Consider the following 57671-nt stretch of genomic DNA (forward strand, 5'->3'; position numbering starts at 1 on the left):
TCTTTCTACAATCAATCCATGAATGCGTCCTTCCTCGTTTTTGGCCCATACTACTGCAATATCTGCAAATGGAGCATTGGAAATCCACATTTTGGCACCGTTTAGCAAATAATGGTCGCCCATGTCTTTGAAATTGGTTATCATGCTTCCTGGATCAGAACCATAGTTTGGCTCAGTTAATCCAAAACACCCCATCATGTCGCCGGTAGCTAATTGGGGTAAATATTTCATCCGTTGAGCTTCATTACCATATTTCCAAATCGGATACATAACTAATGATGATTGAACAGACGAAGTAGAGCGTACACCCGAATCGCCCCTTTCTATTTCTTGCATGATCAAACCATAAGATATTTGATCGAGACCTGCCCCTCCATATTCCACTGGAATATAAGGCCCAAAACCTCCAATTTCGCCCAATCCTTTGATGATTTCTGTTGGAAAAGCAGCCTTTTGTGCATAATCTTCTATGATAGGCGATACAGCTTTTTTTACCCAAGCTCGGGCAGCCTCTCTAACAAGTTTGTGTTCGTCTGTCAATAAATCGTCTAATTGATAATAATCAGGGGCTTGAAATAAGTCTGGTTTCATAAATTATGTTCTTTTAAAATAGTATTTGGCATACTAAATAGGGGTTTATTAAAGTTCTTTTTTTGGTATTTGAAACAAAATTAATAAAGAAATTTAACAAAACAATCATAATTTGTTATAATTTTTAAATATTTTTATCTGGCTTGCTTTCTTCAATAAAAGGCCTTGATATTTTTATCTATTACCAAATAGTCATCTTGCGTTTGGATGTGTATAAAAATTAATTTTTTTTCAATAAAAGTTGTATTTTTTTAGACCATTTCAAAGCTCCTTTTTCATTAAGGTGGTCGGCATCAAAAAAATCAGTTGCTATAAAACTACTATCTTTCAAAAAATTGTAATAGCAAACATGTTGGTTTAGTTTTACAAATTTTTGAATTTGGGTTTCTATTTGCTCTAATTGCTCTATATGAAGTTGATCTGTATAGGTTTTGTAAGCTGGTGATGTAACTAATATTAGTTTACAGTGTTTTTTTCTTGCATATTCAATAATGTCATTCACAATTTTTACATTGTTTTTAAAATGTTTCTTAGATTTTGAACCATGCCTTTTGGCAGCGGTTTTACCGGTAGCTACCAGGTTTTTTTTGTACTTGGATTGGTATTCATTTCCCCATCCTAATTTTTCGGTAGTAATAGCACTTTTATTTTTAAAGTAAAAGGACCAAATACGTTTTATATTATCTTTAAACTTAACATTTAAAATTTCAAAATGTTTGCTAACTTCATTTTGAGGTTTAAATCCATAATAGATTACATAATTCTTTATTCGCCAATCAGAGGCTCCTCCGTTCAATGTAAAATAGAGCGAAAAATAATCTATGGGTACAATAATCGTTTGAAGTTGCTCGAAACGGGTGTCGTATTTTTCTAATATTTCTAAATCATAATTCAAAGGCTGCGAAATATAAGAAGCATTATAACAATTTGAAGCTATATACCGTGGATCGAGACCATAAAATGTATGCGAACTGCCCAAAATTAATGTTTTTATTTGACCCGCATGCAAATCCAAATACGTTTTTTTTACTTGATAATCATTAGGAATATTTCTAATTAATATTTCGATGGCAACAAATGCAATTATAATTGGAAGAATAAAAAAAAAAGTTTTTTTAATAAATATTTTCATATCATTTAGTCATTATTTTTTTTCAAAAAAAACAAAAAAATTCTTTAAATTGGGGCAATTATACGAGCAAAAAAGGGCCACATAGTTTTGCTCGCCAATAGTCATGATGCACCATCAAGTCAAACAAAATAGTTCCTAGCAATCCATTAGGTATCTGTTGCCAAATCAAACACTTTCTATCAAAAAAACATTTTCTTGATGCCAAAAACAAGTGCAAAATTACTAATTTGTTTCTATTAAGCCCTACTTTGACGCTTTTTTAATTCAATTACCGTAATTTCGGGCATAATTCCAACCCTTCCAGGATAGGCATGAAAACCAAACCCTCTATTTACATACAAATGCCTTCCTTTATGTTCATACAATCCTGCCCATTGCTCATATTGGTATTGTACAGGGCTCCATTTGAAAAAGCCTGGAATTTCTATACCAAATTGCATACCATGCGTGTGGCCAGATAGTGTTAAATGAAAATGGAGGTCGTTGTGTTGCACTATTTTGTTCCAATGACTAGGGTCGTGGCTCATCAATATTTTAAAATCAGTGGCTTTCAAATGTTTTGATGCCAAATCCAAATCGCCAGCTTTCTTAAAATTATGACCCCAGTTTTCTACACCCACCAATGCAATCTGGTCTTGGCCTTTTGAAATGTATCGGTGCTCGTTTAGCATTAATTGAAACCCAATATTGCCATACAATTTTTTAATACTTTCAAAATTTTCTTCCTTTTCTTTAGCAGATTTCCAAGTTACATATTCGCCATAATCATGATTGCCCAAAACTGCAAATTTGCCATATTTGTGTTGCTTGATGTCATTAAAAACCTCAATCCATGGGTGCATTTCTTTAGCATGTGTGTTTACTATATCGCCCGTAAAAAGCATCAAATCAGCCTCTTGCTCATTAATCAAATCAATGGCATATTTAATTTTTTCTGGATTATCAAAACTCCCACTATGTACATCCGAAATTTGTAAAATCCTAAATCCATCAAATGCTTCGGGCAAATCGTCATACAAAACTTGCTGTTTAATTACCTTATAGTTGTATTTGCCATATTTGATGCCATACAACAAAGACAAAAATGGAATAGATGCCAAACCAATGCCAATTTGACTTACAAATAGACGTCGGGCTATCAAAAAATCACTATTTGAATTCGGTTGTGCAAAATGTTTAAAAACACCAAATAAAAATCTAATAAAATCTTCGTTAAAAAGAATTATAGAAACCACCATTTTTGGAATATAAACCACCAACAACAAACCAAGTGTAAACATAGTTTGAGGTGTTTGTCCAACAGATCTGTCAAATTTTGTAAACGAATACACAATAAATCCCAATATAAACGCATTGACAACGATATAAAAAATAAGTAACCACCTGTTTTTTATCAACGTTTTAAAAGCTTGGTAAGCATAAAACTCCATCAAAAAAATAAAACCAAACAAAAGTGCCAATCGAATTATAAATTTCATATCGAAAATTGTTATTTTTATAAATACAGGACGCTGTGCAAAAAGTATAGTTGCATAAGGCCACAAAATCTTGCAAAGAAACAAATTTCAATTAGAACATTTTCAATTATGATCCCTTTTTTAACATCCCTTTAACCCACAGACATTTTTTTTTATAAGAAGCAGCTACTTCAGGCATTTTCACGCAGGGGCAGTTCCCGCCTTTCGTTACAATCTTTTTGTTTTTAAAGAAAAAACAAAAAGGATTTCCACTGCAGTCGGGGCTATTTTGCAGCTACATGTTGTGTCTCCGATAGGCTTTTCAAAATAAAATATCAGTTAAATAGACCCTATAATTATACCTATTTCAGGCCTAAAAATCTTCAACAACCAACCCAATGGACCTGTTTTCTTTTATCTAAAAAAAGCAAACCTAATACCAAACACTTATATAAAATAGTCTAAAAATGCAATACTATTTTTTTTCATGATTTTATAAAAAAATCATTTCATAGCTGGGCTACGTAATTATTTTTTTGTGAAATATTTGGTGAAATAGAGCTAGCAGATTGGGCTATTTTATAGGAGTGTTTGGTATAAATTCCAAAATACTTGAATTTAACAATCAAGCAATAGGAATCAATTCATTTTGAACATAATTTTTTATAAAACTTGATTCATGCTTTACTTTGAAGTGCTGCGTTTTTTGCGAGTTCCATTTCATACAAAATCCCCTAAACGCAATGCAAATGAAATACTTTGACTATTTAGGTATGTATTTCAGACAGTCATTAATAATTAACCTCATTTGAAATTGGAATCTATCTACATTTTAATTTATATTTGCACGGTTAAAAAAAATAAACAATCATGCAATTATCAGAACAAGAAATCATTAGAAGAGACAAACTCAACGCTTTACGAAATTTAGGAATCAACCCTTATCCTGCCGATTTATTTCCGGTGGATCACACCTCAAAGCAGGTGAAGGAGCATTTTGAAGAAGGCAAAAAAGTGGTTTTGGCTGGTCGATTGATGAGTGTTCGTGACCAAGGAAAAGCGTCTTTTGCCGAGTTGCAAGACAGCGAAGGCCGCATCCAATTGTATGTAAACCGTGATGTGCTTTGTGAAGGCGACGACAAAACGCTCTACAACCAAGTATTTAAAAAATTAACCGATTTGGGTGATTTTGTGGGCATTGAAGGCACTTTGTTTACTACGCAAGTGGGTGCAAAATGTGTGCGAGTTTCGCAATTTACTTTTTTGAGCAAAACGCTTCGCCCATTACCCTTACCAAAAACAGATGACGAAGGTCGCGTTTTTGATGCCTTTACCGATCCCGAATTGCGCTATAGAATGCGTTATGTGGACTTGGTGGTGAACCCTCAAGTGAAAGAAGTGTTTGTAAAAAGAACCAAATTGTTTGCTGCCATGCGAACATTTTTCAACCAAGCGGGCTATATGGAGGTTGAAACTCCCGTGTTGCAATCCATTCCGGGTGGGGCTGCGGCACGTCCGTTTATTACACACCACAATAGTTTGGATATTCCGTTATACATGCGAATTGCCAACGAATTGTATTTGAAACGATTAATCGTTGGTGGTTTTGATGGTGTTTATGAATTCTCAAAAAACTTCCGTAATGAAGGGATGGACAGAACGCACAACCCAGAATTTACAGCTATGGAAATCTATGTAGCCTACAAAGACTACAACTGGATGATGAACATGACCGAAAACTTGCTAGAATATTGTGCCATGCAAGTAAATGGCACAACCCAAGCTACTTTTGGCGAGCATCAAGTAGATTTTAAAGCACCTTATGCCCGAGTTACGATGACCGATGCCATCAAACAATTTACAGGTTTTGATATTACAGGTAAAACAGAGGAGGAATTGCGTGAAGCCGCAAAATCTATGGGAATTGAAGTGAATGAAACCATGGGAAAAGGCAAATTAATAGATGAAATTTTTGGCGAAAAATGCGAAGGCAACTTCATTCAGCCCACATTTATAACTGATTATCCGAAAGAAATGTCGCCATTGTGCAAATCGCACCGCGACAATCCAGATTTAACCGAGCGTTTTGAGTTGATGGTTTGCGGAAAAGAAATCGCAAATGCCTATTCCGAATTGAACGACCCAATAGACCAACGTGAACGTTTTGAAGCACAAATGGCATTGGCAGAAAAAGGCGATGATGAAGCCAATGGTATCATTGACGAAGACTTTTTAAGAGCATTAGAATACGGAATGCCACCAACTTCTGGATTAGGAATTGGTATGGATAGATTGATTATGTTTTTAACCAATAATCCGAGTATTCAAGAAGTGTTGTTTTTCCCTCAAATGCGACCAGAGAAAAAAGGTCCTGAATTGACCGAAGACGAAAAACACATTATCGATATTTTGAAAGCAAACGAAGGAATTTCTATTGGCGAACTCAAAGAAAAAGCCGCTTTGAGTGGCAAAAAATGGGATGCAGCCAGCAAAGGCATCGCAAAACACGGCTTGATGAAAGTGGTAGGCGAACAAAAAGTTGTGGAATATTTGGGGAAATAATTCCTTATCTTTTAAAAATGGAAAAAGCAAAACTTATAGTTAAAAATTTTGGACCTCTAAAAGACATCGAAATTGAAGTTAGAGAAATGGTTACTTTTATCGGAGCGCAAGCCTCTGGTAAAAGTACACTTGCCAAATTGCTTTCTATTTTTGAAGATGCGGATTTTAGAAGAGACGACAAAATATCATTTGAAGAGGAATTAAAAAAATATAGTATTTTTTCATATTGGAATGAGAATAGCGAAATTCATTACTTTACAAACGTTTTTGAGTTTCATTTAAAAGGAAGGTTAATTTCAAAAACAAAAGAATTTAATAAAATTATTTCTCAATTATTAGATTATAAAAATACATCTCAAGTTGTTTCCTATTTAAATCAATTACATGTATTAAATTTGATTAAAATTAATTCTAAAACAAAAAAAGATTTATACAATAACATCATCAATATCCTAAATATAGTTAACAATTATATAAAATTCGATCCATTATACAATCCATTAGAAAACAAGGAATTATTCGAATTAATTAATTCGATTTTTTATTATACAGATTCCGTTTACATCCCAACCGAGAGAGCTTTTCTTCATTTAATTGCAGAAAATACTTTGGGTTTAATCAATAATAATGTTCAAATTCCAAAACATCTTTTGAATGTGGGGCAAGATTATGAAAAAGCAATTCAAACCATTAAGGAATTGCCTCTATATATCATTGATAAAAAACTAAAATACAAGAGAGAAGGCAAATCTTCTTATATTTACCATGATGAAACTGAAAAAATAGATTTATTAGAATCTGCTTCTGGTTTGCAATCTATTATTCCAATTTTACTTCTTGTCGAATATGCAAATACCTTAAAAGATAAATACAATTTCAATTTTGTGGTTGAAGAACCGGAATTGAATTTATATCCAAAAGCACAACACGAATTGATTAAATATTTAGTTAAAAATTGTTTAACCGATAGAAGAAATTTGATTTTAACTACTCACAGTCCTTTTGTTTTGGCTTCGTTAAATAATTTGTTATTGGCATTTGATAAAGGGAAATCTAAACCTAAAGAAGTTGCAAAAATCATAAGTAAAGCATCATGGCTCAATCCTAAAAATTTCATTGCATATCAATTAAAAAATGGCAAAGCCTATAAAATAATGGATGATAAATTGGGGCAAATCAAAGAAAATATGATTGATAGTATTTCGGATGATTTTTCAGATGAGTTTGATAAATTGTTGGAGGTATGATTGCAGTAATTCAAAAAGCTTTTCCAGAAATTCAAGAGCGTGGCTGTATAACGGAAATCAATGAAAAACATTTGTATGTAATTGAAGATCAAACCACTAAAAAAGCAAAATTTGATTCAAAAACTGCAGAAAATCACTTGCATGTTGAAAATAGTTGTAGCTTTCCTTATTATTTTATTCAAAACGATGCTTGTGTCATGCAATTTGAAGACGCAAAACAATGTGATTATGTCATTTTCAATAAATTAGATTTTTATTTTTGCGAAATTAAAGTAACGGAAAACAACAGAACCAAGACAATCATAAATTAAATGCTTATAAGCAATTAGAAAGTACCTATAAATTTTACAGCGAAAAAATAGCGTTTTCAAATATTGTTTTGCATGCAATTCTTGTTTTTCCATCCAAAAGAAGAATAATTCAAACAAGTAAATCCACAAAAAGAAAAGAATTTAAAACTAAATACAACATAGATTTAAGAGAAGGAAATTATATTATCTTTGAATAAATTTGTTTTAATTAACCCAAAACTAAAGTTTTTGACTATTTAAGAAAATAAATAACTATGAAAAAAATAATTATTCTTGCATTATTCGTTGCAACAACAGGTTTTGCACAAACTTTTAGATGGAGTGAAGGAACTGCCACTGTCGAAAATGAAACCGATTTTAAAATAGATCATTATTTTTATGGTCGGTTGTTTAAGGTCAAAACCAAATACAATCAAGATACTTTCAACAAAGATGTTATTGTTGATATTGTTGATCCAAAAGATGATTTTGAAAGTGAAGTTGTTAATGCCTCTTTGGAACAACCAGTTATGGGTTTGAATATGAAAACATTAATTGATTTGTTTCATTTAAACGAAAAAAACTTTATGTATTTTGTTACCGAATTTGATAGAAGCACCAAAATGAACCAACTATTTTGGAACACGTCCAATATCGATACTGGAAACAAATCAAAATACAATTTGATTACTTCTTTCCCTGGTAAAAATGGGGTCAATCCAGGCGATTATTATGTGGCTCAATCACCCAATAAAGCTTTTTATGTAGCATTAAAAGTACCTTCTTATGACAAAAAAGTCAATCAGAAAATTACGTTTACACTACTCGATAAAACATGTAAAGTTGTAAAAGAAAGAGAATATGAATTTCCATTTTCATCCAAACAATCTGGCAATCAACAACTTTTTGTTTCGGATGAAGGTGTTGTTTTTATGATTAAAGAAATTGATTTGCCAAAAGTGAAACCTTATAAATCGTTATATGTTTGGAATCCTGCCACAGATGCCGTTGTAGAAGAAAGTTTAAAATTAGATAACGATTTGCAAATACATCAAATCAAAGGGCAATTTGATGCCAACGATTTTTACATTCATGGTTTATATACGGATAAAAATTCACGCGATTTTCAATTTAGTGTTTCCTTTTCTGGTTCAGATGGTGTAAATAGCCTTGGGGTGCTTTGTGCAAAATTTGATGCTAAAGGTACACGAAAATACCTTACGTTAAATGAAACAGGAAAAATAAACGACTTGAATATTAAAAATTTTGTAGTTTCTGGAGACAAAACATGGGCCTTGATGGATCATTTATTTGTAATGAGCAAAAGACGTCCGTTAGCTCAAACCAATATGAAAATTATTAATGATTACACCTATTCAAACGATGGAATAGAAGTAGGTTTAATAGACAATGCTACTGGAAAATTGGAATGGTTACACAGTACCAAGATAAGCAATCCCTCATCAGTAAACGACAATGGCGATTTGTTGTCCTATATGTACACGGTGAACAATGATGGTGTTACCTTGTTGTATAACCAACACAAAAGTATTTATGAAAGTAAAATTCCTGTGATTCAAAAATATACCAAAACAGGAAAATTAATTAGCAATACACCGCTTTCAAATGTGTTGCCAAGCAAATATTCTTTGGATAATTCTACCTTTGTAAAGGTAGAAAATAACAAATATATAGTACGTTGTAAATTGGGCAGTTCTGTAAAATACGGGTATTTAACACTATAAATCAGAGAGTCAATAATTTTATAAAAGGAAAAAGGCTGTCAAATATATTGACAGCCTTTATTTTATATTACAAGAGCAATTATTTTTTCTTGAAAATACCATTAATCAACCCACCAGCTTTGTTGATAATGTCTGCTTTTTGGGCATCGGTTTTACTTTTATTAACAGTGTCTTTTTTGCCTTTATTCAACAAATCATTTAAGGCTGAAGTGCCTTTGCTAACGAGTTTGTCTTTTTGCTGTTTGGCTATTTGTGTAGCTAGAGCAGTAGATGCTGCTTTAATATCTGTGGTGATTTTTGGGTTAGAAAAATGGCCCGAAATAGAGGCATTTATTGGGATACTTTGAAGCTTTGCTACGTCATTTGACCCTAATTTTGACAATATTGCTTGAGCCTCGTTGCCCAAATATTTTGCGGGAACATCAAACTTTATAGTATAATTCATCGACTGATCAAACCCGTGTGTACCGCCAACGGTGGCTTTTATATCTTGGTATCTAATATCAAAAGGTTTGATGTTTACTTTTCCATTACTAAAATTGATCAATGCCTTGATTCCGTTGAGGTTTATTTTATTAACATCAAAAAATTTGATATTTGAAGATAAACTGTTGAGCAAAGTAGCATTTTTGGTATTTACTACCGCCGATGACAATTGGCCTAATAAATCACCTGTAAGCGTATTCAAATTTGGCGTCATCGACTGAGCGTCTAGTAAACCATCTATTTTGATGTTTGAAGTAAATTTCCCGTTGATAACTCCTGCCAATGGTGCTATTTTTTTGAGCATATCCAACGAGGTAAATGTTTGATAAATATCTACTTTATCTAATCCTAAATTCATATCAAAAACAGGCGTTTTACCTTTTGTTGAAACACTACCGTCAAAAGCAATAGCACCCCCAAATATATTGGTTTTTATATGCTGAAGTGTTACTTTTTGGTCGGCAATAGTCATGGTTCCCGAAGCATTTTTCAAAGTCAAATTGTCGTACAAAATGGTATTGGCTTTTGCCGAAATGGTACAATTCAAAAACGATGGAATTTTCGTGCTTTTGCCATTTGGGGTTTTAGTATTTGTTGGGGTTGATTTGTCGGAATTTGATGCGGATGGAGTAGTGGGAGCCGTTTCCATAAAATCCGATACAGCCAAAACATTTGAAAACAAATTAAAGTTACCTTTTAATTCTTGTTTTTTGAAAATAAATCCGTAAAAATTTTCTAATACACCCGAAATAGTCATATCACTTTTGCCAGTTGTAGCCTTAAAATCTATTAGCTTGATATGACTTGGATTAAATTGCAACTGGGCATTTTGAATAGCCATGTTTTTGCCAGCGTTGTTATAATTAAAACCCGTTAATTGCAGAGTGCCAGCGTTGTAAATATTTTGATAATCGTTATTAGTAACAGATTGCATATCAAACTTAGTGGTTACATCGGCATGTAGAATCCCCGTCAAAGGTTGGTCTAATTTAATAGGATATGCTTTAGAAAAATTACTCAAATTGATAGTGCCTTTTATAGCAGCATCAACTAAAGGATTGGTATTGAGGTTTTTAATCTGTGCTTTTGCCCAAAATACATCTTGGTCTATTTGAAATGACAGTTGGTCTAAATTGACAAAAGTATCGGCCATTAACCCCGTTTGATTGATAATTTTTGTATCGAGGATTATGTTTTTAACCGATTTGGGCAAATTAGGATATTGAAAAGAACCATTTTTGGATTGAATGGCCACGCTAAATTGCGGAATAGTGGTTTTTGTTAAGGAACCTTTTGCAAAACCTTCTACAGTAAAATCGCCTGTTGTTTTTACGCCATCAAGTGTAGCAGCATAAGCTGTTGGGATTAACCCCAAAAAATTTTCAAAAGACGAAGAGGGTGTTTTAAATTTCAAATCATACACTTGAGCATTAGATAACATTTGGACAAATCCGTTAAATTCAAGTGGCAACTCGTTGATTTTGGCTTTATTTTCTCTAAATGTATATTTGTTCTGATTCAAATCAATGTCTAAAATGGCCTCCAACGATAAAGCCATGTTATTCATATAATTAACGTGGTTCATTTCAAACGAAACTTTAGCAGCTGTTTGGGTGTCTAAATTCAATTGTGCTGCTTTGAAATCGCCTTTGCCTTGATGATTCAACTCTTTGATGAGCATTTTTAATTTTGATTTTTGATCAAAATATCTGATGCTGTAATTTTCAATAGCATAATTCTCAATTTTTAAATTCAAAGGCTCGCTTTTTTCTGTTTCAGTAGTTGGTGCATGTGTTTTTAGGGCAATGTCATAATTGGCAATACCATTTTCATTTACAATTACATTGACAAAGCCATTCGCCGTACTAAAACCATCTATTTTTATGGCTTCGGATTTGTTGTTGAATAATTCAGTCAATGCCATATTCAAATTCAATTTTTCTACATATAATAAGGTATCACCTTCAAAAGGGGCTTTGTTAATGATGGCTAATTGTTTGAGTTGTACAGTAGCATTTGGAAAATTCTTTATAAAACTCAATGAAGCATCTTCAAATTTCACATGTGCATTTACTTTTTGGTTAATGGCATCTTTAATTTTTTCTTTGATTTGATTTTGAAATGCAAAAGGGAGCAATAGCAAAAGTCCAAATAATACAGCCAATATGATACCTGCATATTTTAAAATTTTTTTGAACATAGTTTTCTTAAGATAAAATAAATTAATTTGAAACGCAAAGGTACATGTTTTTACAGAAAGGCTTCTTAAAAAAAAATAAAATTAATGGCTGATTAGTTTTGAAATGATAGGTTAATATGAAATATATAGCATAAAAAATATTTCTATTTTTAGCCTTTTAATGAAAAAAGGAGTGTTTGAAAGTTTTATTTTAAAATGTATTTCAACGGTTAAAACTAACGTTTCGTCTTGATAAATTTTAAATCATAAATTAAAAATAGTAGATTTTATTTATAAAAAATTCATAAAATAATTTATTTTTTAAATATAAGTATCTGACAATCAAATTTTTAAATTTTTTTATTAATTTTTTATTTTATTTTTTATTTATATAATTAAAAATGCTAATTTTACACCCTAAATACTAAAGTAAATGTCAATTTTTTTTAAAAAATTACTGAATAAAAATAATGATTATTTTATTTTATTTATTTATTAAAAAAATACGAAAATCCGTATAATTTATTTAAAAGTATTTATATAACAAAATGTAATTAAAGCATGTAATTTTTCATTTAGTTTATGATAGTAATAAAGCATCAAGATGTTCAAGTAGGTATTGGTAAAAAAAAATTAATAGTCTATAAAATGTTAAAAAATATATTTTTTCTGCAAATAATAGGTTTGCTCTTGATTACGAGTAATAATACATCAGCCCAATCTCCAGGTGGAGTATCTGGGGCATCATTGTGGTATAAGTCCAACGTTGGAGTAACCAATGCTACAGGTGTGTCTCAATGGGATGATCAATCGGGTAATGCCCGACATTTGACACAATCGACAACGGCCTCACGCCCGGTTTATAATACATCTAGCAATTTGATTAATTTCAATGCTACGGTTGGTTTTGATGGTTCAAATGATGTGTTGAGTACAGGATTGATCAACCGAACGAGCTTGATATCGGGTAGCGATCCATATTCTAGTACCACCTATATTGTTTATCGAGCCAAGAGTACGAGTTCGGTGTTGTATAACCATTCCGACGGATCAGGTGGCACTTGGAATATAGGCGGCCATTCAGGATCTGATGTAATTCCCAATAGGAATTCTAGTTTTGCTACACCTACGATCAATACCATTCGTTTGCAAAGCACCCAAGGAATAACCAATGGTAGTGTTTTAACCCGAATCAATGGGACATCGGCCAATAGTACATGGGCCGGATCTACAGTTGTAGGAGCGAGTGCTTCCTACAATTTTTGGGTTGGAGCTCAGGGTACCAATAATTTTGGAAGCAACGAGATAGCCGAGTTGGTATCGTATCCTAATAATACCAATTCGTCAAACGAACGCCAACGAGTAGAATCCTATTTGGGATTAAAATACGGGATAACGTTGCCTTATAATTATATGGCATCAGATGCGAGCGTTTATTGGGATGCTACAACAAATACTAGTTTTAGCAACAATATTTTCGGCTTGGGACGAGATGATGATTCAGGATTAGAACAACGACAAAGCCAGTCGATAAATTCAGGATCACAAGTTATAGTAAGTACAGGAGCAGTATCGGCCTCAAATGCGAGCAACAGTATTGCCATTAGTGGCGACAAACAATTTTTGGTAATAGGCGATAACAACCAAACAGGCACAGTAGCCTTTGCCGACAGTTTTGGCGATTCGAGTGTTTACTCTCGATTAAAACGAGTTTGGTTTGCCGACAACACAGGAAGTTACAACCAAGACACTCGGATTTTGATACCTACGAGTTTGTATGGAGGAGCGAACAAACCCAAGCTGATCATGAGCAGCAACAACAGCTTTAGTGCCACATCAAGTAGCACCACCAATACATATATAACAGCCGAAACGGCTACGGTAACAGTAAATGGATTGAGTTATTATGAATACAAACTCACGGCAAGTCAAGTAACGTCTGATTTTTATTTTACAATCAGTTCCATTACTGCCCCAGGAGGGGTAGCTACAGGATTGCGAGCATGGTTTAAGGCCAATGATGGAGTATCGAGTGGAGCACAATGGAACGATGCGTCGATAAATGGTAACCATGTAGTGCAAGCAGCGGCAAGCCGTCAGCCTGTACTGACACAAAGTGCCACAAATGGGGTTTATGATTTCAACTTCAATCCTTATTTTGATTTCAAACCGACCAATCAAACCTATTTTTATAAATTAACGGGCATAATGGGTACCAATGCTACGGCAGGATCTTTGTACAGTACAGCCCGAAGTGCAACGGCAACAACAGGAACGTGGCAAACCATTGCGGGCTTTGGCGACGACAATCCGAATTTGTCTCAAGCAACCGACAATTATCAAATGTGGCGATCTGGAGGTCAAATATTTAGCGATATTTATAACGTTCAGAGCTTACCAGCACACGGAATCAGTATGTTTTGGTCTGCAATAAATGGCAATAATCTATCATTAAACGGGAAGTTGATAGCCTCTGGCAATGCCTCTGGAGATATAACCGACAACACATTTGTGATAGGTTCTGAGGGCTACAACGTGTCGGCGGCGACAGGAGGAAATGAACATTACTTTGGAGGGATTCCCGAGGTGATTGTTTATAACGAAAACCACGCTTTGAATAGTGTAGATCGTAATAAAATAGAAAGTTATATGGCATTGAAATATGGCTATACCTTGAACCAAACCACGGCACAAAATTACGTATCGTCTAGCGGTATTGTGGTTTGGGATGCCACAGCAAATGCTACCTACAAAAACAATATAGCGGGCATTGGCAAAGATGCATTTTCAGATTTGCATCAAAAACAATCCAAGTCTGTCAATTCGGGTAATCAGATTATTATGAGTACTGCCTCGTTGGCAGCTACTAATGCTACCAATACGACCGATATAAGCGCAAACAACCAATTTTTAGTTTGGGGAGATAATAATTTGACTGGGTTTACCACTTTTAGTGATACTTTTGGCGACGCATCAGCATTTTCCAGATCGTCCAGAGTATGGTTTGTGGATAATACAGGAAGTTATGCACAGGATACAAGAGTATTAATTCCATCTGCCATGTTTTTTGGATCGACTACACCAAAAATTATTTTAAGTAGTACGAGCACTTTTAGTGCTACGGCTAGTTCAACAACCAATACCTACATTGCTCCACAGGCTTCAAAAGTTACTTCAGGAGGAGTTTCGTATTATGAGTTTATTGTAAGTGCTAGTCAATTGGCAAATGATTTTTATATGGCTTTGGCTAATGGAATAGCTCCTGGAGGAATTAATACCAACATGAATTTATGGGTAAAAGCAGATGCTGATTTGACACCTTCCTCTGGTACAGTTACCAGTTGGTTGGATTTAACAGGTACTAACACCTTTAGTATTACAGGAACACCAACAGCCAATTTAACAGGCGCAAACTTTAATCCTTCAGTTGGGTTTAATGGAAGTTCCTTATTTGTTGGAAACACTTCTATCACTCATGTTGATGCCTTTTCTGTGGCCAAAATTGTAAATGCAACTGGCGCAAGTGCATCGGGTGCTGTCCTAGGAGATAAAGTTAGCGGAGCCGCAAGTTACTTCTTTCATACAGAAGGTGGTAATTTTTATATCAGAACAGCAGGTACTGCTACTGGAATTGCTTCTGCAAACAGTATTCCTTATACTTTAATGAATGCAGATATGAGTGAAACAGGTACTCAAACCATCAAATTGAATGGGCTTTCTACAAATAGTCCAACAGATATTCCATCTTATACTTCTACACCTTTGATTGGTTCTAGACAAGTGAGTTCAACGGATAATTTATTAGCAGGGTCAGAAATATCAGAAGTCATCCTTTATGATACTTCTAAAGCTGTTGATAGACAAAAGATTATTTCGTATTTAGCTTTGAAATATGGTATCACCTTAAATCAAAATACAGCTCAAAATTATATAGCTTCTGATGGCACTGTTTTTTGGAACGGAACAACTAATTCGTCTTTTAAATATAATATAGCGGGTGTTGGTCGTGATGATTTTTCAGGAGTGAATCAAAAACAATCTCAATCGGTCAATACAGGCAATCAAATTATTGTAAGTAATGGCGCTGTTGCTACTGCAAATGCTACCAATGCCAATACCATAACGGCAAACAAACAGTTCTTTATGGTTGGAGACAATAATATGACTGGTTATGTAGCCTTTTCAGATACTTTTGGCGATGCAACAATTTTTTCAAGATCGGCAAGAATTTGGTATGCAGACAATACAGGAAATTATGATAAAGCTACCCGAATTTACATACCAACTAAAATGTATAATGGTTCTGGAAGTCCAAAGTTGATTTTAAGTACTACTAGTACGTTTTCTTCTACTGCTTCTTCAACTACCAATACCTATATTTCTGCAGAGGCAGCTACGGTTACTGTAAGCGGAGCAACCTACTTTGAGTATAAATTGACGGCTGCTCAAATAGCTACTGATTTTTATTTTGCTATTTCAAATGGGTCTTCCCCTGGTGGTATTGCCAATGCCAGATTATGGTTACGAGCTGATGTAGGAACGTCATCTACAACAAACGGTACAACATTATCTCAATGGAATGATCAATCAGGCAATGATAACCATGTTTTACAAGCAACCGCTGGAAGCAGACCAACATATAGCACAAATGCTGCTGATGTCATCAACTTTAATCCTTCGGTAATGTTTAACACAACCAATTTAATGACAGATGCAGATGGTATTTTTACTACGGATGTTAAAACCAATATGTCGGTATTTGCTGTCAATTCTAATAAAACATTGACCAATGGATATATTATTAATGGTAATTCATTAAATATGAATGCAGCTTATGGCGATGGAAATGTATATTGGGACGGAAATGCTCGTATTTCAAGTGCATGGGGAGGTACACTTACAATTCCTAATCTTTGGACGGGTTACAACACCAGTACTGCAAATCCAAATCGAAGAGAAATCAGAAGAAATGGACAGTCTTTAAGTTCAGATGCTACTGCCACAAGTTTTACTCCAGCAACAGGTGCCTTCAATATTGGAAGTGGATTTAATGGGCCAATCAACGAAATTATCGTTTATGATATTAATGTTGCAGCAACCGATAGAGCCAAAGTTGAATCTTATTTAGCTATAAAAAATGGATTAACATTAAGCCAATCCTCGGCACAAAATTATGTCAATTCAGATGGTTCAACAATTTGGAATGCAACAACAAATGCAACATACAAGCAAAATATTGCTGGTATCGGACGAGATGATTTGTCTGCTTTGAACCAAAAGCAATCCAAATCTGTCAATTCAGGAAGTCAAGTGATCTTAAGCACTGGAACCATAGCAGCAACAAATACAGCAAATGCCAACACTATTACAACCAACAAACAATTTTTAATTTGGGGCGATAATGGGCAAACAGGTTACACAGTATTAGCAGATTCATTTGGTGATGCTACTGTTTTTTCAAGATCTCAAAGGGTTTGGTTTGCTCAAAACACGGGTAGTTATAGCCAAGCCACTAGCGTATATATCCCAACAGCCTTATATAATGGCACTGGAAATCCTAAATTGATATTAAGTTCTACTAGCAATTTTAGTTCTACTGCTTCTTCAACAACCAACACTTATATAGCAGCCGAGGCGGCAACAGTTACGGTAAATGCAGTGTCCTATTATGAATACAAATTGACTGCTTCTCAAGTAGCTACTGATTTTTATTTTGCCATTGCAAATGGATTAACCCCTGGAGGTGTTGGCAATGGATTGAAAATTTGGCACAAAGCGGATTTTGGTATAACTGCAACTTCCTCTAATGTATCTGCTTGGAAAAATGTTTTTGATGGAAAATCAGCTACAAATAATGGATCGGCAACAGCAACTCCAAAATTAGTTCAAGGAGATTCTAATTCATATAATTTTAATCCTTATATAAATTTAACACTTACTTCTAACAATATCGGACAATTGAGTAGTACAGCCGATTCAGGCTATTTTGCTCCTCAAGGTGCATCAAGTATTCATGTGTTTACTACAGTGTTTCCTCCATTGGTAGCAGATAGTTCTATTTTTAGTTTAAATGGGAATGGGGCCTCTGGTGCTTCTTCTTATGATGATTTTGATTTAGTAAGAAATGGTGTTTGGAACCAACAAGGCGGCAGTTATGCGGTTTCTGGATATACCTTGTCCAACAAACAATCTATTTACTCATTAAGTGTCGAAGAAACTCCATCTATTGCAGCCGATAATACAAAAGCCCGTCAAGATTTAACAACCCTAGCTACCAATACTACAACTGATTTTAGAGTTGGTGGTGCTGGATATGTCATTGGTTCTGATATCGCAACAGGTGGTGATAATAATTCTACAATAGGAAAATTGGGAGAAATAATAGCCTTTTCATCTGTTTTATCATCTACAGAAGAGTTAAGAGTTCAGTCTTATTTAGCTATCAAAACAGGTGTTACTTTGGGGACAAATGCTTCTAGTTCAAATTATTTGGATTCTAATTCAAATGTGATTTGGACCGCAAGTGCCAATTTCCAAAATAATATTGCGGGTATTGGTCGAGACGATATTTCTGCTTTAATGCAAAAACAATCGAAAAGTATGGTGGTTGGTAATCAAATAATTATGAGTACAACTGCTGTTGCTACAACCAACGACAACAACTTGACTTCTATTACTGCCAACAAACAATTCTTAGTTTGGGGCGATAATAATTTGTCGGGTACTACTACATTTAGCGATTCGTTTGGACAAAGTACCATTGTTAAAAGAACCGCAAGGGTATGGTTTGTGGACAATACGGGTAGCTACGCTCAAGCTACTAGAATTTACATTCCAGTTAGTTTGTATAACGGTGTTGGAACGCCTATGCTTATCAAAAGTTCATCAAGTACTTTTAGCTCAACTCCTACATCAACTACCAATACTTATATTACAGGGCAAAATGCCACTGTTACCGTGGATGGTGTAAGTTATTTTGAATACAGATTGACTGCTGCTCAAGTAGCCAATGACTTTTACTTTGCCATTGCCGACCTAGATTCTGACTCTGATGGTGTTTCAGACGCATTAGATATTGACGATGATAACGATGGGGTAGTGGATACTACAGAAATGTCTTGTACACCAACTACTTTAACTAAAACAGGTATTCAAATTACTTCCGATTTAACGTATTCGTTTGCCAATGGAGCTTCTAGTTTACAAGGATTGATTGATGGTAACGAGGCTGCACAAGTAACTACTCCTACAGGAACTTTTGCTAATGCTACTTGGTTGAAATTCCAATTGCCTTCAGCAAAAGTATTAACTAAAATTGAAATTGGCCATGCCGCATCTCAATTGTTATTTACTTCTGGATCTACATACAAATTGCAAGGTAGCAATGATAACACTACTTGGTTTGATATTGTTGCTAGTCAAACTTATACTAATAGTACTCCCGTTTTGGCTACAAATAATAGTGCAAAATTAGATATGGCCAATAATGTAACACCATATATCTTTTATCGTGTTATGGGTATATCGGGTTCTTCGGCAGGTGGAAGTGCTCAAGAAGTATATTTTACAGAACTGAAATGCAATGATTTAGATTCAGATTCTGATACAGTTGTCAATAGAATGGATTTAGATTCAGATGGCGATCTTTGTTTTGATGCTAAAGAAACAGGAGTTACGGCATCTAAATTTAATGCCACAACTGGTGTAATTACAGGAAGTATTGGTGTAAACGGTTTAGCCGATGATTTGGAAACAACTGCCGATACTGGTTTTATTAATTATACCGCTACCTATTCTAAAGCCATTAATGCTTTAATTATTAGCTGCGATTGTAATGTTGCCCCAGCAACGGGTACTCCAACTGAATATGCAAAAGTAGGGGTTTCTGTACTGGATGTGCATACTACATCTAATTGGCCAACAGATATTCCAAATGCTCATTTAGTGTTAGAATCCAAAACAAAAGGTTTGGTAATAACCAGAATGGCAGATCCTGAAACTAATATTGCAAACCCAGTAGAAGGTATGATTGTTTGGGATACAGACAACAATTGTTTGAAACTTTACAATGGAACTGCTTGGATTTGTACAGCAAAAGCTTGTAATCAATAATTTTTTATAATATTAGGTTTATTTTTATTCAATAAAAAACCGAATAAACAACATGTTTATTCGGTTTTTTTTATGATTCATTCAAAATTATGATAATTGGTATAACTTATTAGATACAGTCCTAAAAAGTGTATAAAATTATTCTTGTAATTTAATTTTTATAAAAGATACAAATATTTTTTTAATTATAAATATCTTCAAAAAATTAACCCATCATGATGATTTTAAATTTACTTTTTGATGTTTTATTATTTACAACAACGAATGCTGCGTCATGACGGCCGGTTTTTCGATACCCATCAAGTCCAATATTGTTGGAGCAATATCTCCTAAAACACCATCATTTATATGTTTTAAATCCTTGTCCACCAATATTATAGGCACCGGATTGGTAGTATGAGCAGTGTTTGGCGACCCATCTGGGTTAATCATGGTTTCGCAATTACCATGATCGGCAATAACTAGGGTTGTATATCCATTGGCTAGAGCTGCGGTAATCACTTTTTGCACACAAGCATCTACAGCTTCGCAAGCTTTGATGGCTGCTTCCATAACACCTGTATGCCCCACCATATCACCATTTGCAAAATTTAAACATACAAAATCAACCTCCCCTTTTTGTATTTCTGGCACTAAAGCATCGGCTAATTCGTATGCACTCATTTCAGGTTGAAGGTCGTATGTGGCAACTTTTGGAGAATTTTTTAAAATTCGGCTTTCACCAACAAATGGTTCTTCTCGACCGCCCGAAAAGAAAAATGTAACATGTGGATATTTTTCAGTTTCGGCAATTCTAATTTGTTTTTTGTTGGCTTTTTCCAAAACCTCGCCTAGTGTTTCTGTAATGTTGTCTTTATTGTAAACTACTTTTACATTTTGATATGTTTCGTCATAGTTGGTAAGGGTAACGTAGTGCAAATCGAGTTTGTGCATGTTTTGTTCATGAAAATCCCTTTGCGATAGGGCTTCGGTCAATTCTCTTCCTCTATCGGTTCTGAAATTGAAAAACACCACTACATCGTGGGGTTTTATTTGAGCCACTGGATTGTTGTTTTGATCCACCACTACGAGGGGTTCTATAAATTCATCTGTAATGTTTTGATGGTAACTTTCATGTATAGATTGTACAGGATTTTGGGTTTTTGTACCCTGTGCATGTACTACTAAATCATAAGCTTTTTTTACACGTTCCCAGCGTTTGTCCCTATCCATGGCATAATACCGCCCAACAACTGTAGCCAGTTTTGCATTTGTAGGTTCTAAAAATTGTTGTAAATCCGACACATATTTTTCACCTGATTTAGGATCCACGTCTCGGCCGTCGGTAAAGGCGTGTACAAATACATTTTGAAGTCCAAAATCTTGTGTTGCCGTTATCAATCCTCTTAGGTGTGAGGTATGGGCATGAACTCCTCCATCTGAAAGCAAACCTAAGAAATGCAAACTAACCTTTTGATCTTTAGCATATTGAAACGCATCAATCAAAACTTGCTCTTGGCATAGGGTATTATTGGCAACGGCCAAATTGATTTTAGCCAAATCCTGATATACAATACGTCCTGCTCCAAGATTCATGTGTCCTACTTCGGAGTTGCCCATTTGCCCTTCGGGCAAACCAACATTAAGCCCGTCTGTTCGGAGTTGTGCCGAAGGATATTGAGTATAAAGGCTGTTGATAAACGGTACATTGGCATTGTCTATGGCCGAAACTTTAGGATCGGGTGATTTTCCCCATCCGTCAAGAATCATTAAAATTACTTTTTTGTTCATGGTAGTTTATTTAGTTTATAGTTGCTTTTTTATTAGAAATTATGCTTTTTTCAAATCAAAAATAATTAAAAAAACGAATAAAAGTATTGAGTTGTATCAGTTTTTTAAAATGAATTAAAAAAAAATAGTTTTGTTAATGAAAGGTAAACGTTACAAAAACAGCACGGGTTTTCATCGACTGTATATTGCTGGTCCAAGGGCTGTTAGGGTCGTTATCTCGAATGAGCTCATCGTTGAGGCCAAAAACTCCTCTAACGGAGGGCGAAAATTTGAAATATTCTAAATAAATGTCTATTCCAAAACCCAATTCATAATTTGTAGTCATTTTTTTTACCCTAAAAATTTGTTGGGCATTGTCGTCTTTAACACTTTGATTGCTGGAAAGATTGAGCGTTTGTGAAAAACCAGCTTCTAAATAAGGCCGAATATTGCCTGTTCGTAGTGCCGAATATTTAATCAAAAGTGGAAAATTGAGATTGGTTGCTTTTGCCTCTCTAAGATAGTCGGTTTGCTTGGTAAATCCTGTAAAATAAATGTCTCTTTGGGTATAATGAAGGCCGGGTTCAAACCGCAAATTGAAATATTCATTCAACCGCAAATCGCCCACAATACCTACACTAAAACCAGCTGTAGATTTTATAAGCACATCTCTTCCTACTACGCTTTTGTAATCTATTTTATAATCATATACATTTGTACCCAAATAAAAACCATAATAAATACGTTGTTTGTCCCAATTTTCAAAATTTAAAACTGGATTTTTACTAAATACACTTCTTCTAAATTGAGCTTGAGAAGCTAAAACAAAATGTAATGACAATAAAATAAATAAATTCTTCATATTATAATTTTGATGCTGAATAAATGGTAGCTACCCCAAATGTTTGTGGCAGGGCTTGTACTTCTATAAACCCAATTTTTCTCAAAATATTGTTTAATTTTTCGCCATAAGGAAAAAAAGCGGCCGATTCGGACAAATAACCATAAGCACTATTGTCTTTTGAAAATAGTTTACCAATAAGTGGCAAGATGTTTTTGGAATAAAATTGATAGCCTTGCTTGAATGGTGTTTTTTCAGGAACCGAAGTTTCAAGAATTACAAATATCCCATTGGGTTTCAATACTCTAAGAATTTCTGAAAGTCCTTGTTCAAGATTTTCGAAGTTTCTAACTCCAAAGGCCACCGTAATGGCATCAAAACTGTTGTCTGGGAAAGGCATTTTTTCGGAATCGCCTAATTGTAATTCTATTTTAGATTGCAAATTGCGGTCTGCTACTTTTTGTTTGCCCACCTCGAGCATACCTGCAGATATGTCTATTCCAATAATTTTTTCGGCAGCAGTGTCAGACATCAATAGGGCCAAATCACCTGTGCCAGTGGCAATATCAAGGATGCTTTTAGGTTGCTTGTTTTGAACGAGTTGCAATACTTTTTTTCGCCATTTGACGTCTATTCCAAACGAAATGACTCTGTTTAAGTTGTCGTAATTGCCAGATATGTTGTCAAACATTTGTGCAACTTGTTCTTTTTTCCCTTTGTCGGAATTTTTATAAGGTGTGATGTTTTTAGACATTTTTCTAATTTTTAGCAAAGGTACTATTTTATTATTCAAATTTAAAATCGAACTTAATTTCAGTTTATAAAACAGTATTATTATACCCATTGTTTTTGATTTTACTTTCTTTAGGAAGGATATGCAAAAAAAAAAACAGTTATGCTACTTGAAGTGCTTAACTGTTTTTTTTACAAATATTTTTTATAATATAAGCTTCCCTTGTATTCTAAAATTTTATTTTTTGTATTTGAAATTGATTGTCAGACGGTTGCCCAGAAAACAAATTATTTAAACGAGCATATAAAACATATTTGTCATTGTTGCGGCTTGCAATTGTTGTAGGAAAAACGTTTCCTGTATCAAAAGTAGCTGTAATTGTTGCGGTGGACCAATTGTTTGTTGTGTTTATTTGAAACACTTTATTTGTAGTGTCATTACAAGCTACAACTAAGGTGTTAGCATTTGTATTGTCTATCGATAATCCGTCGGCTCCTTTAATGGTTTGAGGCAAAACTATTTGTGAAAAGCTAGAAGGGTTTTGCAATGGAATTTTATAAAGAATACCTTCGTTGTATTTAGCAACAATCAAATACCCATTTGGATGAAACACTATTCCGTTCAAACCAAATGCACCAGCTGGAGCTTCAAAAGCACTATTTTCATAAAAAATAGATGCTACTCCTTGGGTATTTATTTTGTATATAATACCCGCAAAACTATCGGTTACATAAATGTTTCCTAAATTGTCAACTGCCATGTCGTTTGCAAAATGATTTGCAGTAGGTTTCAATATACCTAAATTGATATAAGAAATTTGTTGTCCGTTTGTAAGATTGTATATAGCAATGGCACCCAGCTTTCCTTGAGTTAGCATTGTTGTTTTTGTACTTGTACCAGGATCGGCAATGGCAACTAACAAGCGATTTTGGGCTCTATCAACTACAATACCAGTGGTCGAAACAAGGTTGTTGTCGTTTGCAAAAACTTGATATACGCCTTGATCATTAACAGTTCCAATAGCCCCTTTGGTTAGCGAACTCACAAAATAAGTCTTGCTGTTTTGATCAAATGCAACTCCTTCAGGATATAATCCTAATTGCGTAAATTGAATAACATCGGGTGTTATACTTTGTGGGCTTTGAGCTTCATTTTTAGAACAGGCTCCTAAAAATACAACTTGAATTAAAGTTGCCATAAATAATTTGTTTTTAAACATAGTCATATAGTTTTTATTTGAATACAAAACTAATATGCTCTTGAAGATTAAAAATTGAGCAAACTCACTATTTTTGTGTGATGTAACGCACTTTTATTTTGCAAATCGGCTTAATGTTTCTCTAGAAACACCAAGATATGAAGCTATTAACGATTTTGAAACTCTTTGAAACAAATCAGGTTGAAGTATTAATAATGTCTCATATCGTTCTTTTGCATTTGAACTTAAAAAAGATAATATGCGTTGTTGCAATAAAACATATCCCATATTTGATTTTTTTCTAAAATAGTGTTCCATTTTATGAAGTTCGGAACAAATTTTTTCACGATTTTCTAAAGACAAGCACAAAACCTCTACCTCTTCTAAACAGTCTATATGAAGGGTAGCTTTGTTTTGGTTATAAAATGCCTGATAATCGGTAATCCACCAATCTTGCATGGCAAATTGAACGATGTACATTTTTCCATTTTCATCTAAATGATATGATTTTAAAAGTCCTTTTAGAACAAAAAAATCATTTGGAACATAATCGTCTATTTGAACTAAAAATTGATGTTTTTTTAATTTTTTATATGAAAAATGAGATAATACATATTCAAACTCTGCATCAGTAATGGTAATCATTTTTTCAAACTGCAATTTTAATTGGTGGGGCATATTATTTTTTAGGGCTTTTATTTTAGGTATTGAATTTATATATTATCAATCGTGGTTTTCAATTTGTTTGTAAGCTTCAATTACTTTTTTGACTAATCGATGGCGAACAATGTCTTTGTCATCAAGATAAATAATTCCAATGCCTTCAATATCTTTGAGAACCAATAAGGCTTCTTTAAGCCCCGATATGGTGCGTCTTGGCAAATCAACCTGACCAGGGTCGCCTGTAATCATAAATTTTGCATTTTTTCCCATTCGAGTCAAAAACATTTTCATTTGCGAATGGGTTGTGTTTTGTGCTTCGTCTAAAATTACAAAAGCATTGTCTAAAGTTCGGCCTCGCATAAAAGCCAAAGGGGCTATTTGTATGATGCCTTTTGTAATGTAATCCTCTAATTTTTCGTTTGGAATCATATCTCGAAGGGCATCATATAGGGGTTGCATATAGGGGTCTAATTTTTCTTTCATATCGCCAGGCAAAAAACCTAAATTTTCGCCCGCTTCTACCGCAGGACGGGTTAGAATGATGCGTTTGACTTGTTTGTCTTTTAGGGCTTTTACGGCCATAGCTACTCCCGTATATGTTTTGCCTGTTCCTGCTGGACCAACTGCAAAAACCATATCGTTTTTGATTAATGTATCTACTAACAATTGTTGGTTTGGAGTAATGGCTTTTATCAGTTTGCCACCTATTCCGTGTACTAAAATTTTGTCGAGTGTTTCGCTTCGTTTATCAGTATTTGTATCGCTCAAAACCACCCGTTCAATTACATTTGCATCAATAGTATTGTATCGTGTAAAATGTACCATCAGTCGGTTCAATCGGTTTTCAAAAACTTCTAGTATTTCTTGTTCGCCAAAGGCTTTTACGGTGTTACCTCGTGCTATTATCTTTAATTTTGGAAAATACTGTTTTAAATTTTCAAGATGAATATCTTGAGTACCCCAAAATTCTTTTGGAGCAATATCGGTTAATTCAATGGTTATTTCGTTCAAAAGGGTTCTGTTTTTTATATCAACAAATTTACTTTTTATTTTTTGTAAATCAAAATATTTTCTTTTTTTTTTTGAAACAATAATCCAATTGTTAAATTGTTGAAAAGGTTTTGATAAGGAGTCTTTTTTTGAAATTTATTTTATCTAATTTTGTTGGCTATTAAAATTGTATCAAAAAAATGCCAATTATAACACTTACAACCGATTACGGAATTAAAGACCACTTTGTAGGTGCTTTGAAAGGCAAAATTATATCCGAATTGCCCGAGGCAAACATTGTGGATATTTCGCATTATATAGACCCATTTAATATATTTGAAGCAGCCTACATTCTGGAATCGGCATGGAACAGTTTTCCAAAAGGTACCATTCATTTGATTGGTGTGGATATGGAATTGAACCTTGAAAACCAGCATATTGTGATGCAATGGAACGACCATTTTTTTATTGCGGCAGACAATGGAATTTTAAGTCTCTTGTGTCAAAAATTTATTCCTCAAAAAATAGTCAGCATCAATGTTCATGATCGATTTACAGACAAAGTATCGGACATAGATGTATTGGTTCGAGTTGCTACCCACATTGCAAAAGGGGGGTTGATGCACATTATTGGCACAGAAATCAAACAAATCAAAGAGGTAACTACCTTGAAACCAATAGTTGCTGAAAACAAAAATACTTTAAAGGGATATGTCATATATATTGATCATTTTGGTAACGTTGTGGTAAATATTACAAGAAAAATGTTTGAAGAAGTAAGGCAAAACCGTGATTTTGAAATCGTTTTGAACGAAAAATATAAAAACCAACGAAAAAACAACATCAAAACCATTCATCAAAAATATTCGGATATTGGACTCAAAGGCACTTATGCATTGAAAAATTATGAAGGCGAAAAATTAGCCGTTTTTAACGATGCCGGCTACCTCGAAATAGCTATTTTTAGAAGCAATCCAGCCACCGTTGGCTCTGCCAAAAGTCTTTTAGGCTTACAATACCGTGATGTTATAACGATTGAATTTAAATGATTTTTTTCTTTAAAAAAACACATTTCAAAGAAACAAATATTGAAGACAAAGTTAAATTTTTAGCCCTTCAAATCATCTTGTTGCTCTTTTTTGTTGCAAAACCAGTATATTTTTCTATTTTTGACATCACATTTAAAAAATACAAATATGTTAATTAGAATCGTAAAAATGAGTTTTAGTCCAGAAAATATCGAGGCTTTTTTGGCTAATTTTCATGACAATAAAGAAAAAATCAGAAACTTTCCTGGTAATCAATTTTTAGAGTTGTACCAAGACCAAAACAATCCCTCCATTTTTTTTACTTACAGCTATTGGAACACCCCATCTGATTTGGAAAATTACAGAAATTCGGATTTGTTTGCGGCTGTTTGGGCTGTAACAAAACCGTTGTTTAATGCCAAACCCGAAGCTTGGAGCGTAGATAAACTGGTGAGTTTGAAATAACGAAAAGTAGTTTGTTGTAGTGTTTTCAGTATCTGGACATGCCGTTGCCTTTTTTTTTAAAAGGGTATAAAAAACACAAAGTGTTAAAGGTTCTGCCAAACCCAACACTTTGTGAAAATTAAAAAAAAATAAAAATAGGGATATTAAAACTGTGCCGTTTCTGTTGAATCTTTCATGGCAGTTGTTGATGATTTTCCACTTGTAACGGTGTTTTGAACAGCGTCAAAGTAAGAAGTTCCAACAAAACCTTGGTGTTTAACGGCTTTGAATCCGTGTTTTTGCAATGCAAATTCTCTTTCTTGTAACTCAGAGTATCCAGCCATTCCTCTTTCTTTGTACGCTTTTGACAATTCAAACATACTGGTATTCAAAGCGTGGAAACCTGCTAAAGTGATGAATTGGAATTTGTAACCCATTGCAGCCAAATCTTCACGGAATGTTTCCATTTCTGCTACAGAAAGTTTAGCAGCCCAGTTGAAAGATGGTGAACAGTTGTAAGCCAACATTTTTCCTGGGAATTTTGCGTGGATTCCTTCAGCAAAACGTCTTGCATATTCTAAATCTGGGTTTGAAGTTTCCATCCAAATCAAATCAGCATAAGGTGCATAACTTAATCCTCTGTCAATTCCTTGTTCTACACCACAGTTTACATAGAAGAAACCTTCGTCTGTTTTTTCGCCAGTGATGAATTTAGCATCTCTAGGATCGATATCGCTTGTTAATAAGTTAGCCGCATCAGCATCAGTACGAGCAACAATAAGGGTTGGTACACCTAAAACGTCTGTTGCCAAACGAGCTGCAACCAATTTATTGATGGCTTCTTGCGTTGGAACCAACACTTTTCCACCCAAGTGACCACATTTTTTAGCCGAACTCAATTGATCTTCAAAGTGAACACCAGCAGCACCTGCTTCAATCATCGATTTCATCAATTCAAAAGCGTTAAGGTTGCCACCAAAACCAGCTTCAGCATCAGCAACGATTGGCACTAAATAGTCTTTTTTGTCAGCAGTTCCGTTTACCACTTGAATTTGATCGGCTCTCAACAAAGCGTTGTTGATTCTTTTTACTACCATCGGAACACTGTTGGCAGGGTATAATGATTGGTCAGGATACATTTCGCCAGCTAAATTAGCATCAGCTGCTACTTGCCATCCGCTCAAGTAGATAGCCTCAAGACCTGCTTCCACTTCTTGAATCGCTTGGTTTCCAGTTAATGCACCTAAACCAGCTACAAAATCTTGATTGTTTAATTTGTTCCATAAATTAGTAGCTCCAATTCTAGCAATACTGTGTTCAATTTGGTATGAACCTTGTAATTTTACTACTTCTTCTGCGGTATAAGGTCTTTCAATTCCTTCCCATCTTGGGTTGGTTAACCAATCTGCTACTAATGCCTGGATTCTTTCTTCTGTTGTTTTCATAATGGTACTAATATTTAAATAATGTGTGTTTATAATGGTTTTATTTTATTAAATGTATTTATAGCCTGGAATAGTCAAAAAGTCTATAAAATTGGGATTGATAACCAATACATCAAGCAATTGTTCTGCTAATTTATAGTTGCCTTTTTCGTAATTTTCTTCGCCAACCATCGATTTTATTTTATTAAACTCCTCAATGGCCAACCAGTCGTAATATTTCTCGTTAAGTGGTTTACCGTTATCCAAAACCACTTCGTTTTGAAGCCATTGCCATAATTGGGATCTTGAAATTTCGGCAGTTGCTGCATCTTCCATCAGGTGGTGCAAGGCCGCAGCACCTTGTCCGCTTAACCATGAGGCAATGTATAGGATAGAAATACTGATGTTTTTACGAACCCCCTCTTCTGTAACAGTACCCAATGGCACTTCTAACAAATCATTTTGCGTTACCTTTACGTCATTGCGTTTAACCTCAATTTGATTGGCATTTGGCATTTTTTCGTTAAAAATTTCCATAGCTACTTTTACCAAATCAGGATGTGCTACCCAGGTACCATCGTGCCCGTTTGTGGCTTCCCGTTCTTTGTCTGCTCTAACTTTGTTAAAAGCTGCATTGTTTGCCTCTTCATCATTCTTAATTGGAATTTGAGCTGCCATTCCACCAATAGCATGAATATTTCGTTTATGACATCTTTGTATAACCAACTGCGAATAAGCACTCATAAAAGGCGATGTCATGGTAACTTGGTCGCGATTTGGAACAATAAAAGCGGGGTTTTTTCTTAATTTTTTGATATAAGAAAAAATATAATCCCAACGTCCACAATTGAGTCCCACAATATGGTCTTTCAATTCATAAATAATTTCGTCTAATTGAAAACTAGCTGTTATGGTTTCTATTAACACCGTGGCTTTTATAGTGCCTCTTGAAATATTCAAATAATCTTGAGCAAATTCAAACACTTCGTTCCACCAACGGGCCTCCAAATAATGCTCTAATTTTGGGATATAAAAGTAAGGTCCCGTACCATTTTGAGCCAATTGTTTGTGGTTGTGAAATAAGTATAATCCAAAATCCATCAACGATCCAGAAGTTTCTTTGTCGTTATACAACAAGTTTTTTTCGGGCAAATGCAAACCTCTAGGTCTAACAATCAAAACGGCAGTTTTCTCGTTCAAGCTGTAAGTCTTGTTTCGTTTAGCATCTTCAAGTCTAATGGTTTTGTTTACGGCATCTTTCAAATTAATTTGACCTTCCATCAAGTTGCTCCACGACGGGGATGTACTGTCTTCAAAATCGGCCATAAAAGTCGAAGCACCAGAGTTGAGAGCATTAATAACCATTTTCCTGTCCACAGGCCCTGTGATTTCAACACGTCTGTCCAATAAGTCGGCTGGTGTTGGTGCTGCTATCCATTCAGAGATTCTGATGTCTAAAGTCTCTGTTGGAAAATCAGGAAGTGCACCATCATCAAAAAGAAATTGTTGTTTGATGCGTTCTTCCAACAAAGCCAATCTTTTGTCATTAAAATTTTCGTGTAGTAAAGTCAAAAAAGTTAAAGCCTCGTCTGTTAATATTTCAGGGTATTTAGAAATAGTTTCTTCTGAAAAATTTAACATATTTGTTGTGTAATATTCTGTATTTTCCATTTTATAATGAATTAAAATTAACTATTAATAAGATGTTTTAAATAATTGTTATTGTTTGATGGTGCAATATTACAAAAAGTTTTTTAATAAACAAGCGTACGTTCGCTATTTTTTTAAAATATTTTTTTTGCATACTTTGTTTGGATAGTGTATCTTTGAATTATGAATATCGAAAAAGACTATATTAAGCTTATTTTTGGCCTCAAATTGAAGCAAGCCAGGACAGATAAAAACCTGTCTTTGTTTGGGTTAGCCAAAATTACCGATTTGTCCAAATCCTATTTGAACGAAATCGAAAAGGGAAAGAAATACCCTAAAACGGATAAAATTATTTTGCTTGCAGAAAAGTTAGAAGTGCCTTATGACAACATGGTTTCGCTCAAACTGGACAACAACTTGGCACCAATAGGCGAAATACTTCGATCAGGAATTCTAAAAGAAATTCCTTTAGAATTATTTGGCATTCAAGAAGCCGATTTGATAGACATCATTGCCAATGCTCCTGCAAAAGTTACGGCATTCATCAGTACTATTATCGAAATTTCTCAACATTATAACCTAACCCGAGAAAGTTTCTTTTTGGCCTCATTGCGGTCTTATCAAGAGGCTCATAACAATTATTTTGAGGATTTAGAACAAAAAGTAATTGATTTTTCACAATCCTTTAGAATTGATTTGGATAACAAGATTACTTTAGCCGAAATGACTGCTATTTTGAAAGAAGAATACAGTTATACTATAAAAGACATTGTTTTTTCGGAAACAGAGGAGTTGGCCGATTTACGATCTATATATGTACCCAAAAGTAAAACATTATTGGTGTCTGAAAATATCGATCAATCGCAAAAAGCTTTTATTTTAGCTAAAGAAATTGCTTATAATTATTTAGAAATAAAAGAAAGACTTTATACTTTTAGTTGGATAAAATTTGATAATTTTGATCAGGTGCTAAATAATTTTTATGCGTCCTATTTTGCGGGAGCATTATTAATTCCTAGAAATAAATTGATTAACGAACTGCATGTGTTTTTGCAAAAAGAAGCTCCAAAACCTGCACAAATGGTGGCTTTAGTCAATCGATTTGAGGTGTCGCCTGAATCTTTTTATCAACGTTTGACTAATATTTTGCCTAAAGATTTTCAAATAAAAAATTTGTTTTTCTTGCGGATGTCGCACAAAATAGGTTCAGATACTTATCAAATTAAAAAAGAGTTGCACATTACAAACCAACAAGAACCACATGCCAACGAAATGAATGAGCATTATTGTAGGCGTTGGGTGTCTATTCGTAGTATAGACGAAGCATTAAAACAACAAAAAACACACTATTTTGATGCCCAAATTTCGAGTTATGAAAACAGCAACAACGAATATTTGGTGTTTTCGTCTGCAACGCCAGACCCTTTCAAAAAAGATTATATGCGAAGTATTTCGGTAGGAATTTTAATTTCGGCATCGCTCAAAAAGAAATTTAAGTTTATGGACAGTAAGCAGTTGAGCAAGCAAATTGTAGGGGTAACTTGCGAAACATGTAGTGTAAAAGATTGTGCAGAACGGGCAATAGCGCCAATTCAGTTGGAACAAAAAATTAGAAACGAAAAAACGGATAAATTGGTACAGAAATACATTACAAAATTCAGTTGAAAAATGATTTGATATAAAAAAAGACGGCTATAAAAACCGTCTTTTTTTTTAATCTAGGAATGAAAAAATTTAATTTTTAGCTTTAGATAATTTTTTTTCAGCTTTTTCAATTTTCTTTTTCAAATCTTCAATTTTTTCCAATCTTTTGCTTTTATCTTTTTCAAAATCAGCTATATCATTGGGCGAAAGTTTGCCTTTTTTAAGGTTTTTTTCGTATTTTTCCGTTTTTTTGACTAAATCTTCTTGGGCTTCTTGCACTTTTTCTTTTGCTTTGGACACCTCTTGCTCAGCATCGGCTATGGCTTCTTGCTTGTTGGCCATTTTTTTCAATTCTTTTTCTTGCTTTTCAAGTTTGCGTTCTTGTTTTTTCATATCACGCTCTCGATCTTTGGCCTCGTTTTCGGCTTTTTCTTTGGCTTTTTCGGCTTTTCGCTGCTGTTTTTCATAAGCCATTTCCCTGTCTATTTCCTTTTGATTGTTTTTCTGATTGCTCGAGCCAAAGCCTACATACACACTATCCACTTTCAAACTGTCTGTGGCTTTAATTGAAGTAAGGTCTTGAGCAAAAGTAACTGTCGAAAAAAGGAGTAAACCCCAAAGTATTGCTTTTGTTGGTTTCATTTTTGGTTTTGTATTAAATTATTAAATTATTTTTTGATACTAGTGGTATTCCTTTATTTTTGAATAATTTTTTAGAACGGCACTAATTATTTTATTATTTTTGGCAAAGCTAAATAAAATAATTTCAAATATAATAAAAAATGAATTTAAAAAGATGTCTCGTTGTTATGAGCGTTCTGACAATAGTGTTTTCTTGCAAAGAAGTTCATTCCGATCCTACAGTTGGGACGGATAGTCAAGAATTGCGGTTAAGCACAGATAATAATATAGATCTATTGCCTACCTCTACAACTGGAAAAATAATATCGCACCGGTATTATACACTATCTTATCAAGAGGCACACGAGCAAGCAGAATGGGTTGCCTATCAGCTGCACGGAAAAGTAACTAATAAACACTACAACCGACCTTATTTTGAAGAAGATCCATTGGTAGAAAGTGGGTCGGCCAGTTGGAAAAATTATAAAAATTCGGGTTATGATAAAGGCCATTTATGTGCTGCTGCAGACATGGCTTTCGATTTTAAAGCGTTTGAAGATACTTTTTATACCTCAAATATTAGTCCTCAAAAACATGATTTTAATGATGGCATTTGGAACAGATTGGAACAAAAAGTGCGTTATTGGTCTGAAAAATATGGCAATATATATGTGGTTACAGGTGGTGTTTTAGAAGAGGGCTTAGAAAAAATAGGAAGAGAAGGTGTAAGTGTTCCTAAATATTTTTATAAAATATTGTTGACTAAAAAAAATAATCAGTACCAAATGATTGCTTTTTTAGTTCCTCATCAATCCAGTAATAAAGCATTGTATGAATACGTTGTAAGTGTAGATGAGATAGAGGCTAAAACTGGAATTGATTTTTTTTCAAAATTAACAAACACGCTTGAAGAAAAACTGGAGCAATCTAGTGATTACAAAAACTGGAGTTTTTAGGTATTTGCCTATTTAGTTGCCAACATAGCAGTTGTATGTAAATTATGTTGTATTTTTATGAATAAATGTAAAATTTTTATTATTTTGAATTCAAAAAAATTACATATTTTTATATTCTAATGTTTCGGGATTGATGGACTTCAAGTAATCGAGTAACTCCTCTGCATGGCATCCATAAGTTCCTAAATGTACATCACTCAAAACAACTAATTCAATTTGTCTTATACTTTTCATTTGTTACCATTTTTTTAATAATTATTTGTAATTAAAATTCGGTTGAAACTATACTTATTTACGAGCTTATGTATTACAAATTTAGAAAAACAATTCCGTTTAAATGTTTTAAAATTGTTACCCTACCATCAATTTTTAAAATTTTATATTATTTTAATATTAATTTAATGTTATGTAATGGTTAATAATATGTTATCTTTTTAATATTTTGATCTTTAAAGTTCGCATGAGTTTGTAGAATGTTTATTTTTGTATGACCATTAAAAGCAAATAATCTTTGAATAATTATCGGATATGAGAAAAAGTAATAAGCAAGAACAAAATCAGATTCAAAACGACTTAACAGAAGACGTAAAAAACAGCACAAACCAAGAACAAACCGAGGTTTTAGCAGCATCAGAATCAAATGAAGTAATAGAAAATCTAGTTGATGAAGCGGCTGGTACAGATTTTGAACAAACAGTAGAAGTTTCCGAAACGGAATCAAATGTTGTCGAAACAATGGAAACAGCTCCAATGCAGGAACACACTCCTGTTGATACTTTAGACGAGGTATTGTCAGAAATAAAAGACGAGGAGTTAAAACTAGAAAAAAAGAAAAAGAAAAAATCAAAAGTTAAAAAAGCTAAAAAAGGGAAAAAAAACAAGAAAAAAAAGAAAACTAAACTAAATAATAAATCCAAAAAGAAAGTTAAAAAGAAAGCCAAAAAAGAAGCCAAGAAAAAAGCTGCCAAGAAAAAGAAATCGAAAAAAAATAAGAAATCGAAAAAAAACAAGAAAAAATAAATAGCTCATATTTACAAAAAAGCCCTGCAAAATTTATTGGTTTGGAGGGTTTTTTGTATTTAATAATAAAGTAAGTTTTTGTTTTAAATAATACCAAATATATTAATAAAATAGTCCAAAGATGTGTGGTTTTTTTAGAAAAAATTAAAAAAAATGTTGCATAGCTGGGCTACGGAACTATTTTTTTGACTTATTTTAGCAAAAAAGAACCAATAGATTAGGCAATTTTATATGTATATTGGGTATTAGTTCTGACATTAATTAATTCATCGTGAAAACGGCTGATATCTTTTAGGCTTTTAACTTCGAAATTTTCTAATGATTTTAGATAATTTTATTTTATATACTCTGAAATTTGAATATAGTTCATAACCTGATTTTAGTTTAAAATTGTAGCTAACGCCAGCCTGTGAAAAAACTGCCGTTAAATGTTTTTCAAAAATAATAAAAAGAGTAATAAAAAAATAAGATAAAATATTGTTTTTTATTATTATTTTTTGTACATTTAAACATGCAATATAATCAAGGAATTTCTGATAAGCATGCGGTGGGATTTGTGTGGCAGTGGCGAATTACGTTATCCCACCTGCAAGGTTTCCAAAACCTTGTAGGTGTAAATAAATAGAAATAAAAAAGAGGAACTAAATCCTAACAAAAAACTTTTCGATAAACCCATAAGGGGCGTGAATATAATCGGTTTAGTTCAACACGAGTTTAACTCATTAACTATATTTTTTATAGGTATTCGTTGATTACAATTCATTGCTCGGCTTGCAGCCGCAACGAAACTCTAGCTGTTGGCGGTAGTTTTTATTTAGCAGTCGTAGTTCTCATAATTTACTTTCTCAAATTTTTCTTCATAGATTTGTTTTTCCTTTTCAGTTAAGATTTCCTTTTTAAGTTCCATTTTAAGTTGCTTTTTTGTGTCTGGACTTATCCAAATTCCTTTAAATCCATCTTTTGTTTTTTGTAAAATCAAAACACCTGTAAAATCATATTCCGTAAATATAAACTGGTCTTTCTCATTTTGAGAAATGTCTAACTGCAACCAATTACTTACATTGTTGTATTTATACATTCCTTGGTAATTTAATTTGTTAGTACAACCATTGTCTTCTGATTTTAGATACATTGTAATTGGCATTTTTCCATCAATTTTCCCTTTGTACAAATATGAAATTGAATTTTGTCCAAATGTTTGGGTAAAAATTGTTAAAAGTAAAAGTGTAAATATTGTTTTCATTTTATTTTAATTTTTTATAGATTTCTGAACAACCACAATCACAAATAAGTTGGTGTTCTGAATTTACTGGATTTAAAGTCATCTTATTATAGTTGTTTTCTTCGCTGTAGTAGTTAAAATATTCAACCTCTGAATTTGGAAAAGAAATTTGAAGATATGTTTTTGTTGAATCAATTTGATATTTACCTATTAGCCCTAATTTGTCTAATATTTCTCCATTATTCTTAAATTCAAATATTCTACCGTTAGATACATCCGATTGATAATTTTTTCCACCTCCATTTCCGCTAATTGTTTTGGTTAATTGCCATTTCCCAATTAATGTAAATTCTTCTTTCTTAGAATTACAACTTGTAATTAAAAATTGTCCACATATAAATAGGTAAAATAAATTCCTCATTTTTTCTCTTTTCTGTATGTTAAGTACTGTTGGTCATAAAATTACCGCCAACGTCAGTCTGTGAAAAAACTGTTGTTAAATATTTTTCAAAAATAATAAATAAATAAGATAAAATAGTGTTTTTTATTATTATTTTTTGTATATTTAAACATGTAATATGTTTAAGGAATTTTTGATAAGCATGCGAAGGAATTTGTGTGGGAGTGGCGAATTACGTTATCCCACCTGCAAGGTTTCCAAAACCTTGTAGGTGTAAATAAATAGTTATAAAAAAGAGGAACCAAATCCTCTTAAAATGCTAACAAAAAACTTTTCGATAAACCCATAAGGGGCGTGAATGTAATCGGTTTAGTTCAACACGATTTTAACTATTAAACAATATTTTTTGTAGGTATTCGTTGATTACAATTCATTGCTCGGCTTGCAGATGCAATGAAAGGCTAGCTGTTGGCAGATGGCTTTATTATTAAATTTTAAATTTTCCTTTGTAATCTTCCATATTAGTATAAATTCTTACTCCTAATATTCTCCAATCTCTTGTTCCAATTATTTGGTAATTATATGAATTGTCATTATTCTTTGTAATGTGAACGTTTGATGCTTTCCAATCAATTCCGCTTACAAATCCTGTCATCATTGTGTAGGCATTTATAATTCTAACCTGTTGATCATATTCCTTAAATGTAATCGTTGCGCTAATTGTAGTTGCTAATTTTTTTTCTAAAATTATATCTTCAGTAAAGATATGACCATTAATTTTTTCTTTACCTACAATTTTGCTTTCATCTTTAACTTCAAAAATTTTTATTTTATTGTTTTCAACGTTTGGTTTAGCAATAAATGACATTAGTCCAAGAACAAAAATTAATGTAGCAATTCCTCCAAGATTTTCACGGACAATTTTAATTACTTTAAAGCAAATAATTATAAAGTAGAAAAGTATTGAAATATTTAATATTCCCCAAAGTAATTCTAACATAATTTCAAATTTTAGTTAATTTCCTTTTCACGTTCAGTTTTTCTAAGCTTTCTGCTAACGACAGTCTGTGAAAAAACTGCCGTTAAATATTTTTCAAAAATAATAAAAAACTATGAAATAAAATAGTTTTTTTTACCCTAACCCACCTCAAAAGATCGTTTTACAGCCCACATTATTTGGCAACAAAATAATGCTGCTTAAAAATAACCCTTTCGCAAATGGCTTCTATTACATTCAAAAACCAGCGTTTTTTTTGATTTTTTGGATAATAAACAGGTTTTTTTTACAGCCTGACGGTTTGTGGCTTGGCGATGTGGCGGATTTAGTAGCACAAGAGTTTCTAAAAACACCTAAACTTTGATTAAGCACAAATGTTTCTAAAAAAGCACTTAGCCCGCAATCTTGCAAAACGCTTGTTGGCAGAAGGTTTAATTGCTCTTTTCGTTTCGCAATTCTTGTATTTTCTCAATTGTTAAACTTGTTAAATCAGCAATTATTTCGTTACTATATCCTTTAGTAATTCCATTTTTTGCAATCTCTATTTTTTCTTCTTCTCTTACTTTAAACTCCGCCTCAGTTTGCAAAGAAAAAACTTCACTTGCTTTTAAATGCAAACTATCTAAATATCTATTATAACCATATTGGTCATCTTTTGGAAGTCGCATGATGTCTAAGACTTCGTTGGCTTCTTTCAAACCTTTAGCTTTGAAGTTGTCTTTTACTTCGCTATTTTTCAAGAAATAAACCCATTCGTCAAGCGTGTCTTTTGCAATGTCGTTAAATTGGTTTACTTTCAATAAATAATATTCAGGAAAAATATCAGCAACTTCTTGTTTTAAAAAAGTTTGTTTTTGTTTTTCAGATAATCCCAAAACATCGTTTTGATGCAAACCTTTAAAGTCAGTTTTACCTCGATAAATATAATCTTGCCCTTGTCCGAGGTCAAAATAAACTATGTTTATTGAAATGACTTTTTTAATTTCTGAATATTTCTGACCAAGTTTTAAGTTTTCTGAAATGGATTTAGAAACACCATAAGCCATTCGATGGAAATAGTCTATTTCATAAGTAGATTGTAATTCAATGATAATCAGTTCATTTTTAGAGTTATGCGTCAAAATATCAACCCGATTAAATTTGTCATCGTCATACTCTTGATTGCTTTCGCTTTCGAGAATTTGCTCGATTTTGATGTTATCAAACAACAATTCACTCAAAAAACCTTCAAGCACCACAAAATTGGCTTTATTTCTCAAAAGTCGTTTTATTGCCCAATCAAATCGAATTAATTTCTTACTCATCGCTTAAAATAGTTGTGCAAAAATACGAAATATTTGTTTTAGTTTTTGATTAATATTTGATGTTACAATTTTAGAAAATATTTTTTTTAAGAAATAGAATTACGTTAAACCGCTTGAAGAAACGAGGATACGTTTCATTAACAGAGCTTTACATCCAACTCAACCCATCTCTTTGCGAACCGCCGAGTACGTGACCCGTATGCTCGGTGGTGTACTCAAAGTTTTATTTGTTTTTTTAGGATTTCGTGAATGTAAACATTTGAGAGGCTCTCCCTGCTAGTTTCTGGCAGGGCAGTCTACTCGATTGGAGGAAGCCATAATTTCTCAATTATACTATCTAACCTTATTCATATTGCTATATCCTTTTTTCAGTCTTGAATATCATACGTTAAGTTTGAAACTTCTTGTATTAAGTTAAAAATATCATACATTAAGTTTAGAATATCATAAGTTAAGTTTAAAGTTTCTTATATTAAGTTAGAAATATAAAACATTAAGTTATGAATATCATAAGTTAAGTTTAAAATTTCTTATATTAAGTTAGAAATATCATACATTAAGTTTAGAATATCGTAAGTTAAGTTAGTGCTATCTCAAATTATTCATTGTTTTATGGTTTAATTTTTGTGAATTTCAGACCACTTATTTGTTTATACTGTGGACTTGTTGCTCCAAATACTGATTTTACATAATTTTTTACAGTTTGGGCAGTGTCTACTATACCTGTTTGATGTGCATAAAGTTTTATATCTCTTGTTTGCATTGCTGTTTTATATGGAATATAGGCTGTTTTGACTGCTGTGTTTATGGTTTCAAGGTCTTTTTTGTAGGCGGTGAGATTTACAATTTTTAGTGGCTCTTCGTTTGGATTATAAACTGGTTCAACATCTGCCAATTCAATTAATTTTTCGAAATGGTCTATTTGCATATCATAAGATTGTTGAGATACAGAATTTTTATCGCTTGGGGTTTCTCCTGTTGGTACTTCTTCTGTTGTATTGTCTGCTCTTTTTCCTTGAATTTTTCGGTTTATGGTTTCGGCATCTGCTATAACTGTTGTTGGTGCTGATGCTCCTTTTAGGGCATTTAATACTTTGGTTGAAGTTGGTTTTAAGGGTTTGAAAATTGTTTTTCTTTGCCCTTCCACACTATTAAATGGGGTTTCAGTAGTTTTAACTTCTTTTACAGATGCTTTAGCTACTACATGTTGCGTTGTTAAAATTGGAATAGTGATGTTTGGATTTGACGGATTATAAGGTGTTCCATAACCTGTACAAGCAATGATTAATGTTTCAAAATTGGTTATATTTTTGTTGTGTCCTGTTTCCGTATTTGATGCCATAATATTTAGTTTAAATGATTAATTTACAAATATATAAAATGTTGTTTGTTAATTTCCTAACTCTAATTGGTTTTTAACTAAATTGTAATAGTTTCCTTTGCTTTGTACTAATTGCTCATGCTTTCCAATTTCTACAATTTGACCATTTTTTAAAACAATTATTTGGTCGGCATTTTTAACGGTGCTTAAACGGTGTGCAATTATTACTACAGTTTTTGTTTCAAAAAAATCTTGTAAATTATTGTGTATTATTTTTTCGTTTTCGGCATCGAGTGCTGATGTTGCTTCGTCAAAAAATATGTAATGAGGGTTTTTATATACGGCTCTTGCAATTAAGATTCTTTGTTTTTGACCGCCTGAAATTCCGTTGCCAGATGCTCCAATTTTGGTTTTATAGCCAAGTGGTAACGAGTTTACAAATTCTTCGATATTTGCAATTTTTATGGCTTTTTGAAGCTTTTCTTTATTTATGTTTTCATCGCCTGTGGCGATGTTTCTTTCGATTGTGTCGGAAAATATAAAACCGTCTTGCATAACCACACCACAATTTTTTCTTAAATCATTCGGAGATATACTGTTTATGTTTACGTCATTATAAAACAGTTCTCCTTCCGTCGGACTATAAAACCTTAGTAATAATTTCATTAAAGTGGTTTTACCACTACCGCTAGATCCTACAATTGCAGTTATTTTTGCTTCGGGAATTTTTAAATTTATCTCGTTTAAAACAAAAGGAGATTTTGGACCTTCGTACTGAAAGCTAACATCTTTAAAATTTATTCCGCTATCTGAAATATTATTACTTATAATTAGATTATTTTTTGTGCCTATTTCTTCTGTTGGATGATTCTGAACTTCATTTAGTCTTTCTAAACTTAACTTAGCATCTTGTAATGATCGAAAAAAATTCACTAACTGGTTTACTGGTGAATTCATTTGTCCAACAATATATGATACACTTAGAAGTTCTCCTAACGTCATCTTTCCTTTTATAACAAATAGGGCAGATAGAAAGGTTACTAAAATATTTTTTGTCTGATTTATAAAGTCAAAACCTGAAAGTTGTAATTGGTCAAGTTTCAATATTTTAATATTAATTTTAAATAGTTTTTGTTGAATACCTTCCCATTCTTTGCGTTTAAAGTCTTCAAACTGGTTAATTTTCATTTCTGTGACTCCATTGATTATTTCGTAGATGGATTCTTGATTTTCACTTCGATGTTGGAATTTATAATAATCTAATATTCTCCTTTTTTTTAACCAATGTAAAGACCAAAATATGGAAAGAATTGTTAAAACTAAATAGACTATCAGGATTCTATAATTATAATACCAAAGAACACCAAAGAACACAGAAAATGTTACAATAGAAAAAAAAGTAGTTAAACTTTGAGAAGTTAAAAAATTTTCAATTCTTTCATTATCTTGGATTCTTTGGTTAAAATCTCCCATCATTTTGGTGTCAAAAAATTTGACAGGTAATTTTAATAATTTCTTTAAAAAGTCAGATATAATAGTTATACTTATTTTTGTTCCAACATAAAGCATAATTGAATTTCTGATTATTTCAATAATTAAAGAACCAAGATAAAGTGATAATTGTGCAAATAAAATAATTGATATTACATTCAGATTTTTGGCATTAACGCCTTTATCTATTAAATTTTGGGTTAAAAACGGAAAGATTAGTGTCAAGCAACTGCCTAATAATAGTAGTAAGAACATTATTACAATTTGTTTTCGATATGGATTTAGAAAACCAAATATATATTTTAAATCAAGGCTTTGTTCTTTTTCTGAAATTTGGGTATAAAATTTTTCGGTTGCAGATAGGAACAAGACAACTCCTTTGTCATCATTTACGAGCCATGATTTTTTAAATGTCAGTTCATTTAATTTTATTAAACCATGTGCTGGGTCAGCAATGTGAAAATATTTTTTACTTCCAAATAAACTTTTGCTGATTTTCAAGAGTACAATGAAATGATTTTGATTCCAATGTAAAATTACAGGGAAAAGGTCTTTTTGTTCAATAATTTCTGGAAGCGAAATTATTGTTGAAAGAGTATCAAATCCGATTTTTTTTGAAGCCTCGCTTATGCTTAATAAAGAAACCCCCTCTTTTGATATAAAAGTGTTTTCTCTAATAAACTGCAAATTGATGTTTTTGCCATATGCACTAGCAACCATTGCTACGCAGGCAGGACCACAGTCCATTTGATCATATTGAGGATAAAATTTAAACATTGGATAGTTCTCCTTCTAAAAACATTTCTAATACTACATCTTTTTTCTTTGATTCGTCAAAATTATGAATACAAAAATCGGTATCCTTGCGTTCTAGGGCATATTGACTACAAGCACCACCGCAAATAGGCAAGATGCTACATTTTAAGCAAGGTTTGTTTTTTAATTTGATGTCCATTCTGTCATAAAACTTCTCGTTCCATTCAATTTCGCCAGTATTACTAAGAGTTCCTTCTCTATTAGATTTGTTAAAATCTCTAGCGTTACATTTAAATACATCCCCGTTGTAATTTATTGCCGCTTGATATTTCTTGTCTGCATAACAAGAATTTCTCAAAGTGTTTAATGAACTTGATTGAGGTAACTTAAATCCAAATTTAAAAAATTCAATTTTAATTTGTTTAGCTTTTTCAAATAATCCTATTGTATTACTTTCTTGCCACACCTTTTGCATATCTAAAGTAATCAGGCCTCTTTCTTCTACTGTTAAATCATCAAAATATAGAAGAATACTATTTAGTTCTGATATATTTTCGGAAGTATAATTTATTCTTAATGTAACTTTAATTTTGTTTTTTACTAATTTTTTAATGTTAGAAACGATTTCATCAAACGAACCTCTCTCTTTGTTAACAAATCTAACCTTATCATGACTTTCTTTGTTGCCATCAAAAGTTATTTGAAAACTATTAACTTGATACTTCACTAAATCTATAAGCATTTCATCATTTATTAAGAAACCATTTGTTGTAAAGTGGGTATAAAGGCTTATTCCTTTTTCTTTTGCATAACGATGGGTATGCTCAACAATTGGTAGTACTACATCTTTATAATATAATAGCGGTTCACCACCAAAAAATGAGAGATGGAAATACTTTAAGTTTTCCATTGTATTAATTTTATTATTGATAAGCAATATGATGTCATTTACTGCCGATTCTGTCATTTTAGATCCTTTTATATGCGACTCGTAGCAATACCAGCATTTAAAATTACAATTCATCGTTGGTAAAATCATCAAGCTAAATAACTCGTCATTATCGTCAATTTCTTTAATAAGTTCTCTAACTTTTTGTATTTCGTCTTCTTCCTTCGGAAGTATAAAGCCATTTTCAACAAGCGAATCGTACAATTCAGGGTGAACTTCGTTTATGCCTATAGCGTTATCCTCTAGTTGTGCAGCATTTATTAAATCCATTAGTAATGGCTCTAATAATAAAAAATTCTCGGTAAAAGAATTGTGGTAAATGTATTTTTCATCATAAAAAATAGATGTATTGAATTTACTTAGTTTCATTTTTATTTTTTTAAGGTTAGTATTTTGCTTTTTTCAATTATAAAAACACATTAAAAGAGGAGAGAGTTGATGTCTCCCCTCTTACATAATGTTAAATTATGCTAGTGCTACTAGTTCACCACAAGAGCAACTACAAGAACAAGGGTCTCCTCCGACAGATACAGAAACAGAATTACTTCTTTGTCTGTAAGACGCTGAATTAGTTGAACTATAAGAAGAGAAGCCTCCTTTAAGTTTACCTTGTTGGTCTTCTTGTAAAGATTCCATCTGCTTTACAAGGTCTTTAAATGATTTTTTATCTTTCATTTTAAAAGGTTTTTTTGGTTACATCTACTCATTGATGGCTTTTCGATTTCCGCCATTGTAATTTTGTTATAGTCTTTGTCTGGTTTGATTTTCAGAACGAACAGATTTGTCATTTACTTTTTTATTATTCCCTATTTTGTATTGAAGGTATAAAGCCACGGATTGTGTTAATCTTTTTTGAAAGAATTCAAATTCAAAATTCCCATAGTTTGCAGTATTTTGAGCTCTCATTGTATCAAAAACGTCAAAAAAGGACAACTTGATTAAACCATTGGCATTCCATATTTTCTTTTGAATTGAAACATCAAAATTATAAGACCCCATATCATCAACTACATGATATTGGAATTTACTAAAGTAAACGCTAAAAATATCAATTGAGATTGTTTTGGTGAGTTTTATATTAGCGTAAATATTATTAACAAAAGATAATTTATTAGTTTTCAAAAAATCATTCTTCGAGTTGAATTCGTAATATTTGGTGCTAAAAGTAAAATTCATAAAAAGCCATTTTGATAAATCTCCAGAGTAATCGTAACTAATGCCGTAGTTGTTTTCATTCCCAAAATTTTGAGATTGATAAATTCTAACATTGTCATTTGATAAGGTGTATGCAGGAGCAATAAGGTCATTTACAAAATTTATGTTGAATGAAATTTCATGATTTTCTAATTGATACGATACATCTATTTTATTTGAATATTGAGGCTTTAAATCGGGATTGCCTTTTTGATAGTAGAAATCATCAAGTTTGAGTACAAATGGGTTCAAATCTTTGAAAGAGGGTCTTAGGATGCTTTTTGAATAGGTAAACGATATATATTTATCATTACCAAAATCATATCCATAATAGAAGCTCGGGAAAAAATCCGTGTAATTTTGCGTTACAGATTCGTTGTTGATTTTATTAAACCCATTGACATTAGTGTTTTCAATTCTTAAACCAAATTTTATATTATTGTTTTCTTTCCATTTTCTATTAAATGTAAAATAACTTGCAAATATATTCTCTCTATTAGTGAAATTCTGAAAACCACTAGGATTCAATTGCCAATTGTCTCCAATGAAAGATTCTTCTATTAATGTATTTTTCCTATTTATAAAATTGTTTTTAATTCCTGTAGAAAAGTTACCTTTTTTTGATGTGTTCTGTTTCCAATCTAATTGAAACGTATTATAGTTTGCGACACCGTTTGCAATAAAACGTGAATTTGAATTACTCAAATTACCTAAAAGATAATTGACAACGATATTATTTGTATTGTCTATATTATTTTGACCAATGTCCCCGATAAATTTAATGGTACTTCCAAGGGTATCTTTTTTAAGTGTATAATTAAAAGTGCTGTACCATACATTTTGCTTAATGTCTGTACTTGATTGATTTATACTTGAGGTTTCAAGTATGTCGCTATTATAGATACTCAAATCTTTGTTTGAATCAATTTCTTTATTTTGTTTATTAAAAAATAATTCGACACCAAATTCGTTTTTTTTGTTTGGATAAAATACAAATCCATTTGTTAATGTTGTTGTTTTATCTCTTTCGATAAAAAAACCTTCATTCTTTTGCTTAACGTTTGTATTAAAAATAGTAGCTATTGACTTGACTTTTCCTCTATCATCATTATCTGTATAGTTTACTCTTGAATATAGATTCCATTTGTCTGAACCATATAGTAATGAGTTTCCAAATTGATATTTCAGAAAATTTTTTTCCTTGTAACCTAAATAACCTTTACTTAAAGAGGAAAATCCTTTTGGTATTTTTTTGGTTACAATGTTAATTGTCCCTCCAATATTACTTGCATCAGCCTCAGCAGAGCCAGTCTCCTGAATTTCGATTTGTTTAATTGTTTCTGAATTTAAGCTACTTAGATAGTTTGATAATTCGTTGTTAGATAAATTTAATTTTCTTCCGTTTATATTCACTGATGGATTTCCGTTTTTAAGAGAAATACCTCCTTCCGAGTTTACTTTTATTTTTGGTGATCGTTGAAGAACTTCTAATGCATTATAACCCTCTTTTAAAGGACTGTTTTCTACAATAAATATAGTTTTGTCAAATTCTCTTTTGAATAATTGCTTTTTTGCCTGGACTGTTACCTCTTCTAAGATTTGAATTTTTTCTAGTTTAATAATACCTAAATCCAAATTCTCATTAATAATAATTTCTTTTGAAAACAAAAGAATTCCGCAGTGATTGATTTGAAGTGTATAATTCCCATTCTTAACATCCATATCAAAAAAACCATTACTATCAGATAATTCAGATTTTAACATTTGTTTTTCTTTGGACAGCAATAAAATCTCAGCGGATGCTATTGGTGTATTGTTTATGTTCACTATTGTACCTTTAAAACTTGTTTGTGAAAACAGTTTTTTTGGTAAAGAGATAATTAAAAAAAAGATTGTTAAATATATTTTTGACATCATATAATAATTTTCTTGTTCGTTTATTTTTTTATGCGGTTTCTTTGCGTTTCGTGTAGCTCAATGGTTTCCTCCAACTAGTAGATATTCGAAAGTTTTTGCGTTTTTAACATATTTTTGATTGGCAAAAACTTAAATATAATCATTTGTTGTTTTATTTTATAATTGTCAAATTTATAAATTTTTTTAAAACAACCTATTATTTTTTTACAAATTTTTATTTTTATTCGCATTGTTTACTAATTTATCTAAAGGACTTTCTATTTTATCCACCACATTGCGGGTTAAATGGGTGTAAATCATCGTGGTTTTTATACTAGAATGTCCTAGAAAATTCTGTATATAGCGCACATCGGTACCATTTTCTAACAAATGGGTAGCAAAACTGTGCCGCAAAGTGTGCATGGTGGCTTTTTTTGTTTTGGAAAGGCAAAGTGAAAACGAAAAGAAAGAAGTTTTAAAAAAAACTTTGGTGAATGGAGGCTATCTGTTGGGGGTTGCCCGCATGAGGGATTAGCGCAAGGCACCATGTGCTCGTGATAGCCCGACGGCAAAAAAAGGAAGCCCCGCCTGAAGGGTTTGGGGCGTGGGGGCTTTCTTTTTTTTGGCGGCATGCCCTTGTGTGGATGGTTGTTTTTTGTTGTATTATTCAAAAAAAACAGTGTTGTTGTCTGGCTATATAACGATTTTTTTTAAATTTTTTCTTAAAAATAACTACGCATCTTTGGACTATTTTATAAATATATTTGGTATTATAAATACATTTGGTTTAATTTTGAAAAAAAGATAATTTTTTAAACACGCTTTCAGCTTAAAAAAGCCCTCAAAACATCATTGGTTTGGAGGGCTTTTTTTGATGAGGCAATACGAATTATATGTTTTTTTCGTGCCGTATAGAGGTGGCGTGTATCATAAAATAAACCGATTCGGCTACGTTTGTACAGTGTTCGCCAATGCGTTCGAGATGTTTGAGGGCTAGGATTAAATTGGTTCCTGAAACGATAATTTAAAGTAAAAGAGATTAAAATTAAAAAAGAGAAATAAAAATATGTGTCAAATAATTTTTTTATCTATTATTTTTTTTATTATATTTGAACCAAAATATTTAAAAGGCTCTTACTTTACTAAAATATATAAAGCATTGCTTTATTCTTGTCAATTGAAAACTGGTAATTTTCATAATTTTGAGTACAGGAATAAACTTTGCCCATGCTTTGCGTGGGCTTTGTTTATTTGTACTCAAGGTTATACCAGTACCTCAATGACAATAAGCGAAGTGCCACGCTTTTTTTTTATTTCACAATTTAAAACTTAAACCTTATTTATTATGAAAAAAAAATTTTATTACTTATTATTTCATCTACTTTGATGATACATGCTCAACAAAAGATACATTTTGAGTATGATTTGGCTGGAAATCAGATTTCAAGGCAGTTTTGTTTAAATTGTTTTGCTAAAGCAAATATCGTTGCTAAAAATGTAGATCAATTGAAAGAAAATGATTTTCAAAAATTTCATCCAAATGATAATTTTTCATTTTATCCAAATCCTGTAAAAGAAGAACTCTTTTTGAAATGGGAAGATACTATGGATTCCAAGATACAATTAATTGAACTATTTGATTTAAAAGGTATGCTTTTAGAAACTTATATTATTCAATCGAATTTTAATAATGCTAATATAGCATTTAATAAATTTCCAAATGGTGTTTATATAATAAGATTAAAATACCAAGATGAAAATGAGAAAATCATTAAAATTATAAAAGAATAAATTATATACCATGAGAATCAAATTAATTATATTAATTACCTTAATTTCAAATTTGCTTTTTTCGCAAAGTTTTCATGATACTCAAGGTAAATTAGAGATTTCAAATTCAGGGCAAGCTACATTCACTCTTCCAGTAGCCATGCCACCAAGTATTAAAGATGTTGGGCCAATAATAAATTTAGTATATGTGAGTGGGCAAAACGGGGGTATTGCTGGACAAGGTTGGAATATAAGCAATATATCTAGTATATCTCGGATGTCTACTAGGCAAGATATTGACGGATACAGAGACGGTGTAGATTTTGATGCTGATGATAAGTTGTCATTAGACGGACAGAGATTACTTGTTAAAACTGGTAATTATTGGTTAGATGGATCAACTTATGAAACCGAAGTTCAAAGTAATACTAAAGTTGAATTAAAAGATAATGGTACAGGAATTTATTTTATTGTAACGGCACCAGATGGTTCACGTTCATGGTATGGAAACTATGGAGGAAATAATGCTTCTGATGCTACAGCGTTTTATATTACCAGATTTGAAGATGCAAATGGTAATTTTATGACTTATCACTATAATAAACCTTTATTGAAAAATTTATGTATATCAGAAATAAGATTTAGTGCAAATGTTTTAACAAACCCAAATCCTTTAAACAAGATAGTATTTACTTATAAAAATGCAGCCAGAAGGGAGTTTGCGTATATTAAAGGAATAAAAATAGAAAAAGCGGAATTGCTCCAAAAAATAGAAGTCTATACAAATGATTTGCTATTTAAGAAATATGAGATAACACAAACAACTCCTGATGCTCAAGGATACGAAAGAGTTGCAAAAATCCAAGAATTTAATGGTGCAGGCGAGCCTGCTAACCCTATTTTATTTGAATATAAAAATACGGTTGATTACATTTATGAAAATACAACTTCATATACTGATGCTCTTAATATTTCAACGAGTCCTGAAATGTCAGGTGATTTCGACGGTGATAATAGATTAGATTTCATTACGGGTAATAAATTATACACAAAATTGTTTAATGATTCTGGAGCTACATTTAACTTGCCTAACTTAGGTAGCACTAGACAAAAATTTACTGCTACTACGTTATTTAATAATAAAGTAAACCAAAAACAATCTATAGTTCATGCAAAAGAAAACTTAAACAGTGTTGATTTTAAAATCTATAACCTTGAAAATAATGGCTTAATTAATACGTACACTAAAACAATATCAATGGATAATTCGGGTAGTTGTAGTGATGAATGTACAGTATTTAATTATGATCTAAACGGAAATATTATAATAGGACCTGGACAACCAGTCTCGAAATGCTCAAGTCCTACGTTTATTAAAGATACAAATAAGTATATAGAAGGTGATTTTAATGGTGATAGTATTTCTGATGTACTTATTTTAAGTTACGTACAATATCAGGTTTACACACCTGCACTTAATGACGGAAATGATCCAATAGACATTGGAATGGCAAAAACTACTAACCAAAAAGGAAACAATAGCGTTTGTAAAATGGAAAGTTTTACATCTGAATATATTTCAGAAGCCCGTATGGTAGATTTAAATGCCAATAGTCCTACAACAGAGAATAGTTCAGGAAATTTCACAATAAATAATACTGGAATTCAATTATTACAAAAAGGTCAAAGGTATGTTATGGATTTTAATTCAGATGGTAAGGCAGATATTTTGATGATTGAGAATAACAGAAATTATAAAATAATTAGTTTTAAACAACTAGCTAATGCACCTTGGGCGGAATTAGAAGTAATTGGGCAAGGTGTTTTAGATAGTTACTCACCTTCAAAGCAGATATTATTTGGTGATTTTAATGGTGATGGAAAACCCGATGTTACCTTGCCAAGAGCGGATGGAAACGGATGCGAAGGTTGCACGGAATGGGATATTTATTATAGTAATCCGAACCAAAGTGGCAATAATTTTTTTGTAAAAGAAACTTACAATATTGTTGAGTATAGACCATCAAGTGGAGATGATTATGAGACACAATGGCATAGTAGTAACTATTATGCGATGGATGTGAATAAAGATGGTAAATCAGATATTGTAAGAGTGTGGACAAATCTTTGGCAATATAGTTGGTTTTGGGATCCGAAAGATATAGATTCTTCATGGAGAGTTAGTACATATATCAATAATATTGGTTTGAATGGTGGTTTTACAAATAATTATAGCTCTCCATCTTCACATGATAATAATGATAACACTAGACCTATTCCTCTTGTAAGTAATTATAAATATAAAGGCTTGGATAGTGATTTATTAATGATTAGAAATCATGTAGGTAACTCATTTGATAAAACAGTAACTTTTTTAGATTTCAAAAAAGACTTTTCAGAAGACAATCTGCTTAGAAAAGTAATTCAGTCAAATGGAGCTATAGTTGATGAAATAGCTTATGATTCTATGGTTTCAAATGGAATGAACAATGGATTAGGGACATTAGACGGATTCTATTCATCATCAGAAAGTTTAGAATACCCATTGATTGAACTTAAACAAATGGTTAATAATAAGTTAGTGAGACAAGTCCAAAATACATCATTAAATGTTGTTAAAAAACAAGATTTTATGTATCATGGATTAGCAGTAAATCTAAAAGGAATTGGAATTATAGGTTTTAAAAAAACTGCTCGATCTAGTTGGTATAGAACAACAAACGATAAAAAAAATTGGAACATTATAGAAATTAATGCAAGTAAAAGAGGAGCTGTTGAAAAAACATATACTTTGTTATTAAACGGTTTTATACCATTTAATTTTGGCACTAATTACTCTAGCATTATTAATAAAACAGAGAATATATATACTGAAAACATAGATTCTATAACGAAAAAGTATTCTATTTTATTAAATACACAAACAAATACAGATTATCTTACAAATATTGTAAGTCAAAAAATTTATGATTACTACTCAAATGATTATTTCCTTCCTTTGAGTGTTACAGAAAATAAATATTTAGGAAGTACTTTAAATGGAAGCACTAATACTATAACTAGTTATTATAATAATGCAAATGGAATTGGTAGCAATTATTATATTGGAAAGCCTAAAGAAGTAAATATTAAGAATACAACTTATGTAAATACTGTAAATGGATTACCAGACATTAAGACTAAAAACGAGAAATATTTTTATAATAATTCTAATCTTATCAGTGTAGAAAAAAAATCTAATAATTCTACAGAAACTTTAATAGAAAATTTTGTGTATTTACCTAATGGATTGTTACAGAGTAAGACAATTAGTGCTATAGGTACAACATCTAACAATGCAGTTTCCAGTAGAACAACTTCCTATACTTATGATGTAACAAATAGATTTGTTAAAACAACAACTGATATTGAAGGACTTGTAACTATAAATTTAACATATCATCCTTTATATGGAACTGTACTGTCCCAACAAAATCCATATTTACAAGTATCTACAAGTGTATATGATAATTGGGGTAAAAGAGTAAAGTTTACAGATTTTTTAAATAAAAGTATAAATTATATTTACACAAGAACTGGAAATATATATAAAACATTACAAGTTGGTGATGATGGTAGTAGTAGCATGGTAGAAAGTGATGCTTTAGCAAGACAAATTAGAAAAGGGGTATTAGATTTAAATGGAAACTGGACTTATGTTAGTAAAGAGTATGATTTTTTAGGAAGAAAAGTAAAAGAAAGTGACCCTTATTTCTCATCTAATACACCATCTCTTTGGACACTTTTTGAGTATGATGATTATAATAGACCAATAAAGACAACATCTCCATCAGGTAAAGTAATAGATACTTTTTATAATGGCTTATATATTTCTGCTACTGATAGTGCAATGACAAAGTCTAAAACTATGAATGCAAATGGTCAAGTAATTTCTGCTACAGACACACCAGGAGGAACTATTAATTATAAATTTGATGCTAATAACAATTTAGTTGAATCGGATTATCAAGGAATTAAAATAACTATTCAATATGATAATTGGGATAGAAAAGTGAAATTATTTGACAGTTCAGCTGGAAATTATACTACTTTTTACAACGCATTTGGTGAGGTTAAAACAGAAACCACTCCAAAAGGAACTACCTCCTATAATTTAGACCCTGTTGGTAAAGTTTTAACAAAAACTATAATTGGAGATGGAACATCAATTACTAGTTCATACACATACGACCCTGTTAATAAATGGTTAACAAATATAGCAGTAACAAATCCAAATGACGGCAATAGTAATTATGCTTATTCGTATGATCTTACAACAAAACAGCTTAACAAAACAATTGAGACTTTATATACAAATGGTTCTACAATTCCGTTTGCAACATTTACAAAACAATTAACATTTGATGCGTTTGGTAGAGTTTCAAATGAAATTTCAACAGCTTTTTCACATGGCAGAACAAGTTCAAAAACAATAACACATACTTATAAAAATGGTACTGAATGGCAATTACTAGACGGTACAAATGTCAAATGGCAAGCTAATTCAGTTAATGCTAGAGGACAATTAACAAGTCAAGTTCTAGGCAATGGAATATCGATTTCTAATACCTTTGATAACTTTGGATACAATATAGAAAATAAGCATGTTTTAGGAGCAAATAATATTATGACGTTAAATAACGTATTTGACCCAATTCTTGCTAATTTAACGAGTAGATCAAATAGCTTGTTTGACGTTAAAGAAAACTTTGTGTATGATAACCAAGATAGACTAACTTCTTGGGATGGTTTAGGGCAAAATTTATTAACATTTCCTTTTAACAGTACTACTGATGGTTTTGTTTTTAACGGTTCAAGTACAGTCGGTTCAGTTTCAAATTTATCTGGAATGTTAAAAGTATCACTAAAGAATACATTTGTGTCTGCTAATAAATCATTAAATCTTAATGTAGCAACGGGTAATAAATTAAGAATTAAGGCTGATGTTTCTAATAAGACAGGTTCTAATGGTGTGATTGTAAATGCAGTGATGATAGAAACCGACCCTCTTGATCCATTAAACTATGCTGAGATTTTTATTGGAACTATTAATAATGGTGTCTTTGACAACAACTATACGGTAAGTGATTTTGTGCAAAATCCTAAATTAACTTTACGATTTATTATTGACGAAGGTAGTCCTTCAACTTCAAATGGACTATCAGCAAGCAATACAGATCTAAATGGAAATTTAATAGCACTACCACCTATTGCTACCTTTAATGTTGATAATTTAAAGATAGATAATGTTAGTAGTAATTATCAAAGTTACGACGATAGAGGAAGAATTATAGAAAATGAAATTGGGCAATATAAATATACCATTAATAATAAACCTTATCAAAATTCGTCTATATTTACAAGTTCTAAAGCTAATACTTATTATTCTTCAAAACCATTGCAAAATATATCATACAATGCTTTTAAAGCGCCAATCCAAATAGAAGAACAAGGTGTTGAGAAATTAAGTTTTGGATACAACGCTATGTTGCAACGATCTATTATGTATTATGGCAATAATGATACAGACAAGTTGAAACGACCATTTAGAAAATATTATAGTGCTGATGGTAGTATGGAAATAAAAGCTATATTTGCACCAGGTAATTCAACAAATCCAACAAGCGTTGAAATGATTACTTATGTAGGTGGAGATGCTTATACTGCACCTATATTGATAAAAAGCGATGGAACGGCACAGAGTTATTATTATTTGCATCGTGATTATCAAGGAAGTATAATGGCTATAACTAATGCTGTTGGGGCAGTTGTGGAGAAAAGATTGTATAATCCATGGGGGGAAATAGTAAAAATACAAGATGGTATAGGTAATAATTTAACTAAACTTACGTTCTTTGATAGAGGATATACAGGACATGAACATTTGGAAGGTGTTGGTTTGATTCACATGAATGGTCGTTTGTACGACGCTAAATTGCATCGTTTCTTGCAACCTGATAACTTTGTACAAGACCCTTATAATACTCAAAGTTTTAACAGATATGGATATTGCTGGAATAATCCATTGAAATATACAGACAAAAATGGAGAAGAGTTAGTTTCAGCAATTTTAATAGGAGCAGGAATTGCTTTAGCAGCTTATCTGACAACCAATTTAATAAATGACCAACCCATTACATTAAAAGGAGCATTGATGGCAACTTTTGTTGGAGCGGTTAGCGGAGCAGTTACTTTTGGGATTGGTTCATGGACTCAAAGTATAACTAACTTTACACTCAAGGCAACCACACAAGCCTTATCACATGGCTTGTTTCAAGGTACTTTAAGTGGTGTGCAAGGAGGCGGATTTTGGTCTGGGTTTGCTAGTGGTACTTTAAGTAGTATAGCAAGTAGTGCTTTTAGTGGTGGTATGGATACTAAAGTAATAAATGGCAAACGTTACAACGTTGCCGGATCAGGTTGGAGTGGTGCAGGTAAATTTGCTAAAAGTACTTTTGGAATGATTTCATTTGGAACTGTTATGGGAGGTGCTGGTGCCGAACTTACAGGAGGCAACTTTTGGAAAGGTGCTGTTACTGGGCTGGTGGTTAGTGGGTTGAATCATGCTATGTCGCATAATACCAAATCAAAAACTGAAGGCACACTATTTAAAGATCAGCAAACTTTAGAAGGTACAGCACTTAATGATACTTTTGAAGCGTCGATGACGGTGGACTATGAGTATATAGTTACGAACAAAGGAGAGGTTCAGGTTTTAGAAAATTCTATCCAGGTAGGGGAACCTGTAATGAATGACATCCTTAATCCTTTTGATCAATATAAACCAAACTATAATCTTTCAAAGCAAATAAATCCGTTGGTGCAACTCACTCCAAATTCTAAAAGTATAATTGTAATTAGAGCTTATCTTACCCATATTGGAATTGGTGCTGGTATTATTCCTCAAGCTCCGATAGGATTTTTCCAAAAGGGCTTTGAGTTTCTTGGTCAAGTGAATGCGGCAAATCCATCATTATCAAGTATGTCTGTTAAGGCGGCATCTGAATATAGACTTTATAATTAAAAAAAATATGAAAAAATTGCAAGATTTTTTATTAGGTATAGTAATAAATATATTTTTACTTTTCTTTATTATGATCATTTCTACGTTTGTATCAAAATTGATATCGTTTTATTGTGATGATTGTAAACTTATGATTCAAGAGAAGGTAGTATCATTTTTTTTATCTCTATATATTGTTTATATAATTATAAAAATAAAAAGACATTTGAAGAGAATAAATAAATATTAAATGAATATTTTAAAATAGAACCGTATTGCTTTTTTATATAAAAACCCTTAAACCTAGCAGATTCAACACCTAAAAAGCAACTTTAGTTGCTGTAGCAACTAAGGGAATATCATTTTGATGGTTTTTAGTTTTATTGAAATGGCGGACTGAAAAGCGATGGCTATATTAGTCCAACAGGTTTTAGATATGTTTTAGTTATTGAGAAAACAAAAATAGCATATATAGAGAATGGAATGGTTTATTTAAAAAGCCCGAATAATCCATTTATTGAAATTAACAATAAGTAAACGGATGCCTTAAGTATTGTAATAGTAGATACTTAAATATAGATTGGAGTTTAGTGATTAATGAAACTTTGATTGAAGGTAATAATAGTGATGGATTTATTAAATTAAAATAATTAACAATAAATACAATACTTCGTGAAGTTTTGTACGATCCTAAAAAAATCAGCAATTTGAGAGCTTAAAAATTGTGAATTATAAAGGGGGGTTACGAAGTATTGTATTGAAAAAATGAAAAAAAATGAAAAAAATAATCTTATTAATAGTACTATCTTTTATAGCATGTAGCAAAAGTGATGCAGATAGTACTGAAAAACAATTAACGCCTAATTATCAAAATATGGTGGGCGATTGGGTATATACAACGGTTATAAAAGCAGATGGTAGTCAGGCACCCTACGTTCATTCGTGTAGTACCAATAAAGATTTTGCTCATATTATAGCCAATACTAAAATAACGTCTTATTATTATAATCCGTTTTGTACCGAACAAGAATATAATTGTAATGGCTATTATTTTGAAGGCATTAAAATCATGAGTTGCTTTAACGATTTTAATGAAGCAAGGGTTACCTCGCTTACCTCAACAACAATGAGGTTGGATTACGATCAGGATAAAGCTTTTGGAAGTTTAACCTATTATGCACGAGGTTTGATTTTGAAAAAAAGATAATTTTTTAAACACGCTTTCAGCTTAAAAAAGCCCTCAAAACATCATTGGTTTGGAGGGCTTTTTTTTTGATGAGGCAATACGAATTATATGTTTTTTTCGTGCCGTATAGAGGTGGCGTGTATCATAAAATAAACCGATTCGGCTACGTTTGTACAGTGTTCGCCAATGCGTTCGAGATGTTTGAGGGCTAGGATTAAATTGGTTCCTGAAACGATGATTTTGGAATTGTTTTTCATTTCGCTTACAATATTATGTGTAGCATCATTCGTTTTAGTTTTGATGCTGTTGTTCAAAATAAAAATGTCGCCAATGCTAGCTTCATTTAGAGTTTGAAAACAAATATTGGTTTTGATGATGATGCTTTCGATTTCTCGGGCAATAGGTTCTATATCAAATTTTGCAATTAAATCGTGTTTTGGATTGATATTTTTGGATAATTTTACGATACTCAAAGCCAAATCGGCAATGCGTTCAATTTCGTTGCTGATAGACATGGCCGACATAATAAAACGCAAATCTGACGCCACTGGTTGTTGAAGGGCAAAAACCGTTTGACAAATATCTTCTATTTTCAGGTCGAGTTTGTCTATTTTGTTTTCGGTTTTTTTAACGTTTTTTATTTCCGAAATGGGTTGCGAAAGTAATACCGCCATTACTTCAAAAATTTGATTTTCGGTAAGGTTGCTTATTTTGATAATAGCATTTTTGAGTTTGCTTAATTCTGTTTCAAGTTGCGATGCCATATTGTATATTGTTAAATGGAATTATTAAATAAAGGATATTAACCAAAACGTCCAGTAATATAGTCTTCTGTTTGTTTTTTGGTTGGTTTTGTAAAAATAGATTTTGTTTTGTCCATTTCAATCAACTCACCCATATAGAAAAATGCAGTATAATCACTAGTTCTAGCGGCTTGTTGCATGTTGTGTGTTACAATAATAATGGTGTATTGCTCTTTAAGTTCGTGTACCAACTCTTCTATTTTTGATGTCGAAATAGGGTCCAAGGCACTTGCGGGTTCGTCCATCAATACAATGTCTGGACTTACTGCTAGGGTTCTGGCAATACACAAACGTTGTTGCTGACCGCCCGAAAGCCCAAGAGCCGAGTCGCCCAAACGGTCTTTTATTTCGTCCCAAATGGCTGCTTTTCGCAACGATGTTTCTACTATTTCATCCAATTGTGATTTGTCTTTGATTCCATTGATTTTTGGACCATAAGCAATATTTTCGTAAATAGATTTTGGAAAAGGATTTGATTTTTGAAAAACCATTCCTATTTTTTTTCTAATATTTACAACATCTACATCTTTGTCATAAATATCAACTCCTTCTACAAGCATTTGACCTGTTATTTTAAC

At 32.3% G+C, this 57671-nt stretch carries 38 protein-coding genes and 2 pseudogenes (2 of these 40 running past the window's edge); 13 read left to right on the plus strand and 27 right to left on the minus strand.

Going from position 1 to position 57671, the window contains the following annotated elements; all coding sequences use genetic code 11:
• The 3 genes from FBFL15_RS01785 to FBFL15_RS01795 all read right to left on the minus strand — a co-directional run.
• A protein-coding gene (locus tag FBFL15_RS01785; protein WP_014082962.1) for an acyl-CoA dehydrogenase family protein crosses the window boundary here: on the minus strand, window positions 1–591 show its 5' portion. 588 nt of this gene lie to the left of the window's left edge; only the first 591 of its 1179 coding nucleotides appear in the window; it begins with the start codon at window positions 589–591; its stop codon lies beyond the left edge, outside the window.
• A 220-nt stretch (window positions 592–811) separates the two neighbouring features.
• Window positions 812–1723 carry a hypothetical protein gene (locus tag FBFL15_RS01790; RefSeq protein WP_014082963.1) on the minus strand — a complete coding sequence of 304 codons (912 nt, stop codon included), beginning with the start codon at window positions 1721–1723 and terminating at the stop codon, window positions 812–814.
• 236 nt (window positions 1724–1959) lie between these two features.
• Window positions 1960–3201: a metallophosphoesterase gene (locus FBFL15_RS01795; RefSeq protein WP_014082964.1), complete on the minus strand. Its 1242-nt coding sequence runs from the start codon at window positions 3199–3201 to the stop codon at window positions 1960–1962.
• 849 nt (window positions 3202–4050) lie between these two features.
• Here FBFL15_RS01795 and lysS point away from each other — a divergent pair.
• The 4 genes from lysS (at window position 4051) to FBFL15_RS01815 (ending at window position 9024) form a co-directional block, all read left to right on the plus strand.
• The gene (gene lysS / locus FBFL15_RS01800; RefSeq protein ID WP_014082965.1) at window positions 4051–5742 is read left to right on the plus strand and encodes a lysine--tRNA ligase; all 1692 of its coding nucleotides are present in this window, start codon (window positions 4051–4053) and stop codon (window positions 5740–5742) included.
• A 17-nt stretch (window positions 5743–5759) separates the two neighbouring features.
• Entirely contained in the window at window positions 5760–6989 is a 1230-nt protein-coding gene (locus tag FBFL15_RS01805) for an AAA family ATPase (protein WP_014082966.1), read from the plus strand.
• Window positions 6986–7300 carry a hypothetical protein gene (locus tag FBFL15_RS01810; RefSeq protein ID WP_014082967.1) on the plus strand — a complete coding sequence of 105 codons (315 nt, stop codon included), beginning with the start codon at window positions 6986–6988 and terminating at the stop codon, window positions 7298–7300. Before FBFL15_RS01805 ends, FBFL15_RS01810 begins: the two co-directional genes overlap by 4 nt.
• 254 nt (window positions 7301–7554) lie before the next feature.
• Window positions 7555–9024, plus strand: coding sequence for a hypothetical protein (locus tag FBFL15_RS01815; RefSeq protein WP_014082968.1), 1470 nt, complete (start codon window positions 7555–7557; stop codon window positions 9022–9024).
• A 79-nt stretch (window positions 9025–9103) separates the two neighbouring features.
• Here the strand turns inward: FBFL15_RS01815 and FBFL15_RS01820 are convergent, their stop codons facing one another.
• Window positions 9104–11710, minus strand: coding sequence for an AsmA-like C-terminal region-containing protein (locus FBFL15_RS01820; RefSeq protein ID WP_014082969.1), 2607 nt, complete (start codon window positions 11708–11710; stop codon window positions 9104–9106).
• A gap of 561 nt (window positions 11711–12271) precedes the next feature.
• On the opposite strand from FBFL15_RS01820, the gene FBFL15_RS01825 reads away from it, so the two are divergent.
• Window positions 12272–19801 (plus strand): beta strand repeat-containing protein, encoded by a 7530-nt coding sequence (locus tag FBFL15_RS01825; protein ID WP_044032038.1) that lies wholly within the window; start codon window positions 12272–12274, stop codon window positions 19799–19801.
• Window positions 19802–20053: 252 nt separating this feature from the next.
• On the opposite strand, the gene gpmI is transcribed toward FBFL15_RS01825, so the two are convergent.
• The 6 genes from gpmI to FBFL15_RS01855 form a co-directional block, all read right to left on the minus strand.
• Window positions 20054–21571, minus strand: coding sequence for a 2,3-bisphosphoglycerate-independent phosphoglycerate mutase (gpmI, locus tag FBFL15_RS01830; RefSeq protein ID WP_014082971.1), 1518 nt, complete (start codon window positions 21569–21571; stop codon window positions 20054–20056).
• Window positions 21572–21704: 133 nt separating this feature from the next.
• Window positions 21705–22412, minus strand: a complete 708-nt coding sequence (gene porT, locus FBFL15_RS01835; RefSeq protein WP_014082972.1) for a type IX secretion/gliding motility protein PorT/SprT — start codon at window positions 22410–22412, stop codon at window positions 21705–21707.
• A gap of 1 nt (window position 22413) precedes the next feature.
• Entirely contained in the window at window positions 22414–23145 is a 732-nt protein-coding gene (gene ubiE, locus FBFL15_RS01840) for a bifunctional demethylmenaquinone methyltransferase/2-methoxy-6-polyprenyl-1,4-benzoquinol methylase UbiE (RefSeq protein ID WP_014082973.1), read from the minus strand.
• A 208-nt stretch (window positions 23146–23353) separates the two neighbouring features.
• A complete protein-coding gene (locus FBFL15_RS01845; RefSeq protein ID WP_148267882.1) occupies window positions 23354–24322 on the minus strand; it encodes a hypothetical protein in 969 nt (322 codons plus the stop codon).
• A 114-nt stretch (window positions 24323–24436) separates the two neighbouring features.
• Entirely contained in the window at window positions 24437–25000 is a 564-nt protein-coding gene (locus FBFL15_RS01850) for a Crp/Fnr family transcriptional regulator (RefSeq protein WP_014082975.1), read from the minus strand.
• A 45-nt stretch (window positions 25001–25045) separates the two neighbouring features.
• The gene (locus FBFL15_RS01855) at window positions 25046–25996 is read right to left on the minus strand and encodes a PhoH family protein (RefSeq protein ID WP_014082976.1); all 951 of its coding nucleotides are present in this window, start codon (window positions 25994–25996) and stop codon (window positions 25046–25048) included.
• Between the two features lie 179 nt (window positions 25997–26175).
• Here FBFL15_RS01855 and FBFL15_RS01860 point away from each other — a divergent pair, with 179 nt between their 5' ends.
• The gene (locus tag FBFL15_RS01860; protein WP_014082977.1) at window positions 26176–27024 is read left to right on the plus strand and encodes an SAM hydrolase/SAM-dependent halogenase family protein; all 849 of its coding nucleotides are present in this window, start codon (window positions 26176–26178) and stop codon (window positions 27022–27024) included.
• 147 nt (window positions 27025–27171) lie between these two features.
• Window positions 27172–27468, plus strand: coding sequence for a putative quinol monooxygenase (locus FBFL15_RS01865; RefSeq protein WP_014082978.1), 297 nt, complete (start codon window positions 27172–27174; stop codon window positions 27466–27468).
• A gap of 143 nt (window positions 27469–27611) precedes the next feature.
• Here FBFL15_RS01865 and aceA read toward each other — a convergent pair whose 3' ends face one another.
• Both aceA and aceB read right to left on the minus strand, forming a co-directional pair.
• Window positions 27612–28892 (minus strand): isocitrate lyase, encoded by a 1281-nt coding sequence (aceA, locus tag FBFL15_RS01870; RefSeq protein WP_014082979.1) that lies wholly within the window; start codon window positions 28890–28892, stop codon window positions 27612–27614.
• Between the two features lie 48 nt (window positions 28893–28940).
• On the minus strand, window positions 28941–30542 hold the full coding sequence (gene aceB / locus FBFL15_RS01875; RefSeq protein WP_014082980.1) for a malate synthase A: 1602 nt from the start codon (window positions 30540–30542) through the stop codon (window positions 28941–28943).
• Window positions 30543–30704: 162 nt separating this feature from the next.
• Between aceB and FBFL15_RS01880 the strand changes: the two genes are divergently transcribed.
• Entirely contained in the window at window positions 30705–32186 is a 1482-nt protein-coding gene (locus tag FBFL15_RS01880) for a helix-turn-helix domain-containing protein (protein ID WP_014082981.1), read from the plus strand.
• A 69-nt stretch (window positions 32187–32255) separates the two neighbouring features.
• On the opposite strand, the gene FBFL15_RS16445 is transcribed toward FBFL15_RS01880, so the two are convergent.
• Window positions 32256–32807 carry a hypothetical protein gene (locus tag FBFL15_RS16445; protein WP_014082982.1) on the minus strand — a complete coding sequence of 184 codons (552 nt, stop codon included), beginning with the start codon at window positions 32805–32807 and terminating at the stop codon, window positions 32256–32258.
• Between the two features lie 167 nt (window positions 32808–32974).
• Here FBFL15_RS16445 and FBFL15_RS01890 point away from each other — a divergent pair, with 167 nt between their 5' ends.
• Window positions 32975–33742, plus strand: a complete 768-nt coding sequence (locus tag FBFL15_RS01890; protein WP_231847482.1) for a DNA/RNA non-specific endonuclease — start codon at window positions 32975–32977, stop codon at window positions 33740–33742.
• 117 nt (window positions 33743–33859) lie between these two features.
• Here the strand turns inward: FBFL15_RS01890 and FBFL15_RS16290 are convergent.
• Window positions 33860–33976: pseudogene (locus FBFL15_RS16290) on the minus strand (UDP-2,3-diacylglucosamine diphosphatase); the annotation flags it as partial.
• Between the two features lie 294 nt (window positions 33977–34270).
• On the opposite strand from FBFL15_RS16290, the gene FBFL15_RS16450 reads away from it, so the two are divergent.
• Window positions 34271–34762: a hypothetical protein gene (locus tag FBFL15_RS16450; RefSeq protein WP_014082984.1), complete on the plus strand. Its 492-nt coding sequence runs from the start codon at window positions 34271–34273 to the stop codon at window positions 34760–34762.
• Between the two features lie 814 nt (window positions 34763–35576).
• Here FBFL15_RS16450 and FBFL15_RS01900 read toward each other — a convergent pair.
• The 11 genes and pseudogenes from FBFL15_RS01900 to FBFL15_RS17195 form a co-directional block, all read right to left on the minus strand.
• On the minus strand, window positions 35577–36005 hold the full coding sequence (locus tag FBFL15_RS01900) for a hypothetical protein (protein ID WP_014082985.1): 429 nt from the start codon (window positions 36003–36005) through the stop codon (window positions 35577–35579).
• Between the two features lies 1 nt (window position 36006).
• The gene (locus FBFL15_RS01905; protein ID WP_014082986.1) at window positions 36007–36405 is read right to left on the minus strand and encodes a hypothetical protein; all 399 of its coding nucleotides are present in this window, start codon (window positions 36403–36405) and stop codon (window positions 36007–36009) included.
• 466 nt (window positions 36406–36871) lie between these two features.
• Window positions 36872–37384: a hypothetical protein gene (locus tag FBFL15_RS01910; RefSeq protein WP_014082987.1), complete on the minus strand. Its 513-nt coding sequence runs from the start codon at window positions 37382–37384 to the stop codon at window positions 36872–36874.
• A gap of 428 nt (window positions 37385–37812) precedes the next feature.
• The gene (locus FBFL15_RS01915) at window positions 37813–38685 is read right to left on the minus strand and encodes an Rpn family recombination-promoting nuclease/putative transposase (RefSeq protein WP_014082988.1); all 873 of its coding nucleotides are present in this window, start codon (window positions 38683–38685) and stop codon (window positions 37813–37815) included.
• 610 nt (window positions 38686–39295) lie between these two features.
• Window positions 39296–40027: a hypothetical protein gene (locus FBFL15_RS01920; RefSeq protein WP_014082989.1), complete on the minus strand. Its 732-nt coding sequence runs from the start codon at window positions 40025–40027 to the stop codon at window positions 39296–39298.
• 48 nt (window positions 40028–40075) lie between these two features.
• Window positions 40076–42274, minus strand: a complete 2199-nt coding sequence (locus FBFL15_RS01925; RefSeq protein ID WP_044032043.1) for a peptidase domain-containing ABC transporter — start codon at window positions 42272–42274, stop codon at window positions 40076–40078.
• Complete coding sequence (locus FBFL15_RS01930) at window positions 42267–43571, minus strand: radical SAM/SPASM domain-containing protein (protein WP_014082991.1); 1305 nt, start codon at window positions 43569–43571, stop codon at window positions 42267–42269. The genes FBFL15_RS01925 and FBFL15_RS01930 overlap by 8 nt, the downstream gene beginning before the upstream one ends.
• Window positions 43572–43667: 96 nt before the next feature.
• Window positions 43668–43877: a hypothetical protein gene (locus FBFL15_RS01935; protein WP_014082992.1), complete on the minus strand. Its 210-nt coding sequence runs from the start codon at window positions 43875–43877 to the stop codon at window positions 43668–43670.
• A 66-nt stretch (window positions 43878–43943) separates the two neighbouring features.
• Window positions 43944–46160 carry an outer membrane beta-barrel family protein gene (locus tag FBFL15_RS01940; RefSeq protein WP_158309082.1) on the minus strand — a complete coding sequence of 739 codons (2217 nt, stop codon included), beginning with the start codon at window positions 46158–46160 and terminating at the stop codon, window positions 43944–43946.
• 357 nt (window positions 46161–46517) lie between these two features.
• Window positions 46518–46718: pseudogene (locus FBFL15_RS01945) on the minus strand (tyrosine-type recombinase/integrase); the annotation flags it as partial.
• Window positions 46719–47181: 463 nt separating this feature from the next.
• On the minus strand, window positions 47182–47316 hold the full coding sequence (locus FBFL15_RS17195) for a PhoU domain-containing protein (protein WP_083839286.1): 135 nt from the start codon (window positions 47314–47316) through the stop codon (window positions 47182–47184).
• A 362-nt stretch (window positions 47317–47678) separates the two neighbouring features.
• On the opposite strand from FBFL15_RS17195, the gene FBFL15_RS01950 reads away from it, so the two are divergent.
• From FBFL15_RS01950 to FBFL15_RS01960, 3 genes are all read left to right on the plus strand, one after another.
• Window positions 47679–48083 carry a T9SS type A sorting domain-containing protein gene (locus FBFL15_RS01950; RefSeq protein ID WP_044032047.1) on the plus strand — a complete coding sequence of 135 codons (405 nt, stop codon included), beginning with the start codon at window positions 47679–47681 and terminating at the stop codon, window positions 48081–48083.
• 10 nt (window positions 48084–48093) lie between these two features.
• Complete coding sequence (locus FBFL15_RS01955; protein ID WP_014082994.1) at window positions 48094–55125, plus strand: RHS repeat-associated core domain-containing protein; 7032 nt, start codon at window positions 48094–48096, stop codon at window positions 55123–55125.
• A gap of 754 nt (window positions 55126–55879) precedes the next feature.
• Window positions 55880–56311, plus strand: coding sequence for a hypothetical protein (locus tag FBFL15_RS01960; protein ID WP_014082996.1), 432 nt, complete (start codon window positions 55880–55882; stop codon window positions 56309–56311).
• 83 nt (window positions 56312–56394) lie between these two features.
• On the opposite strand, the gene phoU is transcribed toward FBFL15_RS01960, so the two are convergent.
• A complete protein-coding gene (gene phoU, locus FBFL15_RS01965) occupies window positions 56395–57054 on the minus strand; it encodes a phosphate signaling complex protein PhoU (RefSeq protein WP_014082997.1) in 660 nt (219 codons plus the stop codon).
• A 38-nt stretch (window positions 57055–57092) separates the two neighbouring features.
• A protein-coding gene (gene pstB, locus FBFL15_RS01970; protein ID WP_014082998.1) for a phosphate ABC transporter ATP-binding protein PstB crosses the window boundary here: on the minus strand, window positions 57093–57671 show its 3' portion. The gene runs 180 nt beyond the window's last position; the window shows 579 of its 759 coding nt (coding positions 181–759); the start codon falls outside the window, past its right edge; the stop codon is at window positions 57093–57095.

Source organism: Flavobacterium branchiophilum FL-15, assembly GCF_000253275.1.
GTDB lineage: Bacteria > Bacteroidota > Bacteroidia > Flavobacteriales > Flavobacteriaceae > Flavobacterium > Flavobacterium branchiophilum.

Coding starts and splice junctions, on each gene's coding strand:
- FBFL15_RS01900 (WP_014082985.1), bottom strand. CDS start 36,005: ATGAAAACAATATTTACACTTTTACTTTTAACAATTTTTACCCAAACA.
- porT (WP_014082972.1), bottom strand. CDS start 22,412: ATGAAGAATTTATTTATTTTATTGTCATTACATTTTGTTTTAGCTTCT.
- FBFL15_RS01860 (WP_014082977.1), top strand. CDS start 26,176: ATGCCAATTATAACACTTACAACCGATTACGGAATTAAAGACCACTTT.
- FBFL15_RS01940 (WP_158309082.1), bottom strand. CDS start 46,160: ATGTTAAAATCTGAATTATCTGATAGTAATGGTTTTTTTGATATGGAT.
- FBFL15_RS01955 (WP_014082994.1), top strand. CDS start 48,094: ATGAGAATCAAATTAATTATATTAATTACCTTAATTTCAAATTTGCTT.
- FBFL15_RS16450 (WP_014082984.1), top strand. CDS start 34,271: ATGAGAAAAAGTAATAAGCAAGAACAAAATCAGATTCAAAACGACTTA.
- ubiE (WP_014082973.1), bottom strand. CDS start 23,145: ATGTCTAAAAACATCACACCTTATAAAAATTCCGACAAAGGGAAAAAA.
- FBFL15_RS01815 (WP_014082968.1), top strand. CDS start 7,555: ATGAAAAAAATAATTATTCTTGCATTATTCGTTGCAACAACAGGTTTT.
- FBFL15_RS01880 (WP_014082981.1), top strand. CDS start 30,705: ATGAATATCGAAAAAGACTATATTAAGCTTATTTTTGGCCTCAAATTG.
- aceB (WP_014082980.1), bottom strand. CDS start 30,542: ATGGAAAATACAGAATATTACACAACAAATATGTTAAATTTTTCAGAA.
- FBFL15_RS16445 (WP_014082982.1), bottom strand. CDS start 32,807: ATGAAACCAACAAAAGCAATACTTTGGGGTTTACTCCTTTTTTCGACA.
- FBFL15_RS01905 (WP_014082986.1), bottom strand. CDS start 36,405: ATGAGGAATTTATTTTACCTATTTATATGTGGACAATTTTTAATTACA.
- FBFL15_RS01915 (WP_014082988.1), bottom strand. CDS start 38,685: ATGAGTAAGAAATTAATTCGATTTGATTGGGCAATAAAACGACTTTTG.
- FBFL15_RS01845 (WP_148267882.1), bottom strand. CDS start 24,322: ATGGCAACTTTAATTCAAGTTGTATTTTTAGGAGCCTGTTCTAAAAAT.
- FBFL15_RS01810 (WP_014082967.1), top strand. CDS start 6,986: ATGATTGCAGTAATTCAAAAAGCTTTTCCAGAAATTCAAGAGCGTGGC.
- FBFL15_RS01805 (WP_014082966.1), top strand. CDS start 5,760: ATGGAAAAAGCAAAACTTATAGTTAAAAATTTTGGACCTCTAAAAGAC.
- FBFL15_RS01950 (WP_044032047.1), top strand. CDS start 47,679: ATGATACATGCTCAACAAAAGATACATTTTGAGTATGATTTGGCTGGA.
- phoU (WP_014082997.1), bottom strand. CDS start 57,054: ATGGCATCGCAACTTGAAACAGAATTAAGCAAACTCAAAAATGCTATT.
- FBFL15_RS01925 (WP_044032043.1), bottom strand. CDS start 42,274: ATGTTTAAATTTTATCCTCAATATGATCAAATGGACTGTGGTCCTGCC.
- lysS (WP_014082965.1), top strand. CDS start 4,051: ATGCAATTATCAGAACAAGAAATCATTAGAAGAGACAAACTCAACGCT.
- FBFL15_RS01910 (WP_014082987.1), bottom strand. CDS start 37,384: ATGTTAGAATTACTTTGGGGAATATTAAATATTTCAATACTTTTCTAC.
- FBFL15_RS01920 (WP_014082989.1), bottom strand. CDS start 40,027: ATGGCATCAAATACGGAAACAGGACACAACAAAAATATAACCAATTTT.
- FBFL15_RS01935 (WP_014082992.1), bottom strand. CDS start 43,877: ATGAAAGATAAAAAATCATTTAAAGACCTTGTAAAGCAGATGGAATCT.
- FBFL15_RS01790 (WP_014082963.1), bottom strand. CDS start 1,723: ATGAAAATATTTATTAAAAAAACTTTTTTTTTTATTCTTCCAATTATA.
- gpmI (WP_014082971.1), bottom strand. CDS start 21,571: ATGAACAAAAAAGTAATTTTAATGATTCTTGACGGATGGGGAAAATCA.
- FBFL15_RS01850 (WP_014082975.1), bottom strand. CDS start 25,000: ATGCCCCACCAATTAAAATTGCAGTTTGAAAAAATGATTACCATTACT.
- FBFL15_RS01825 (WP_044032038.1), top strand. CDS start 12,272: ATGATAGTAATAAAGCATCAAGATGTTCAAGTAGGTATTGGTAAAAAA.
- FBFL15_RS01820 (WP_014082969.1), bottom strand. CDS start 11,710: ATGTTCAAAAAAATTTTAAAATATGCAGGTATCATATTGGCTGTATTA.
- FBFL15_RS01960 (WP_014082996.1), top strand. CDS start 55,880: ATGAAAAAAATAATCTTATTAATAGTACTATCTTTTATAGCATGTAGC.
- FBFL15_RS01930 (WP_014082991.1), bottom strand. CDS start 43,571: ATGAAACTAAGTAAATTCAATACATCTATTTTTTATGATGAAAAATAC.
- FBFL15_RS01795 (WP_014082964.1), bottom strand. CDS start 3,201: ATGAAATTTATAATTCGATTGGCACTTTTGTTTGGTTTTATTTTTTTG.
- FBFL15_RS01865 (WP_014082978.1), top strand. CDS start 27,172: ATGTTAATTAGAATCGTAAAAATGAGTTTTAGTCCAGAAAATATCGAG.
- FBFL15_RS01890 (WP_231847482.1), top strand. CDS start 32,975: ATGAGCGTTCTGACAATAGTGTTTTCTTGCAAAGAAGTTCATTCCGAT.
- aceA (WP_014082979.1), bottom strand. CDS start 28,892: ATGAAAACAACAGAAGAAAGAATCCAGGCATTAGTAGCAGATTGGTTA.